The organism is Paraglaciecola aestuariivivens, assembly GCF_052983255.1.
Map to the genome: position 1 here is coordinate 1 of NZ_JBRKBA010000010.1, position 57,671 is coordinate 57,671.

Genomic DNA, 57,671 nt, shown 5'->3' on the forward strand with positions numbered 1-57,671 from the left:
TATATAAAATATTACAATCACAAACGAATTAAGCTGAAACTAAAAGGCCTGAGTCCGATAGCATATCGAAATCAGGCCTTGGTAGCCGCTTAGAAATGAGTCCAACTTTACGGGGTCACTTCAAAGTTTGAGGGCTTTGATTTAGCTGTGATTTACTGGTGTGCTTGCTTGTTGCAATTAACACCTTTTGTCACTGTTATTCTACGCTTAGGGCTTTGCTAATTTTGGCTAGCAAGTTTTGGTAATGAATTTGGGTCATATTCTTATTACCTGCCACTTTGTCTAAGTCTTTCTCAAGACTAGCAAGCACACTGCGGGCTAACGAGCGGTAGTCTTCGCTGATGGCCTTTTTGCCTTTAGACGGGGCATCTAGCGCAGCAATTAGCTGGTTAACTAAATGGGCTTGTAGTTGACGTCTGTATGCTGTGACTGATTGTTTACGGCGTTTAGTTTCTTCAAACAAGCCAGCACGTAAATCATTCATTAATGCAACAGGGTCGTATACCTCTAAACCGGCAGCTTGATTTTTAGCTAAATGGTCTAATAGTTGAGCTGAAGTTAAACGGTTAATCTGACGCTTACCTATATTCACCATAGTTTCTAAGTAAAAGTCGTAGCCTACGCGCTGTAACACTTCTTGATTTTTCCAAAAGCTAGGCAATTTAAAAGCATGTTGTTGAATAAAGGCCATAGCTTGACGTTGTTTGTCTGATGGAAAACTATCAAACACTTGGGCATTGGCATGGCCTTGGGCTAATTCGCGGCGGTACACTGTACCCCCAATATATTTAGTCACATGGCCCACTTCGCGGGCAAATTGGTTGGCCAATGCTTTGTATGCCACTTTGATTTCGTCAAAGCTTTGTCCTTGCTCATAGCTGGCAGCATTCACTAGGTTTTGCATGATGCGCTCGAGGTTTTTCATACCTAAACGTGTAGCTTCTATTGCGTCGTTGCCAATGTCTTCGGTTTGAATGCGCGGATCAAAACGCGCGCCATCTGAATAGGCGTCCCAACGAAACTCAGGTTGAGTTAACTGGCGATCGGCAATTTTATTGGTTAATTCAATTTCTTGCTCGGCTGTTAAGTTACCTGGAAATTCGCGGTATCCCCATTCAATAGCAAACTTATCGTAAGGACCAGGTTGATAATCTATTGGCGATACCCCGTCTTCTGGTTGAATCACGTAGTTAAAACGTGCGTAATCCATAATCGAAGAGGCTACCCCATTTTTAGCCACAAACTCTGGGTCGCGTAATTGTTCTATTGTATAGGCATTCGACCCAATAAAGTTATGATGCAGGCCGATTGAATGGCCTACTTCGTGCGCAACCACAAAGCGTACTAAATCGTGCATTACATCATCTGGTAAAGGCAAAGACTTAGCCCGCGGATCGGTGGCACCAGCTTGGGCAAAATACCATTCTTCAATGAGTTTAATGACATTGTGGTACATGCGCACATCGGCTTCGATAATTTCACCAGTGCGTGGATCGGCTACATGAGGGCCTTGGGCATTAGGGGTTTCTGAGGGTACCCAACGGATCACGGCATAACGTGCATCTTCTGGATCCCAGTTAGGATCTTCTTCCACTGTAGGCGCCATTTTGGCAATTATGGCATTTTTAAAGCCAGCGCTTTCAAACGCTTCTTGCCAAAATACTATACCTTCGCGTACTGCTTCTATATAACGAGTAGGTGTACCTCTATCTATATACCAAACGATAGGATTAACTGGCTCGCTAAGCTCGGCATTGGGATCTTTTTTAACTAAACGCCAGCGTTTAATAAAGCGGTTGGTTTGTACTTTGTTTTTGTCGCCAGTGTAATTTTTATATTGAGCGTCAAAAAAGCCCACTCTGTGGTTAAAGTAACGTGGCTTCATTAAAGTATCGGGTAAGGCCAAGATAGAGTGACGAATTTCTGCGGTTACATGCTCATCAACTTTTTTGGTTTTACCTTGGCGGTCTTTTTTATCCACTTTATGGGTAAACTGCCCCAACACTCGGGCTTCTACGTTACGTTCAAAGGCTTTTACATTCTTTACTAAGGAGGCTTTGGCATTCATTTTATGTTCGCGTAATCCCTCAAGGCCTTTAATTTTTCCTAAAAAGGCATCACTCATTTCAACCACAGGGGTTTGGTTTTCACCAAAAGTGACTATGGGTAATTTCATTAGTACTGCATCAAGGTCGGCCGCATTAACCACAAAAGTCTCTGGCTCTTCTGGGTGAGAAATCACCGAGTAGTCGCGGGCGCGCAATAATAAATGATCATCTATGCGTTCAAAATATACGTATTGGCGAGCTGAATCAGCGCTTATGGTGCCTTTTTGGGTTTGAATACCGGCTACTTTAATTTGCCAAACAAATTCACGACCTAATTGGGCTTGGGGAATTTCAAAATATACTTTGCCGTTTACTAAGTGAGTGGTAAACACCCCATGTTTAGTTAAAGCGTCTTTTTTAATGATATCTGTATAAGGCTTAAATTTAGGCTTTTCTTTGTCACTCTTTTTGCCTTTTTCGTCTTTTTCATCAGACTCGTCTTCTTTGTCTTGCAGGCTAGCCTCGGGGGTTGTCTTTAACATTGAGAGCTGGGTTTGCTGGGCAAATACTGCCTCAGAGATAGGTTCGGCTTCGGAAATTACCGATGCAAATACAGCTGTAGACGAACTTAAGCCAATAACGGCTAATAAATTAGCGGCACAGGATAGGGAGCGCTTTTGGGACATCAGTCACCTCTTTTGGTTTTTTTGGGATGTTTACTAAGAAAGAAATCGCAATAAAACATTCGGATTTTGGCCATCAGCTTAGCGGCTTAAACTAGAGGATTCAACACAGGCTAAATCAGATTTGTAAGCAATTTTGTCTGTGAGTGTTAGCTGAGCATCAAAAATAACAGTGAGACTAATAAAGTTTTTTTGGTGATAAAGCTTTGCGGCGTGTTTAGCTGGTTTACAGAGGGTAAGCATTTTTGCTTAAAAGGCATGCCAAACGGCTTTTACATATTTGACATGCCAAGTGAGATACAAGCGAGTTAGCTTTTTAACATGCTACGCCAAATGTCTGCCCAGCCAGGCTCTTTACCAAATAGGGTAATATTGGCTCTAAATACTCGGGTAGCAAAAAGTCTGACGTAGTACAAACCACCAAATAAAAACACAATCGACAAGCCCACTTGCCAAATTGGCACGTCCATAGAGGCAATTCGCATTGGCATAAAGCTAATAGAAGTGAGTGGAAATAACGACAATACTTTAGCCACTTGACCATTGGGTTCGCCCATAACCATAAACACCAACATCACTGGCAACATGGGCAAAAACATTAATCCAGTTTTGCCCGAATGGTTGGGGTCGTCTATGGTGGCGGCAAAGCCTACAAAGAAATAATTCCAAAACAGCACACCTATTACACAAAAGAGTAATATCTGCGCCATGACCGACACTGAAACACTCACTAAGGCCTCTCCGTCAGCAGAAAACACCGCTATGCCGGTAAATATCACTAACATCATTAAGCTGGTGGTGATTAAACTTTTTAGGCTAACTAAACACAAGCCTAGGGCTTTGCCATCTACCCACTGCTGGTGGTTGATACAGGTTAATAGCTGTTCGGTAATACGATGTTGTTTTTCTTGGGTGACAGAGGTGAGAGATAAACCAAAGCTGGTTAATACCGCTGTGGCACTTAATATTGCCGCCAAAATGCCTAACATTTTTACATTACTGCCAATCACGCTTTCGGCCTGATTCACTAAGGTCATAGTGATAGGGTTTTGTAATTTTTCTAATTGAGCCTGACTCATTTGCATACTGCTTAGCATTTGAGTTTGATGGGCATCTTTTAAGGCTTGTTCTAATTCGTTTTGCCACTCACTTTGTTGTTCTATGTACAAACTGTAATGAGCATCAGGCTGTATTTTTAACACGCCATCAAGAGAAAGTGCCTCAATCTGAGCGAAAATAGCTTGATCATCTGTTTGTGCGGGCAATTCGCTAATGACAAACTTGTTGGCCAATTGGGTTTCTAATTGGCCAATGACTGCAATATTAATAACCTTTTGGCTGCTGTTTTGATTCCACATTTGCACTGCAAAAATAGTAGCGTAAATGACTAGCATTAATAGGTAACCTATTACTTCTTGTTTCCACTTGAAGTTACGCATAAATTCCCATTTGGCGACTAATAGCACCTTATCCATTATGCTGCTCCTTGAATACTATTTAGGTAAATGTCGTGTAAGCTTGGTTGAGTCGATTGCAAGCTTTCAATTTGGTATTCGCTTAACAAGGTTTGCAAAAACTGCGGGACATGACACTGGGGGGCTAAAGTAAATTGTAAAATGTGACTATCAATATTTTTGACCGCCAAAATCTGTTCAGACAAAGTAAATTGCTGGCTAGGTAAAGCCTGACTAAAGGTTACAGTTAGTTTGCTACCTAGTTGAGCATTGTCTCGGATCTCTTGTAAATTGCCGTATAACACAGCTTTACCTTTATCCATCAACAAAAACCTATCAGCCAATTTTTCTACTAAAGACATTTGATGGGCACTAAAAATAATGGTGGTGCCTTGTTGTTTAAGTTGCTCAAAAAAGCGCATGACTTTTTCTTGGTTTACTGGATCTAACCCAGAAAAAGGTTCATCTAAAAACACAATTTTAGGTTGATGAATAATGGCGCTAATTAATTGCACTTTTTGTTGATTGCCTTTAGACAGGCTTTTAAGCGGATCTTTTTTACGTGTTAATAAGTCAAAGCTGTCTAACCACTGTTCGGCTTGTATAGCTGCTTGGGATTTACTCATGCCTTTTAGTTGGCCCATGTAGATCAAGGTATCCAGTAAATTACTTTCTTGGTAAAGCCCGCGCTCTTCTGGCAAGTAGCCAAAAGTGTCACTGGAAAGTGAACTGTGTTGTTGACCTTGTTGGTCTACAAACTCCAACTGACCCTTATCAGGATAGGTAAGGCCGATTAACATACGAATGGTAGAAGATTTACCCGCGCCATTTGGGCCGAGTAGTGCAAACATTTCGCCAGATTTAACTTCGAAGCTAAGATTATCCACTGCGATTAAATCGCCGTAGTGTTTACTGATAGTTTGAACTTTGAGTTGCATAGTACTTCCTTTTTATTCTGCGCTTAGTCTAGCTCGAATAGGACAGGATAAATATGCAAATACTACCGTTAATTTGTTACTGGAGTTTTCTGTTTTTCAATCTCATTTAGCAAGCCAATCAATAACTTAGTACCTGTGCCAGAAGCAATGCCATCAAACACGTTTTCTTGATTCTTACCTTTTTGGCCACCGGCTAAATCACTTATTGAACGAATAATAATCCAATCCACTTGGTTAACAAAACACACTTGGGCTACGGCAGCTGATTCCATTTCTGTTACTTGGGCTTGATAGACCTGTTGCAGCCACTCGCGATAATCGGCGTTATCTAAAAATACTGAGCCGGTCACCCCATTGCCTCCAACCTGAATCTTTATGGGATTGCCAGATGGCATGCGAATAGGAGTGACAGCTTTAATGGCTTGCTGAGTCAGAGCAATAAGTGAAGGGGTGGCGCTAAAATAAGGCATTTGTTTAGGCGCGTCCCATCCTTGTTTGATTACCGCCATTTCTTCGGGATGAATAAAACCAAAATTTTTATAATTAGGCGCATGGGGATCGGTTTTTTGTCTATCAATATAAGTATCTAGGGCGTGTTGGTAGTAATCCGGCAAAATGTATTCGCCTGATTTGTGCGGATTGGGATTAACATACACAGACTCATCATGAAAATACCAGCGTTCTGGTACCGCAATGTCGCCAGGGTTAAAAATGGGATTCACCGCACCAGCTATGCCCATCATAATCACCCGTTTAATGGGAAAATAATTCAGTGCCATTTGCATGGTCATAGCGGCATTAGGCACACTTACCCCTGTGGTAAAAATTACTACTGGTTCTGATTGATACTTGCCTAGTTGGTAAGTTACCCCTTTGAAACTAAGGGTTTGTTCAATTTGAGCGTTAGGCAACACAGAAAACGCCTGATTGATGGCGTTTATTTCTGGTTCGTAAGCCGCCACAATAGCGGTAAATTTTTGGCTGTGATGAAAGGACTTAGGCCCAAATGAGCTGTTGTTCTCGGGAGCAGGGGGCAGTTGGGTGCACGCTATTGTTAACCAAGAAAAAGCAAAAATGTAAAGCCACGAGCACAAGGATTTACTAAGCATATGGGCGTCCTATGTTGTTAATTAGGCCAATAAACAACAAGGCGCAGCCATTATCTGCTACGCAAATTATCGGTACTTAATTTGCTGCCTTACGCTCAACTCGCAGCGTACTAGGTAAAATTGAGTTCGACTATTTACCTATAAGGCGTAAAAATTCGTTACGGGTGGCGTCTGAAGTTCGCATCGAACCTAACATTACTGAGGTGATCATAGAAGAGTTTTGCTTTTGCACACCACGCATCATCATACACATGTGCTTGCCTTCCATAATAACCCCTACGCCTTTTGCGCCAGTGACTTGTTGCACAGCATCAGCGATTTGTTTAGTTAAGCCTTCTTGAATTTGCAAACGTCTGGCATACATATCAACAATACGCGCAAATTTAGATAAGCCTAGCACTTTGCCTTGCGGTAAATAAGCAATATGGCAACGACCAATAAAAGGCAGCATGTGATGTTCGCATAAAGAATAAAACTCTATATCTTGGACTATCACCATTTCGTCGGTATCGGCTTCGAATATGGCATCGTTAACCACGTCTTTTAGCTCTTTTTGATAACCGTCGGTTAAAAATTGCATGGCTTTAGCGGCCCGCTGTGGGGTATCGACTAAGCCGTCACGGTTCACATTTTCACCAAGTATGGAAAGGATTTCTGAATAGTGACCGGCTAATTTATCTGACATCTAATAAGGCTCTTTGCAAAAATGAAGTAGATACAAGTTACCTTTGCGTAAGCTTGTATTTGAATTGGCCAATACTAACATTTTATCTGCTTGGTATTAAATAGGGCAAAGCTGCAAAATATTGATCTAACCTAGCTTGTTTGCCTGAGGGCAATGCCAGCATGTCTTAAATTACACATACTTAACCACAGCTAAACAGACTATGGCCAATACCACTAATACCGGCAATTCATTTAAAAACCGATAAAAACGTGCAGAGTGTCGATTTTGATTGTTGGCAAAGTCTTTGATTAAAACATATAGATAGCCATGATAAAGATACAAGGGTAAAACTAAGCTCAACTTTATGTGTAACCATTTAGCCGCCACAAACCACTGCATGCCGTATAAATAAATTAACCACAGCCCAAAAAATAAGGTTAACAATGCAAAGGGGGTCACAAAGAGCCACAGTCGTCTTTGCATAATATTAAATTGGTCTTTAACTGCTTGATGATCAGATTGAGCGTGATACACCATCAACCTAGGTAAATAAAACAGCCCAGACATCCAAGCAAGCATAAAAAAGATATGTAAGGCTTTTACCCAAAGCAGTGTCATTCTTTGCCCTTATTTAAAAATTAGCCGAGTGAAGGTGTTGCCTTAAGGTTTTCCAGGTGACTACCCCTATGATGTCATCTTTGCTATTTGCGTAGATGTACACAGCACCCTTACGATTGTCTTCTAGTATACGATATACCTTAGCTAGGGTCGCTTGAAAGTTAACGCCACGCATGGGAGTGTGAGTTAAACGTAAAGTTTCGCTATCTTTGCCCCCGTCGTACTCCACTAAAGCAAAGCTAACTTTTTGGTCTTGCTGCTGCTTTTGTACTATGGCGCCATGTTGCGGGTCATCTAAGGCTTGCATAAGCTTTTCATTATCGTTGTCAAACACCTGAATATCTTGGTTTATGACTGCCAGCACCCCTGTTTTTTCCAATGAATCTAATACTGAAGAGGTGCGATAAGGCAGCTTTTGGTGATCTAATTGTTGGGTGAAAATCGAACTATTACCTAAGAACTGGGTAGAGGTCACGTAAGCGGGCACTATAACTAACATAGTAGGCAAGATGAGTTCAGTACTGTAAGACAACTCCATCACCGCCGATAAAGCCGCCAAAGGCGCGTGGATCACCGCGGTCATAAGCCCCGCCATGCCTAATAATGAAAAGCTACCAAATAATTCGCTGGTATCTTGCATAAACAGCCCTAAAGGCGTGGCCAATAACACCCCACTTAACATGCCAATTACAAACACAGGACCAATCACTCCGCCAGGGATCCCTAAACCTATGGCAATTACTGTTAGTAAAAACTTTGCCCCTATCACAGCAATTAACATCTGGATCTCGGCATGTTTTTCGATAAATTCGTGGGCCGAATAAAAGTGCGCGCCTAAGGACTCGGGCAAGATATAACCTACGGCACCGGTTATAACACCAGCAATGAGCAAACGTTTGGCCATATTAATCCGCCCAAAACCGCGTATCACAGCCATTAAAGAACGGTTAAATAAGGTGGCTAAACAGCCTAATAAAATGCCAAACAAAATCAGGTACAAATAGATCCAGCGACTAAATTCATGAAATTGTATTGTGAATAACTCTTGAGCTTCGCCAAACACAATGCGAGTTAACACACTGCCCACTGCTGCAGCTAACATAACCGGAATAAAAATATGAATTTTGTATTCACGCAGCACAACTTCCATCACAAAAATGACTGCAGCAAAAGGCGTATTAAAAGAAGCCGAAATACCAGCGGCAATACCACAGCCAGATAAAATACGAATACTGTTATGGGGTAACTTTAACCATTGCCCAAAAAAGCTGCTGCCAGATGCGCCTAAGTGCACAGAGGGTCCTTCGCGTCCCACTGAAAAACCACACACTAAGGCAATGGCCCCGCCAAAAAATTGATTGATTGTGGTGCGAAATGGGATATGGCCAAAGTAGTGTTTTACTCTATGGATAACAAATGGAATACCCATACGGTAGTGTTTAAAGCCAGTAATATACGCAATCAAGACTATTATGATGGCGCCTATACAAGGCAATAAAAAACGGCTATTGGCAGATAAGGTGTCAAAGCGGTTGGCTTCGGCTAAAAATAACATTTGTAGCCATTCAACAGTTAAACGAAACAAGATAATTAACGAGGCTGCAAAAATTCCGCCCACTATTCCTATTATGCACAATTGAATAGAGGTGCGCGGAGTTGCAAGTTCTCGCCTAAAGTCGTTTAAGGTCACAAAGAATTAACTGTGCATACAATGAATAGCCAGAAGCTTAACACAAGTCGTTATTTTATAAAGACTTAGGCGGTAAGCTTTAAAAAACAAAATGCCAAGATTAAGCGCAGGTTTTCTGCAAACAAAATGCTATTATGCTGCCTGATTATTGTTAGCTAGCCGAAGACGCAGATTGAAGATTGCAGAGTTAAAACAAAAATGGGGTGCCTTTCAGTTTTACCTAGTATTAATTGGGGGGATAGGGGCTGCCTTGTATATAGGCTTCAAGTTAGGCAATGAACATTTTGACTTACAGAATCAAAAAATAGCATCGCAACAATCTAGCCTACAAAACTTAAAAACTGAAAATGACAGGCTGACTAAAGATCTCAATGTGTTAGGGGTCGAACTTGAAGTGGCCAAGTTAACTCAACAGCAACATTTTGCTGATATGCAAAAAAGCATTGAGCGCGAAAAAGCCTTACGCACTCAGCTAGGCTTTTACCAACAAGTTATGGCGCCAGAGTTAAATGAGCAAGGCTTTTTGATTGAAGGTTTTAACGTTGTTCCAGCACTGAGTGATCGCGCTTACCGATTCGAACTCGTCTTAATGCAACAAGAACAAACTAAGAATACCGTGAAAGGCAGTTTACAAGTTGTGTTGATTGGCAGCGAAAATGGTAAAGCCAAACAATACCCTTTGGCGCCATTATTAATTGCCGATCAGCGTGAAAAATTGTCATTTAGTTTTAAATATTTTCAGGTAATAGCTGGCGAAATAGTGTTGCCAGAATCCTTTGTACCAGAGCAAGTATCTGTGCATGCTGAAATTTTTCAATTTAAGCGCAAAAAAGGCGAGCTGACGACTGTATTTGATTGGGCAAATACTAGCGTCGAATAGTTGACCAAAATGGTCAGGTACTGGATAATTCACCCTATTCGGGTTTTTCGATTTTTAAATGAGATAATATATGACAGTGCAAACCGCCTTACCTATTGAGTTTTCTGATGCTGCGGCAAGAAAGGTCAAATTATTGGTACAAGAAGAAGAAAATCCAAACTTAAAATTACGTGTTTATGTAACAGGTGGTGGATGCTCAGGCTTTCAGTACGGCTTTACTTTTGATGAAAAAGTGAATGATGGCGATACCACTATAGAGAAAAATGAAGTGACCCTTGTGGTTGATCCTATGAGCTTACAATACTTAGTGGGCGGAGAAGTGGATTACACCGAAGGCTTAGAAGGCTCGCGCTTTTTAGTGAACAACCCTAATGCTACAACAACTTGTGGCTGTGGCTCTTCATTTACCGTTTAGTGACAGCGGATATCAAGATACAAAAAAGCCAGTCTATAGACTGGCTTTTTATTTTTCTAAGCTAAATAAGCTTATTGAATATTGGTACTTTCAAAAATCTTATCTGCAGATGCAGCAACAAAGCCTTGGTACAACTGACCCGAGGCATTGGCATAACGCTGAGCGAATTCATAAAAACAGCTAGGAACTGGCTTTTTAGCATCTGAAAATTGCACTTCAATTTTGTCGGCCATAGTAGAAGATTGGGCTAACAATACCTCTGGGCCACCTTTAATCTCTCCACCTGAGGTATTTAAGATAAAGCCTGCTTCTTTCAAGGTCTCGTTAAGCTGTGCTAACGACTCAAAGTACTGCATGTTATTTAAACTTACAGTAAAGTGATTGGCACGAAATCCCCATGCTGACATCCACGCGGCATATTCAGAATGTGCGGCTAAGGTGTCATAATCTTGAGCACTTACCTGCCAATGCGTACCTGAATACAAAAAGTCATCACGAGTGGCGATGTCGTCTGGTATTTGGCCTGTCATTTTGGCAATGATGGCTTGTACTTCTGCAGGCATTTCTTCGACTATTAATTCACTAATAAACACCTTAGGCTGTTTGGTATCTGGGTGTTCATAATGCTTAGCTCGTAACTTTTTCTCAGCAAAGTCATATTGGCCTTGCTCGCTATACCCTAAGGCAATAAAGTGCGCGGCCAATTTTTCTAAGCTAATTTTATCAATCCCAAAAGTACGTAGCGCTATATGGTCGTTTTCCAATTTTTGCTGTTGATCAGCCGTTTTAGCTGACTCCTTGGCTCCTAACAGCGCGTGAACTTTCTCCGCTGAAGGGGTAATAGCTAAGTAGTCTTGCCATAAATGGTCAAACAAAGTGTCAATCTCGGTGTGCATCGCGCGTAATACTCTTTTACAAAGGGTTAGATAGTTAAACCAGGACTCAAGGTGCCCGGCAGGGTGGTTTTTTCTAGCTCTACTGAAGCAACTGGGTAAGCACAATAGTCAGCGGCATAATAGGCGCTGGCTCGGTGATTTCCGCTATCGCCAATGCCACCAAATGGTGCGGCACCGCTAGCTCCGGTAATAGGTCTGTTCCAATTTACTATGCCAGCACGAATACGTTGGTAAAAATGCTGATAGTCAGCTTCATTATCCGATAATAAGCCTGCCGATAAACCAAAGCTAGTGTTGTTAGCTTCGTTGATGGCGGCATCAAAATCTTGATAGCGAATGACTTTTAGTAAAGGACCAAAGTGTTCTTCATCTGGCATATCAGCCACTATATCTGTTACGTCTAAGATACCTGGGCTGACAAAACCTGATTCAGCATCTAGATGGCGTAGCTCAACTAAAGCGGTTGCACCAAGATCTATAAGTTGTTGCTGGGCTTTTACCATTAACATAGCAGCTTGTTTAGATACCATAGCGCCCATAAAAGGTTGGGTTTGTGCATCATATACATCGACTAAAATATTGCTGGTGGCTTCAATTAGCTTATCCATAATTTTATCCCCAGCAGGCCCTTGTTCTACAAACAAGCGTCTTGCGCAAGTACAGCGCTGACCAGAGGTGATAAAAGCTGATTGAATAATATCGTGCACCACTGCATCTACGTCTTTGGCATCTTTGACTATAAGTGGATTGTTACCGCCCATTTCTAGGGCCAAAATTTTACCAGGGTGTCCGGCAAATTGTTCGTGTAATAAACGGCCTGTGCGAGAGCTTCCGGTAAAGAACAACCCATCTAAGCCAGCATGTGCGGCTAGGGCTTTACCTGTTTCTACTTCGCCTTGCACCATATTTAACACGCCTTCTGGCAAACCTGCTTGTTGCCATAGCTCAATGGTCTTTTCGGCAACCACAGGTGTTAAATCGCTAGGTTTAAACACTATAGTATTACCCGCTAACAAGGCAGGCACTATGTGTCCATTAGGTAAATGACCAGGAAAGTTATACGGACCAAAAACTGCTACTACGCCATGGGGTTTATGTCTAATAAAGGCTTTACCCACTGGCATAGGGTTTTCAACACAGCCTGTGCGGTCGTGGTAAGCTTTTTCAGATAGAGCAATTTTGCCAATCATGGCGCCTACTTCGGTTGCGGTTTCCCATAAAGGCTTACCGGTTTCCATAGCAATAGTTAAGGCTAGGCTATCTTTATTTTGCTTTAATAATTCGCCAAATTTTTGCACATAAGCTAAGCGTTCATCAAAGCTTAAACGGCTCCAATCGATAAAAGCTTTACGAGCTGCGGTTACCGCCATGTCCACTTGTTGGGATGTGGCTGACTTAGCTGTCCAAATACTGGTTTTTTTGGCTGGATCAATAGATTGAATGTCGTGACCTTCGCCAGCAAGCCAGTTTCCAGCAATAAAATGCGTGTGATTATTCATAAATTAAATCCTAGAAATGAGTCGGAGCAAAGCGAATAAACTCGCCATCTTGAACGTTTAGGGCGTCTGCTGACGCTTGGTCGATTGAGACAACATCTGAATCTTGCTCATTAATAAGCTTAGTGCTTATTCCCCTAAAGTCTTCTACTTTAGTATTGATCGCAAAAAACTGACTGGCTGACTCTGGAAGCTGTGCCACAACCTTAACTGATTTGCGTTGGCTCGCTTGAGCCGTACGAATATGTTTAAGGTTGGCTTCAACTGTTGGGCCAGCATCAAAAATATCTACATAACCTCGACAACTAAAGCCTTCTTGTTCGAGTAACTGCAATGCAGGTTTGGTTTTTTCATGTACTTTGCCAATCACGGCTTGCGCCTGTTTGCTTAATAAACTTACGTACACTGGGTATTTAGGCATTAGCTCTGCAATAAATTGCTTTTGGCCTATGCCTGTTAAGTAATCAGCGGTAGGAAAGTCCATTGAGAAGAAGTGCTCTTCTAACCATTGCCAAAATGGAGAACAGCCTTTCTCATCGCTTATACCACGCATTTCAGCAATAATAATTTCAGCAAAACGCTCTTGGTGTTCTTGCATGAATAAAAAACGAAACTTAGAAAGTAGTCGGCCGTTTAGGCCTTTTCTGGCGTTTTGTTTTAAAAACAAAGTGCAGATTTCAGACACACCAGTGTAATCGTTGCATAAGGTTAAAATGTCTACAGTGTTGTAAACATTTAACTCTCTTGAGGCGTGTACCACTTTGCCTAAATGGTAGTGGTAAAACGCATCGTCTAAGCCAACGCTCGATTCTATGCCACTGGTGCCTACTACTTCTCCAGTCTCTGTATCTTGCATCACAAACAAATAACTTTCGTCATTGGGTTGGCTGCAATCGCTAGCAAAAGACTTAATAGACTTATCTATTTTGCTATGCAATAACTCGTCGTTAACTGGCAAAGAGGTAAAACCCACACCAGATTCTTGCGCTATGCTATACAAATACTGGTAGTCGCTTTGCCTGATTGGGCGAATAATTTTCATGTTCGCTTACTCACTTAAAAGTTGCTTAACCATTGACGACTTTTGCCACGGCACGCTCAAAACGCGCTAGGCCTTCTTTAATGTCTTCATCTGGGATAATTAATGACGGAGCAAAACGCACCACGTTAGCACCAGCTATTAAACACATAAGTTGCTCATCAGCCGAGGCAACTAAAAATTCGCGAGCACGACCCGCAAACTTTTCGTTTAATGCCGCCCCTAACAATAGACCTTGGCCACGTACTTCTGAAAAACACTGATACTGGTTATTAATGGCTTCAAGACCTTCGCGGAATAGCTGCTCTTTGCGTTTAACCCCAGCTAATACTTCTGGTGTATTAACAATATCCAATACTTTTTCTGCTACTGCACAACCTAAAGGGTTACCGCCATAAGTACTGCCGTGAGTACCAATTTTAAGGTGCTTAGCAATTTCTGTAGTCGTTAGCATAGCGCCAATTGGAAAACCGCCACCTAAAGCTTTAGCTGTGGTTAAAATATCCGGCACTACTCCTAAACCCATGTAAGCATAAAGCTCACCAGTACGGCCTATGCCCGATTGAACTTCATCAAAAATAAGTAAGGCGTTGTGTTTGTCACATAAAGCACGCACACCTTTTATAAAATCAGCACTTGGGCTGATGATGCCACCTTCGCCTTGTAGCGGCTCCATCATAACGGCACAAGTGTTGTCGCTAATGATTGCTTCTAAGCTAGCTAAGTCGTTGTAATCAGCATGTTCTATGGCACCTGGCTTAGGACCAAAACCATCTGAATAGGCGGCTTGACCACCCACAGTTACAGTAAAGAAGGTACGACCGTGAAAGCCTTGTTTAAAGCTAATAATTTGGTTTTTTTGTTCGCCGTAGTTATCTAAAGCAAAACGACGGGCTAATTTTAATGCCGCTTCGTTGGCTTCGGCACCAGAGTTAGCAAAGTAAACTTTTTCGCCAAAAGTGGCATCGGTTAATTTTTTGGCTAGGCGTAATGCAGGCTCATTGGTTAACACGTTGCTTAAGTGCCAAAGGGTTTCGCCTTGCTCTTTTAACACTGCCACTAATTCTGGGTGACAATGACCTAATACGTTTACTGCAATGCCGCCAGCAAAGTCGATATATTCTGTGCCTGCTTGGTCCCAAATACGTGAACCTTGGCCTTTCACGGGAATGACCGCTGCTGGGTTGTAATTAGGTACCATTACCTCATTAAATAAGTCGCGAGTTACGTTCATACTATTGCCCCATTTATCTCATTGCTGGCTATAAAAAGAGGCGTAGTATGGCAGAAGCCTAAAGGATTGTCTGTATGCAAAGTACCATTTTTAAAGGGGTTCTCTTAGTTTTGCATGAATAGTGAATAACTATTTAGTCAGTAAAGAATACGGCTTCCACAAGGCTAAGCCTCTTAGCTGGATGCGCAGGCAAATCACCTGTCAACTAACAAAAATTTTAACTTGCATGAATATGCTTAAAAAGTTGTAAATTTTTTAAGCAGACTCTGAGTGAGTTAAGTCTAAAGAGCGCAAATCAGTGGCTTTTAACACTTCTAATGAGCCTTTTGGCATTTTTAAGGTGCGGATAAAATCTTTTGATTGTTCTAGGTCAATTAATTTATGGCTTTTTAACATGCGGTATTGTGCATAGGCTTTGCCTTGTTTAAACACTAAGCCTAGTTCTGATAAGTCTTTGGTCGGAACATTATCGGCATATTCACGCATGGCGTTGGCTATAAACACTCGTTTCATGGCCATTTTTTCAATGAGCTTAGCGCTAATTTGCATGGCGTGTTTATCTATAAGTTGATTGAGAAACTCACCGTCAGGACTGATTTTAGTCAGTGCCGCATGTTCTTCATGCTTTTTGTTCTTTTGTGATTCTATCAAGGCTTCCCTTTGCACAATTTCAAAATGTCTAAAGTACAACCTTGTAATGGCGATTTTACCTAATACATGCAACATACCTAAACAAAACGCATTGTTTGGGTTTACCCCAACCACAGCTGCGAGCTTTTTAGTGGCCATAGCCGTGGCAAGTGCTTCTTCCCAAATTCTTAATTTAATTTGTGGGTAAGGATCAGTGATTTGTGGCAGTGAACGTTTAATTACCAGTGAGGTGATAATAGTGCTTAAATTTTCTAAGCCAAAAAAGTTGAGGGCCACACGCATAGTTTCAACCACTACTACTTTACCTTTGTTATCAACACGCCTGTATTTGGGCTGGTTAACAAAGCGTAATAAATCGTTGAACAACCAAGGTAACTCAGTGGCAATTGGCTCTATTTTTGAAATGGTGGCGGCTTTAACCGAAACTGAGTCGAGTAATTCAGGTAGTGCTTTATCTAAGCCTATGACTTTGGAATATAGGTTTTCTGTGTCTTGTATGGCTTCTTCAACACGTTTGGCCACTTCTACGTTTAACTGAGAGGTAATAGTAGAAAGAAAGTTTAGGTTAGATTTTATGTTCAGATCTTTTTCTTGAATGGCAAGTTTTTCAACACGTAACAGCGAACGAGAAGTTTTACTTTGTTCAATTTCAACCACGCTCATTGCTGGTTTACCGGCATTTTGCACCATCAATTGGGCTGCTTTAGCATCTAAAAATAACGCCTCACAACGTTGTTTAACTAAGCTTTCTATGTTGGTTGAATTACTCATTAATTATCTTTTTCTTGTGTTTTGTTGATCTGATTTAGCACACACAAACAGTGCAGGCACTGTATGTCTTTTTACTACTTAGTTAAGCTTACTTTTTGATTAACTAAGGCTTTTTAGCCAATATTGGAAAAATTATACTACATTTGTTTTGTAATCTGTTATTAACTCAAGCTTTTTACGCGTTATTGGCCGTTTCCTGTAAGAAAATTATCCAATATTTTATGCCCAAACTCGGTCAGCAAGGATTCGGGATGAAACTGCACACCATAAATAGCTAAGCTTTTATGTTCTATGGCCATCACCTCATCTTGAATTAAACCCACTCCATCTTGCTGCCTAGCACTGGGCTGTGTTTGATCACGGCACCATGCGCTAATAGTAAATTCTTTAGGGATAGTGGCTTGATCTAGCACTAATGAGTGGTAACGAGTCGCGGTAAATGGATTTGCTACCCCTTTGAATAAGATCGAATCAGTATGTTCTACAGGGGACGTTTTACCATGTTTTATTTGTTTAGCCCCTATGACTTTAGCACCAAAGGCTTGACCTATTGCTTGATGGCCTAAACACACTCCCAACATAGGGATGCGACCGGCAAAGGTTTTAATGGCGTCTAACGTAATGCCAGCAGAATCTGGTGTACAAGGGCCGGGAGAAAACACCAAAAATTCGGGGTTTAAGGCTTTAATATCAGCGCAGCTAAGTTGATCGTTACGTTTTACTAACACGTCTTGACCTAGCTCGACAAAGTATCGAGCTAGGTTGTGGGTAAATGAGTCATAATTGTCGATCAACAATAACATGGGTAGGAACTGCCTAACTGTTTATGGGCGTTTGACAAATCCTACTGCTTCATAAGCTTTGGCTAAGGTTACAGCTGCGCGTTCACTGGCTTTTTCTGCCCCTTCACGCATAATCCGATTGAGTTCGGTTTGGTCACCACGTAAGGCATGGTACCTTTGTTGAATAGGTTCAATTAAGCTAACAATAGCGTCTGCTACATCACCTTTTAAATGACCGTACATTTTATCTTCATAAGCTGGGACTAATGACTCAATGCTTTGACCTGTTGCACAAGATAACAAACTTAATAAATTTGATACCCCTGGCTTCTCGGCAACATCAAAGTAGATCCTAGCTTGTTCGTCTGAGTCTGTTACCGCACGTTTTATTTTTTTAGCAATCTTTTTAGGATCTTCTAACAAACCAACAAAGTTGTTGCTGTTGTCATCTGACTTAGACATTTTTTTACTTGGCTCTTGCAAGCTCATGACACGGGCGCCAAATTCTGGAATGAAAGGATCAGGAATAGTAAAAGTGTCGCCGTACACATTGTTAAAACGGGTAGCTATATCTCGAGCGAGCTCTAAATGTTGTTTTTGGTCATCACCCACAGGCACTTGATTGGCTTGATAAAGTAAAATATCTGCAGCCATAAGAACAGGATAAGAAAATAAGCCCGCGTTGATGTTAGACACATTTTTGGCTGACTTATCTTTAAATTGGGTCATGCGATTAAGTTCGCCCATTTGGGTATAACAATTCATCAACCAAGCGAGTTGCGCATGTTCAGGCACATGAGATTGCATAAACACCGTACTTTTGGCCGGATCGATTCCGCAGGCAATGTATAAGGCTAAGCCATCTAAACAGGCTTGGTGCAGAGCTTTGGGATCTTGTCTTACGGTAATGGCATGCAAATCCACCAACATGTATAAACATTGGTGATCGTCTTGCATATCAACCCATTGACGAAGAGCGCCCATATAGTTGCCTATGGTTAGTTGTCCGGATGGCTGGCAGCCGCTAAGTACAATTGGTTTTGACATGATGACCTAATATTAAGTTTGTAATCTAAATGAAAAAATAACTAAGTTAGTTGGTTATGGTGTGACCAAAGCTAATTCAGCGCGCATTTTATCAATCACTTCTTGATAATTTGCTTGACCAAATATTGCTGAGCCGGCCACAAACATATCTGCGCCTGCTTCAGCAATGGCGCGAATATTATCGACTTTTACGCCTCCGTCAATTTCTAATCGAATATCCGCCCCAGATTGATCGATTAGCGCACGGGTTTGTTTGAGTTTTTCTAAACTTTGCGGAATAAAAGATTGCCCGCCAAATCCAGGATTAACCGACATTAATAAAATGTGATGCAGTTTGTGCATAACGTGGTCGAGATAATGCAAAGGGGTAGCGGGATTAAACACTAGTCCAGGCTTGCAACCAGAATCAATTATAAGTTGTAGGCTTCTATCTACATGCTGGCTAGCTTCAGGATGAAAGCTAATGTACGAGGCGCCGGCATCGGCAAATTGTTTAACCATGTCATCGACTGGTTGCACCATTAAATGCACATCAATATCGGCGGTGACACCATGTTTGCGTAATGCGCTGCACACCATAGGACCAATAGTTAAGTTAGGAACATAGTGGTTGTCCATCACATCAAAATGTACCACATCTGCACCTGCAGCAAGTACCTTGTCAACTTCTTCGCCTAGTTTACAAAAATCAGCGGAGAGAATAGATGGGGCAATCAAATAAGGTTTCATTTTTATCCTTGCTGGCAAAAGCCGCTACTTTACCGAAAAATTCAAACAGACAAAAGCGTGACGGGTGCACCAATTCAGTCAGCTTGGTCATTTTTGGTGCAAAAAATCTACTACTTGAGCTAATGCAAATAACAGTTTAAATCATTTCTTGTATTTAAAGTGCTTTTAAAACAATGACTTAGTTTGTTTTTGTGAACTTTATTTGCGGCTTGAACAAGTAGGCATTGGAATTGCGTTTAATGCTTCATCAATCGCAAAATAACTATGTTTAAATTTGTCGCAGTTGATTTACCTTTTTTATTATATATATGGAGTATACACATGAAAAAACTAAAATTTGCTGCTTTAGCTGCTTCGTTATTAACCGCTACAGGTGTGAGTCAAAATGCTTTAGCTGAAGGCAGTGTGAGTGCCAACATCGGTTTTGTCTCTCAGTACCATTTCCGTGGTATTCAGCAAACAGCCGGGAGTTCTGCTAGCGCAGGACTAGATTATGAAAACGAAGGTTTTTATATTGGAACCTGGGCAGCCGATGTTGCAGATGGGCTAGAAGTGGATCTTTACGCTGGTTATGGCGTGGAATTAGATAGTGGCATATCGTTAGGTTTAGGTGTAACCACTTATCAGTACACAGGTGACTTTGATTCTGCTTATAACGAAGTTAACTTAAGTGCCGGTTATGGCATCTTTAGTTTAGGTTATAGCCAAGGTAAATGGGATGGGGTAGTAGGCGATGAAGCTGCGACCGAAGGTGATTACTCTATCTTAACTATAACTTTAGAGAAAAATGGTTTTAGCGGTACTTTTGGTACTTATAGCCAAGATGCTGAAGGTGAGTACTTTGAGTTAGGTTATGGTACTGAAATTGGTGGCTTTGACGTTGGTATAGGCGCGGTCTTCAGTGGCTCAGACTTAGACGATGATGAAGCTATGTACTTCTCTATTAGCAAGTCTTTTGACCTTTAATTTGCTAATTAGGCACTTTGCTTATTTACATTTGGGCGCATAGATTGCGCCCTTTTTTGTTGTTTTAAACGACAAGATTACCAAAATATAAGTTAAAGGACAGTTGTTGGTTGTTTTTTAACAGGTATAATGCAACAAATTATGTCAAAAAAGATAAGATTATGAATAGGAAGTCCAAATCATTATTTCGCTTAGTTGGTCTGCCGCTTATGGGCATGGCAACTTTGGCTTTTTTGACTTTGCCATCTAGCTACTCAAGTGGCGTAGACGCATTTTGTAAAGATTTGCCTAGCATTGCTTTAGATAAAAACTTGCCTGTTAGTCATCCCAAAAACAAATGTGCGAGTCAACAAATGCAGGGAGTAAGCTGGTTTTCGTGGGTAGCTGGGCGTTCAAGCTCTTATCAATTTCATTTTATTGATTTATTAGAGTTATTGTCGCGTCCGAGTGAAAGCGTTTCAAATAATCCCACTCAGTCTAAATAATGCTTTTGGTTTATTTAGCCCTGTCTGCTTGATAGAGGGCTAATAGCTCTGCCACTTTTAATCTTTTGCTGCCATTCTGGCTAATAAATCGACTTACTTGTAGTTTATTGATCTTTGCCTCACGATAAATATCCTGGGTAAAAGCCGTGTCGTGATTACTGATCAAAACCGGAATGTCGCGTTCTAAGCCTGCTCTTTGGGCTAAAACGGCTAACTTTATTTGGCTATCTAAAGAAAACCCACCTTTTGCATAACTGTTAAACATGGCGGTTTTACTAATGGGTGCATAGGGAGGATCGCAATAAATCACCGCGCCTTTTCTAGCACGGGCAAACACTTTTTCGAAAGGTTCACAACTAAATGTGGCGTTTTGTGCCTTGCAGGCAAAATGGAATATTTCACGCTCAGGAAAGTAAGGGCCTTTGTAGCGTCCAAATGGCACATTAAATTTTCCACTATTATTGTAGCGACATAAGCCATTGTACCCATGGCGGTTTAAATATAAAAAATACACCGCTCGTTCGTAAACATCGCTACTTTGGTTAAAGGCTTCGCGAATTTCATAATAACGTTTTTCGTCGTTATTGGCGGCCACAAATAGACTGGAGGTGTCTTGCACGTATCGAGTGACATCGCTTTTGACAATATTGTATAAATTAATCAGATCTGGATTGATATCGTTGAGCAGGTAGCTTTTAAAGTCAGTATTAAGAAATACCGAGCCTGCACCAACAAAAGGTTCAATCAGCTTACGACCAGCAGGTAACTTAGCGTTAATATCTTCTATAAGGCTGTATTTGCCGCCAGCCCATTTAAGAAAGGCTCGATTCTTTTTGTTTTTATATACAACCAATGTTTTAACCAAATTACCGCCACAAATTATCAAACCGAATTGTAACGGCACTGAGTGCAAACAACAATTGGCTTAAGAGCTTGTTAGGCGTATTTCTTGTTTTACTTGTTGCACGCTTTTTACAAAAGGCGTATTTCTGCGCAACTCTTCGTTTAAAGTTTGCATTGAGAGCCGGGCTTGTTGATTTGACTCAAAACTTGGTTTGGCAACCAGCACAAACCAATCACCGCCATAGCGTTGAGTTTTATACAGCCAAACTTGTTGGTTCACCTCAGGGTTTTGTAAGAACTCCCTTACTATAAATTCATTCGACATGGCGGCAATTTGTATTACATAGTGCGTTTCTGGCAAATTAAGCATAATTTGATTGTCTGGGTTTTGCAGCCTAGCAGCTGGGTTAGGGGCCAGCTCAGTTGGCACTTCAATTGGCAACTCAGCCATATCTGGCGTAACAGTAACAGCTTGAACTTGAGGTAAAGGTTGATATTCATCCACTACAGCATAATCAGTGGTGTTTGTGGCCTGAGCTTGGCTGTTTGTTAAAGGTTCTGAGTTGCTAGGTATCATTTCGGCGTCACTGATACTGCTTGCTGGGGCTTGCGGGTTGTGATTGGCAACTTTAACCCTAGCTTGTGGGTTTGTAGCCTTTGCCTGAAGTATAGCTTCGGCTTTTTTAGCTAAATTGTCACGGGCCGATTGCCAATCTGTGACTAATCCATGGGCTTGAGTCGCTTCTGTGTTAGTTGTTGTCAGAGTGTTGATTGTCAAATCCGCGGGAAGCATGACTGCTTCAGCGGACGTAGCGCTTAAATCATTTGACTCTACAATGGGCGCAGCTAATTGAGTCGCTATTGCGGGTTGAGTTTGCTCTGTACTGGCTTCGCTGAGTATTGCAGGGTTAAGTTCCTGTATAAGTTGCTTGAGTTTGTCTGGGTATTGCCAGCTAATGAGCCCGGCAAATAACACTAAAAAGGTTAAGCCTAACAAAACCCACACCCACCATGTTTTTAGCGGTGAAAAAGCCTTGCGCTCTGTTTGCTGGCGCGCTTGTAAACGTTGAGCGAACTTTTGCCTTTTGTCGTGCAAAAGGGCGTCCAGCTCTGAGTGGTTGTTGTCACTAAAATGCGGTTGAATATTGGCAGTATTGAGTAAAATGGGTTGCTCTTTAGAGCGGCTGCCAAGGGCATCTTTTATTTGTTGTGCCCAGTGCGACTCTCCTACCAATAAAATATTTATTTGTAATTGGTTTTTGGCAAAGCGACTTTGTAAAACTAACTCCCAAAGCTCTTTCACCAGTCTATTGGGTAATTTATCAGCTTGAAAAATGGCGATGACTACTGGATTTTGATGTTGGTTAAGTTCGGCTAATAACTGATTGAGTGGGCGGTTGAAGTCGTTAAATTGGGTCTTACCTAAAAGTTGTTTAGATAACTTTTCACGATAGCTCACCAATGGCATGAGTTCGTTAGCTGTGAGTAAGGCTAAGTCTGTCTGCTCACTTTGATTCGACAAAAACTCTTCAATAACTTGTGATGGCTTAGGTATTTTGTCACTACAAATTAATACCATCTGCGAAGAATAGCTAAATAAATAGTCAAGTCGATCGTTAATTTCTGATGCTGCCATCGCTTCTTACCTAGTTAAAGTCATGTAACTTGCGCCTAATTGCGCGTTGCATTAGCTAAGAAAGAATGGCGTGTAAGATATCTTCAGATATATCCTTAGTGACAACCGCTTTGCCTATACCTTGAGGGATAACAAAGTGCAATTGTCCGGCCTGTACTTTTTTGTCATGACGCATATGTTGCATAAAATGCGAATATTGCATCTGACTCGGTGCCGTAATAGGCAAGTCAAAAGCCGCAATTAACGATTCAATACGACTGAATTCTGACGCTTCAAGCCATTTTTTCTTAATTGCAACTTTAGAGGCAAGAACCATGCCTGTCGCAACAGCTTCTCCATGTAACCAATTGCCATAGCCTTGTTCTGCTTCAATGGCATGACCAAAAGTATGGCCTAGGTTAAGTATGGCTCTAAGCCCAGACTCGCGTTCATCTATGGCGACAACTTCTGCTTTAATTTCGCAGCAACGGGCAATCATGTAGTTTAGGGCTTGAGGATCTTGTTGTTTTATTGCTGCTTGATTGTGTTCAAGCCAACTAAAAAATTCGGCATCATAAATAATCCCGTATTTGATCACTTCGGCCATGCCCGCCGCAAACTCTCTTGGGGGCAAAGTACTTAAGCTGGTGGTATCAATAAAAACGGCCTGGGGTTGATAAAAGGCCCCTATCATATTTTTGCCTAAAGCATGGTTAACCGCAGTTTTACCCCCTACCGAAGAGTCAACTTGCGACAATAGGGTGGTAGGAATTTGAATAAAGGGCATGCCACGTTGAAAACAGGCGGCAACAAAACCGGTTAAATCACCTATTACGCCACCACCTAATGCTATCAAGGTGGTATCGCGGCTAGCAGACATTTCTAATAATTTAGAAATCACCAGTTCAAAACTTTGCAAATTTTTGTGTTGTTCACCGTCTGGCAGCACTATTTTACTAACCTGATAACCAGCCAGTGCCTGGTTAAGGGTATGAAAATACAAAGGTTCAACGACTTGGTTGGTAATCACTACTACTTTATTTGACTTGATATGCCTAGTCAGTAATTCAGGAGTGGCAAAGATGTTGGTTTGAATCATTATTGGGTAGCTACGTTCACCCAGCTCAACTGTTAGTGTGGTCATATGTAGCTATCCCTTTTAATGATTAGGCGAGGAATTACAAGCCTATTTTATTGATAATTTGATTGGCCACAGCACGAGCACTTTGATCGTCTGTATCTACAATATAATCAGCCGCATCTTCGTATAAAGGGTTACGTTCTTCTGCAAGACTACGTAATACTTTTTCTGGATCGTCTTGCTGTAGCAATGGACGACGCTTATCACGCTGAGTACGTGCTACTTGTTTGTCTATAGTAGTTTGTAAATACACTACTATGCCGCGGGCAGATAAGCGGTTTCTTACATTTTTACTGACTACAGAGCCGCCACCTGTGGCTAATACTATGCCTTGCTTATCGGTTAAATCGTTGATGACATTTTCTTCACGCAAACGAAAGCCTTCTTCGCCTTCTAGGTCAAATATCCACGCGATATCTGCGCCAGAGCGTTTCTCGATCTCTTGATCTGAGTCGTAGAATTCTAAATGAAGTTCTTCTGCAAGGTGCCTACCAATAGTGCTTTTACCAGCACCCATTGGGCCTATAAGGAATATATTACGTTTTTCAGCCATTTTTGCTTATTTCACAACTATGTTTAAGGGGTAGAAAAGTATTGTTCGGCTACCCTTTTATGGATTAACCAGACCTCGTCGAAAATTTCGAGGCGGGGATTATCTCAGTTTTACAGTGAAATTTGCAAGCTTTGTGAAACTTAACCTGCATGAATAATGAAAAAACCACTAAAACCTAAGGTTAAGTGGTTTTTTCAAGGCTAACATTTGCTAGTTTTAACGTTTTTCAAACTTGTCTACCATAATCTTTGGCGTCACAAAGATCAGCAGTTCGCGTTTCTCTAAAATCTCTGAAGAATTTTTGAATAAGTTTCCTACCACAGGTAAGTCACCTAGCAAGGGTACTTTACGTACATCGTTAGATGAAGATTGTTGGAAAATTCCCCCTAATACTATGGTTTCACCATTTTCCACTAATACCTGCGTGCTAATTTCTTGGGTATCTATGGCGACAGCGTCACCAGTAGAAGTAGACACTGTGTCACCACGGGTATCTTGGGTAACCACTAAATCTAAAATAATACGATTATCTGGTGTAATGTGCGGCGTAACTTTTAAACTTAATACCGCTTTTTTGAATTCTACAGAGGTTGCCCCACTAGAAGTGGCTTCTACATAAGGAATTTCTGTACCTTGTTCAATGTAGGCTTCGTGTTGGTTGGCCACGGTAATACGTGGACTGGCTATCACTTCGCCTTTATTCTCAGACTCTAAAGCCGAAAGTTCCATGTCGATTATGGTGCCATCTAACAATCTTGCGATTTGAACGCCAATACGACCCGCAGGATTGGCCACAGGCAAGGCCACGTTTAAGCGATCAGAAATTGAAGGCACTTGACCACCAGACAAGCTATCTGCACCATTTAGTGAGCCTGACACTGCGCCATTGTTTATGGTATTGCTTAGTCCCCACTGCACACCTAAAGCTTCACTAGCATTGTCTCTTACCGTCACCATGCGCGACTCAATCAGAACTTGTTTAATTGGAATATCTAAGGCCGTAACTAAGGCTTTGGCTTCGTCTATTGAAGCTTGGGTATCGCGCAATAGTAAAGTGTTAGTTCGTTCGTCAACAGCCACACTACCTCTAGGGGTTAAAATGCTGTTTTGGTCGCCTTTTAAAATTGCCGCTAATTCGTGAGCTTTGGCGTAATTAATTTGAATGTTAGTAGAAACCAACGGAGCTAATTCTGCCACTTGCTGTTTAGATTGCAGTTGTTGGGTTTCTCTGGCAGTTAACTCTTCAGTTGGGGCAATTAACAAAATATTACCTTCAAGACGTTTATCTAAGCCTTTAATTTTTAAAATCATGTCTAAGGCTTGATCCCAAGGCACACCAGATAAGCTAATAGTGACATTGCCTGTCACAGTATCTGTGGTAACTAAGTTAAAACCATTCACCTGGGCAATAATTTGTAAAACTTGTCGAACTGGCACGTCTTGGAAATCCAGAGATATTGGCTCTCCAGTAAAGTTGTTTTGCTCTTCAACAGGTGTATCTTTAGTGCGTTTTTGAATGCTAATACTTAAACTGTTATTGCTTTTTTGGTGGCTAAAAGTGACTTTGCCTTCAAGTGCAAATTCTACTCTGGCTTGCTGCTCGTCTTGGAAAGTTTCGATTTGCTGAACAGGGGTAGCAAAATCCATTACGTCTAGTTTAAATAATTGATCATCTGCTAATTTAGTTTTTAGCAAAACTAAGCTTAAGGTGTCGGCCCTTTCACTTAATTGCAATTGAAAATTATTGTTATCAAAGGTTAGGGTGGCTTTGGCGCCCCCGTTTGGTAAACGATTAAAAGTAAGGTCGGTTAATTCAGATTGAAAATAACTCTCAACCTGAGGGGTGGGGTCGACTAAGACAGGGGCTTGGTTTTGTTGACCAAATGACTTAAAAGCCAATCCAGTGCTAACAATAGCTGCAATCCAATACCAAGCTCGGTTGCTTCGATTTAACTTCTTGTTAAAAATAAAACGTTCAGACATTATCTTCTCCTGCCTTCGAAAGCATGGTGAGTGTGGCTTGCTTTTTCTGCCAGCAGCCAGCACCATCGGGCAGCATTTCAGTAAAAGAAACTGTGCCATCTTGAATAGAATCGATTTTCCCAAAAAACAATCCTAGGTAATCGCCAATTGTTGCTTTAAATAAGCTACCAGTATTTGACTGGATAAGTGCCCATTTTTTTCCGTTTGATTGAAACATGCCTGTCACAGACAATGCATCAATACCAAATTTTTCTAACGGTTGTTTAGTGCGGTTAAAATCTGGTTGTGCACAGTTAGGTTGAGCTGCTAACTTCACTTCTACCCCAGTATTTCTAGGGCGTTGAAAGGGGCTACGTAAAGTATCGGCCGAATAAACAAATGTGGCCTTTCTCGTAAACTCTGGGTATGGCTCAATATTGACATTAGTGTTTTGTTTAACTTCAGCTATAAACACCTGCAAATCGTCAACTTTGGGTTCGCAACTACTTAATAAAGCCACGGCTAACACAAGGTTTAAATATTTCATTGTGTTTGCTCCTTAGTCTGTGCCTCTTGTTCATTTGAGGTACGGTAGGTTTTAGCTTGCACTTTTAATTTAAGTGTATTGGCTTCCTGAGTAACAGCAAAATCGTGAACTGTAACTATACGTGGTAATCCCGCTATTTCAGAGGCAAATTGGCCAAAGTTGTGGTAACCACCTGATACTTCCATTTCTATAGGTAATTCTGAATAAAACTCTTTAGGCACTTCTTTTTGCCAATTAAGTAATCTAAAGGTTAAGCCCGCAGAGGTACCCACTAAGGTGATGTCGTCTAATAAACCTGGGGTTTCATTACTAGTAGGCAAAGACTTTAACATCGAAGAAAAATCTTTTTGTAATCTAGCTAATTGCTCTTCATATGCGGCTAAGTTAACAGCTATGCGGTATTTTCCTTGATAAGTTTGTTTTAAGCTTTGTTCTTTATTTTGCGCCTCTTCTAAAATCGGCAGTTTGGCTTGAACCAAAAAATAATAGCCACCCACTAAACTTAAAATGACCACAAATACTGCCACCAAAGTTTTAACTTCGAAGGGCCATATGGCCACTTGCTCAAAATCTAAATCGTTGACTTCTTTTAGTTTGTTGATATCAAATTTCACTTGGCTGGCTCCACATTAACGGCGGAAAAGTCAGGCGCAACGCTAGGGTTGATACTGAATGTCAGTTTAAAGTCACTGACCGCTTCTAAGGCTGAGGTATCAGCTTTAATAGAAGACAGTTCACCATGACTAAAGACTGTGGATTCTTGTAACTGACGCATAAAATCTGCCAATCGGTTATTTGATTCACTAATGCCTAAAATTTCAATACGGTTACCTTTGCGAGTAAAGCTTTTAAAAGACAATCCTGGTGGCACTAACCTAGCCAATTCATCTAAAACAATAGGAACCGCATTACGGCTAGATTCAAGTTGTTCAATTAAGGCCATTTTTTGTTCTATTGCTTGTTTGTCTTTTTTAATGTCTTTAATTTTTTCGATTTGTTGATCAAGTATGGCGGTTTGTTGAACAATAAAGTTATTTCTAAAGTTCTGATTTTCAGTCATTTTATCTAGAATATGACCTACACCAAACATTAAGCCTAAAGAGCCTAAAGCTAATAAGGCTAGTAAGGTTAAATATTGCTTTTTTTGCTCTGCTCTTTGACTTTCACGCCATGGCAGTAAGTTTATATGTGCCATGTTTGAAAACTCCTACTGGCTAATCCAGCCGCTATTATGAGTTGCGATGAAACTTTGCTGACTTGTGCTTGATCGCAGCCCTCGGCAATGTCCATTGAAGAGAATGGATTAAATACTTGCACATTCATATCAAGGTCGGCAGACAAGTCTTCGGGTATGGAACTTACATGGCCAGCACCACCACAAATTAACAGCGAGCTGGGTCTAGCTTGGCCCGTTGCGCTTATATACATTTGCAAAGCTTTGTTGATGTTTTGTTGGAGGTTAGCTAAAAACATGGGGTAGGAATCTTGCTTCCAAGTTTCGGGCAAAGTGCCATCATTTAATTGTTGTTCTATTTGTACACGGTCTTGGCTGTACAACATAGTTAAATCTTGGATTAAGGCGTCCATACCAAAGTTATGATCTTTGGTATAGATCACTTGGCCATTTTTAACTGCACATATTTGTAGGTGGCTTGCCCCTATATTTATGCAGCATACTGTTTGGTCTTCTTCTACTGGATGAAATGCCGCAACCGCTGCACCTAAAGCATAACCCTCAACATCTACTATTTTTGCTTCGTAACCTTCTTCGCCTAATAACATGATCCTACGATCTACAAATTCTCTATGTACCGAGCTTAATAAAACTTGCACTTTATTGTTGTTGGTTAAGCTATCGGGAATTTCCTCAAAATCTATATAGACTTCGTTAAGAGGGTAAGGAATTAAGCTGTCAGCTTCTAATTCGATTTGGGTTTCCAGTTCATGATCACTTTGCCCAGGCTCCATATACACTATTTTGTTTAGCACTGTAGAGCCCGCAACTGCAATGGCTACTTGTTTAGTTTTATTCTTTAAGGCTAACTTAACTTTTTTAAGCGCATGACTTACAGCTTCAAAGTCTTTAATGTCGCGCTCAACAAAGGCGTTACCCAAAATTGGCTCACAGGCATAAGCTTGTAAGCTATATTTTTCGCCAGATTTTTCCAGAACCACCGCTTTGATAAAGCGAGTTCCTATATCTAGACCAATCATTTTTTGGGCTTTAGGGCCGAATAAATTTTTCAATTTTTAAACATCCGATTGCATAAAATGAATTTCACAACAGCATTATTACGTATTTTTTTGGTTTTTATGGTTCTAATAACTGTACATAGGTATAAAATGTAGAACATTTATAGGAAGTTGCCGTGGTATTATCAGTCCGTGAAGTTACTTAAACCCGCATTAATAGCCGTTTGCGTCTCAATTGTTGTTGGCCTAATCGTCATTTTAGGTACGTATTTTTATATCAAGTCAGACCTACCTAGTGTCGACGTGTTAAAAGACGTGCGCCTACAAACCCCTATGCGCATTTATACCCAAGACGGCAAACTTATCTCTCAATACGGTGTCAAACGCCGTATTCCGCTTACCTTAGAGCAAATTCCTAAGCAATTGCAACAAGCCATTATTGCTACAGAAGACAGTCGCTTCTATGAGCATCCTGGTATAGATCCTATCGGCATGATGCGCGCTTTTGTTAATTTAGTTGTAACAGGCGAAAAAGGTCAGGGCGGCAGTACCTTAACTATGCAATTGGCACGGGGCTTTTTCTTATCTAGAGAAAAACATTACATTCGTAAAGTGCGTGAAATTATTTTGGCATGGCATATAGAACAATTACTCAGCAAACAAGAAATCTTAGAATTATATTTAAACAAAGTTGAACTTGGTCATCGTGCTTTTGGCTTTGGAGCGGCAGCACAGGTTTATTATGGTAAAGCTATCGATGAGCTTAGTTTGGCGCAAATCGCGACATTAGCCGGCCTACCTCAAGCCCCCTCAGTGTTAAATCCTATTAGTCGTCCTGAGCGTTCGGTTGCACGTAGGCGTATTGTGTTATTACGTATGTTAGACGAAGGCTACATTAGCCAACAAGAATTTGAAGAGGCCGCCAATGCCCCAGTGACCGCCAAAAAGTATGGGGCTGAAATTGAACTCGATGCACCTTATTTAGCCGATATTATTTATAATGAAATGATTGAGTTGTATGGCAAAGAAGAAGCGGAAACAGGCGGTTATCAAATTTATGCCACTGCTAGCTCAGATTTACAAGCTGCAGCGCAAAAAGCCGTACGCAGAAACTTACATGACTATGATGAACGTCATGGTTACCACGGTCCCTTAGCGCAACTCTGGCAAGCAGAGGGTCAGCCAGACGCAAACCTTACCAGTGAAGACGGCACTGATTTAACTCAGGCCTGGCGCGAAGAGCAAATGTTTGAATATTTACAAAATGTGCAAACCTTTGAGTCTATGTATCCGGCCATAGTGGTCAAAGTGAATGAAAAAGACATCATTATTTTTAACCATCAAGGCAAATACAGCATCATAGATTGGGACGGGCTCGACTGGGCTAGGCCTTTTATTAATGATGCTAAACAAGGACCAGATCCGAAAACGGCCAGTGACATACTACAAGAAGGGGCAGTGATCTTAGTTCGTCAAAGAGACGACGACCTGCATTGGCAATTAGCGCAATTCCCCCAAGCTAGTAGTGCTTTTGTGGCGCTTGACCCTAACAATGGCGCAGTACAGGCAGTAGTTGGGGGCTATAGTTTTTATCAAAGCCAATTTAACCGTGCAACTCAAGCTAAAAGGCAAGTGGGCTCTAACATTAAACCCTTTGTGTATTCGGCGGCTTTAGAACATGGTTATACCTTAGCCAGCGTCATTAATGACGCCCCTATTACCCAGTGGCAATCTGGCTCGGGCAATGCTTGGCGCCCCGAAAATTCACCAGCAGAATACGATGGACCCATTCGTATGCGTGTAGCATTAAGTAAGTCTAAAAACGTGGTGTCAGTACGTTTGCTTCGAGCTGTGGGTTTAGAAAATGTGGCCGACTACCTTACCCGTTTTGGATTTGATAAAAGTGACATCCCGCTAGATGAAACCTTGTCCTTGGGCTCGGGCTCGCATACGCCTTTAGAAGTGGCCACTGCTATGGCTGTGATTGCCAATGGTGGATTTTTAATTAGGCCGCACTTTATTCAAAGAGTAGAAAACGAAATGGGCGAACTTCTGTGGGAAGCTAACCCTGTGTATGCCTGCGACCCTTGCATAGACACCCCCAAACAGCCTGAAACCAATACTGATCCGAACGACATAGAAGCCTTATTAGCGGCTGAATTTGGTGTGGAACCCGCCAGTAGTGCACAACAAACGGCTAAAACTCTACCTTCTGCACCAAGAGTGATTAGTGCAGAAAATGCCTTTTTAGTGGCAGAAATGATGCGCTCTGCAGTGCAAATTAATGGCCATTGGGATAATAGAGGCACTGGCTGGCGTACCGCACTTTTATTAGATAGAAAAGATTTAGCAGGTAAAACCGGTACCACCAACGATGTACGAGATACTTGGTTTAGTGGTTTTACCCCAGATTTAGTGGCGACGGCTTGGGTGGGGTTTGATGATAACAATCGTAGATTAGGCCGAACAACACGCAATCAAAACTTGGTGAATAAAAATCCAACTAAATTCAACTATATTGGTAATGCCTTGATTGGTAGTGAAGCGGGAGCTTTAGCCGCGCAACCTGCTTGGATCCGCTTTATGCAACATGCTTTAAAGGATAAGCCAGAGCATTTATTGCCCATGCCCACCGACTTATTAACGGTGCGAATTGATAAAGGTACAGGCAAGTTGACTAACAGAACAGATAGAACCTCAATGTTTGAGTACTTTATTCAGGGCACCCAACCACAAGTATTTGTGGACGAAGCTGAAATTATAGAGCCAGCTGAACAAGGTGAAAAAAGTAAAAAACAGCTAGAAGATATATTTTAATTACAGCTTATAGGCTTTAATTAACAGATTTAATATGCACAAACACACATTCTAAGGACCACTAGGTAATGACAGACACCAACAATAAGAAAGCTCTTTATATTCCTCACGCAGGGCCTTCTTTGTTAGAAACGCCTTTGCTAAATAAGGGCAGTGCCTTTACTTCAGATGAACGTAAAGCCTTTAACTTAACTGGGCTGATACCTCCTCGATACGAATCCATTGATGAGCAAGTGGAACGCGCGTACATGCAGTATTCCAGCTTTGCTGAGCCTATTAATAAACATATCTATTTACGTGCAATTCAAGACAATAACGAAACCTTGTATTACCGTTTGGTAAAAGAGCATATTGATGAAATGATGCCCATTATCTATACCCCTACGGTAGGGGATGCATGTGAGCAATTTTCAGATATTTATCGTAGTTCCCGTGGATTATTTATTAGTTATTCTGAACGTCATCAAATGGATGACATTTTGCGCAATGCCACCAAACGTAAAGTAAAAGTCATAGTAGTGACAGACGGCGAGCGTATTTTAGGCTTAGGTGACCAAGGTATAGGTGGTATGGGCATTCCTATTGGTAAATTGTCTCTGTATACCGCTTGTGGGGGGATTAGCCCTGCTTACACTTTGCCTGTGATGTTAGATGTAGGTACCAATAACGAAAAACTATTGGCTGATCCTATGTATATGGGGGCGCGCCACAAACGTATAGGCCAAGCCGAATACGACGAGTTTGTGGATATGTTTATTCAAGCTGTGGGGCGCCGCTGGCCAGAAGTGATGTTACAGTTTGAAGACTTTGCTCAGCCAAATGCAATGCCGTTATTAGAGCGTTATCGCGATAAAATTTGCTGCTTTAATGATGATATTCAAGGTACTGCGGCGGTGGCTGTTGGCACTATAATGGCTGCGTGTAAAAGTAAAAACTGTAAATTGTCTGAACAAAAAGTGGTGTTTGTTGGGGCAGGTTCGGCCGGTTGTGGTATAGCCGAACAGATCATTCAACAAATGTGCAGCGAAGGTATATCTGATGCCCAAGCTCGTAGCCAAGTGTTTATGGTAGACCGCTTTGGCCTTCTAACTGAAGGCATGACAGGTTTACGCGACTTTCAGCAAAAGTTGGTTCAATCTAAACAAGCTCTTGAAGACTGGTCGTTTAGTGGCGAGTTTGCTGCTTTGTTAGATGTAGTTAATTGTGCCAAGCCAGATATTTTGATTGGGGTATCGGGTCAAGCTGGGTTGTTTACTGAACAAGTTGTGCGCAGCATGAAACAACATTGTGATTTGCCTATTATTTTCCCTCTTAGTAATCCATCGCGCCAAGTTGAAGCTACTCCTGAGCAAGTGATTGAATGGACAGAAGGGCAAGTTATTATTGCCACTGGTAGTCCGTTTAAACCTGTTCAATATCAAGGAAAAAGCTATCCTATTGCCCAGTGTAACAATAGTTATATTTTCCCTGGCATAGGTTTAGGGGTGATTGCAGCTAAGGCCAGCTTAATTAGCGATGAAATGTTAATGGCGGCCAGTGCGGCTCTTGCTAATGCTTCGCCTTTAGCTACCCAAGGTCAAGGTGAACTCTTGCCAGCTTTAGTTGATATAGCAGCCTTAAGTAAAAAGATTGCCTTTGACGTGGCTAAAGTTGCTATGCAACAAGGTTTGGCGTTAGAAGTAACAGATGAGATGTTACAAGCGAAAATTGACGCCAACTTTTGGATGCCAGAATATCGCCCGTATAAACGTGTAAGTATCTAAAGCCTGACTAAGCCCAGAGATAATAGTGTTTATCTCTGGGCATTGTTTTGGCTAGATGATTATTTTAGTTGGTCTAATCCCTCCCATTCGGTTTAATTTTTAGTAAGTAACTTATGCTCAGTTTTGCCACTCTCGCGCTTTTTATTCCCACCATGTTTTTTATTTCCATCACCCCAGGTATGTGTATGACCTTGGCCATGACATTAGGCTTAAAAATAGGCCTTAGACGTACCATGTGGATGATGTTGGGAGAAGTATGCGGGGTGGCTATCGTGGCCATTTCTGCAGTATTAGGGGTGGCGAGTATCATGCTAAATTATCCAGCCCTCTTTACTTGGCTTAAATGGTTAGGTGGGGCCTATTTAATTTATTTGGGCGGTAAAATGTTTTTCAGCCACACCCAGCTAGCCTTAAATAATCAAGCAGAGCTTCATTTAAGTCGTCTTACTTTAATGACGCAAGGCTTTGTTACGGCTATAGCTAATCCTAAGGGCTGGGCATTTATGTTGTCGATTTTACCGCCTTTTATTCAGGTTGATCAGCCTATAGGTTGGCAGCTGTTTAGCTTAGTGTTAATTATTATGCTGAGTGAATTTGTGAGCATGATGATCTATGCCACTGGTGGTAAAGGCTTAAAATCTTTACTCAATAGAAATAACAATATTAAGTGGATGAATGGCATTTCGGGAAGTTTATTAATCGCTGTGGGAATTTGGTTGGCCTTGAGCTAAATGATTTAGTCATTTTTTGGTTTTTTCTGTTTATTTGGTGTAGGTTTTCATAAGACTACATTTTATGCCTTTATTCCTAGAGGTATATAGCCAAGTTTTAGAGGGAAACTATGAATAAACGCCTAAAGTTATTGTTCAGTTTTATAGCAGTTTTCAGCAGTATTTCACCTACGCATGCTGAAGACGATAAAATCATTGCCTTTACTGGCGCAACTATCCTTCCCATAACCAGTGCTCCTATTAAAAGCGGCACTATTATTATCAAAAACGCTAAAATTCTTGCCTTAGGGACCGATATTGATATCCCGGCAAATGCCACTGTGATAGATGCTACAGGCAAAGTCATTATGCCAGGTATAGTTGATACCCATAGTCATGTTGGTGCTTCTGGCGATACGAATGAGCGTTCAAAAAAGCTGAATCCTGAATTACGGATTTTGGACAGTTTTAATCCTTCAGATCCCAAAATACGGGTAGCCCTAGCTGGTGGTATTACTACAGTCAATGTGATGCCAGGAAGTGGCAATGTAATAGGTGGTCAAACTATTTACATTAAACTTAAAGGTGACACTGTTGATGAAATGTTAGTACCTGGCAGTATTGGCGGTATGAAGTTTGCCAATGGCACTAACCCTAAAGGTGATAAGGCTCCTAATACCCGTATGGCCACAGCTGCTATGGCCAGAGAAGCTTTTTATCAAGCTAAGTCATATATTGAAAAGAAAAATGCGGCCGAAAAAAATCGTAAAAAAGATGCCCCAGATTTTGACCTTGGTAAAGAAGCCATGGCAGAAGTTCTTGCAGGCAAACGTATCTTGCATTTTCACTCACACCGTATGGATGATATTGCCACTGTACTAAGGCTTAAAAAAGAATTTGGTTTTCGTTTGGTCATTCAGCACGGCACTGAAAGTTATAAGCTGGCTAAAATGCTAGCTAACTTAGATGATGTGTATGTTTCGCATATTTTAATTGATAGTCATGGTGGTAAACACGAAACCATGGAATTACGTATTGATGGTGCGGCTATTTTAGAAAAAGCCGGAGTACCACTTGCCTTACATAGTGATGATGGTGTTATCGATAGCCGTTTCCTTATTCGCACAGCTGGGCTTGCCATGCGTGGAGGTTTATCTCGAGAAGGGGCACTTAAATCGCTTACTATCAACGGAGCTTACATGTTGGATTTAGCCGACCTAGTTGGCTCGCTAGAAGCTGGCAAAGATGCCGACTTGGCGATTTTTGATGGTGATCCCTTGTCGTTATATTCGAATGTACTAGAAACTTGGATTAATGGTGAAAAAGTGTATGACCGCAGCAACCCTAAAGATCGTCTGTATGCCACAGGGGGCTATCGAATAGCCGACCGTTATCTTGAACTTACAGAAGGCGAATAATCATGACTTTAGTTAACAATATTATTGGCCTGTGTTTGTTTGTTTCAAGCGTGGCCGTTGCCGCTTCGGATACCTTATATATTCAGGCCAAAACCCTTTACACCAGCAGTGACAAGGGAGTGATGAACAACGCCACTATTGTGGTCAAAGATGGAAAAATACATCAAGTTGCTAGCAAAATTAAGCTGCCAACTAATGCGGATGTGATTGAAGCTGATGTGGTAACACCAGGTTTTATTGATAGCCATACTATGGTTGGGGTAAACGGCGCCTTTAATATTTCATCTGATCAAGATGCTTTTGAAAAGGTCGATAATATGGGCGCTGAGTACCGTATTTTGGATAGCTTTAATCCCAATGAGACCTTAATTAAGCATGCTCGTAAATTTGGTGTGACTACTATTCACGTTACACCTCAGCCCGCTGCCCCAGTAGGAGGCGTGAGTGCTATTTTTAAGACTGCCGGCAATACGGCTGATGAAATGGCTTTGCGCACCGAGGCTGCCATGATGTTTAATTTAGGTGAGGCGCCTAAAAACTATTTTAAAAGTAGCGGTGGTCCCACAACCCGAATGGCCACGGCGGCGTTAATTCGTGAGTCGTTATACAAAGCCAAAGCTTGGTCAAAGAAAGATAAAAACAAACGTAAGCCTGACCTGGCCATGCAAGCTTTAGCCAAAGTATTATCGGGTGAAATTGAGGCTATCTTTACGGCTCATTCAGAACACGACATTTCCACAGCTTTGCGTATAGCTAAAGAGTTTAAGTTAAAGCCTATTATTAACTATGGCACTGAAGGTTACTTAATGCGCCATATCTTAAGGGCGGCTGGAGCAACAATAATAACCGCCCCAACCATGCAACGAAGCTCACCAGGTGAAAAACAAAACGCTTCACTTGAAGCTGCTCGTTTTTACCATGCTGCTAACATTCCATTTGTGTTTTCTAGCGGTTATGAAGGTTATGTACCTAAAACCCGAGTATTGCTTTGGGAAATGGCCATAGCAGTGGCAAACGGACTAGATAAACAAAGCGCCATTAAAGCCGCTACCAGCACACCGGCGAAACTCTGGGGCTTAAGCAAAAATATTGGCTCTATTGAAAAAGGTAAAGACGCTGATTTGGTGCTTTACCAAGGCGATCCCTTTGAATACACCAGCAAAGTGACAGGGGTGTACATTAAGGGCCAAAGAGTTAGCGAAGGCGGCTAATAAAAGCGCAATAACACAAGCTTTTAGTGGCTAGATTCTTTTTGTCTTGCTTGGTTAAGTATAGTTTCAAGCTCTGGTTTTATGGGCATGACCTTAAAAGGGCTGACGTTACTGCCGCCTGTATTGCCTTTGGGCACTAAACCAAAAGGGGTTTTAGTGGCCGCGCCTATAATGCGGGTTATTTGTCCTAAGGCTTCTTTAACATCGCCCTGATTAAGTGCCCACTGCAGCATTAACCAATGGATTTTAGTATGCAGTCTTGTAGAGCCTTGAGCTAATACATGTGCGGTTTCTAAATGACTAAACTGTTCGGCATATTGATGCTTATTGGCAGCTAAACTAGCTAGCGCTAATTCATGCTCAACATAGGGTTTGATAGTCTGATAAAAGCGGGATTTCAAGTTCGACCTATTGCTCTTATAAAAATGGAATTTAGGCTACTTAGATTGCAAGCTTTTAGCTGATTTAGCAATTAATTTAATAAAGTTAGTTTGCTTATTTCACCTTAGTCAATTGCGCGTTATGGTATCTGCTGTGAAACAAAATGCGAGTTAACTTTTACCTTGGATAGCGCTAATTTATGACTTTTGAATTGCTTTTTGGCTTAATTTTATTTGCACTGGCTTCGTCTATTACCCCAGGGCCAAACAACCTAATGCTAATGACATCTGGAGTGAACTTTGGTTTTAAACTCACCTTGCCACATATCTTGGGAGTGTCTTTAGGTTTTGTGCTAATGTCGATTTTGGTGGGCTTGGGCATAATGCAATTATTTGATGCCTATCCTATTAGCTATCCGATTTTACGGGTGGTTAGTGTTGTTTATATGCTGTACTTAGCCTTTAAAATTGCCACTTCAAGTCGTGCTATCGACAGTCAAGGTCACAAGGCTAAACCCTTTACCTTTATGCAGGCAGTACTCTTTCAGTGGGTTAATCCCAAAGCCTGGACCATGGCCTTAACCACTATCAGTGTGTATGCCCCGAATAAAGATCTGGTGTCTGTGATTATGGTGTCGGTAATATTTGGTCTAGTTAATTTTCCCTGTGTGTCTGGCTGGGCGTCTTTAGGCACAAAAATCAAACGCCTGTTAAATCAAGCCAACCATTTAAAAATATTTAATATCAGCATGGCACTGTTATTAGTCTTGTCTTTGTACCCCATACTTTTTAGTTAGAATTTAAAAATTGCCCAATAAAAAACCCGCCTAAGCGGGTTTTTTATTGGTACAAAGCTAAGCTTTGAGAGGCATGTAATTCTTTCGAATTACATCATGCCGCCCATGCCGCCCATTCCACCCATGCCGCCCATATCAGGCATAGCAGGTGCGGCTTCATCTTTTGGTGCATCAGCAATCATAGCTTCAGTGGTAATCATCAAGCTTGCGATTGAAGCGGCAAATTGTAACGCTGAACGAGTCACTTTAGTTGGGTCAAGAATACCCATTTCTAACATGTCACCGTAAGTGTCATTGCCGGCATTGTAACCATAGTTACCTTCACCATTTTTCACTGCGTTTGTCACTACAGACGCTTCTGCACCAGCATTCGCTGCGATTTGACGTAAAGGTGCTTCCATGGCACGAAGTGCTAACTTAATACCGTGAGTTTGGTCTTCGTTGTCGCCTGTTAGGCTAGCAATTTTAGACGCGGCACGTACTAGTGCTACACCACCACCTGCTACTACGCCTTCTTCAACTGCGGCGCGAGTGGCGTGAAGTGCATCTTCAACACGGTCTTTTTTCTCTTTCATTTCAACTTCAGTAGCTGCGCCAACTTTAATAACAGCTACGCCACCAGCTAGTTTAGCTAAACGTTCTTGAAGTTTTTCTTTGTCGTAGTCAGAAGTTGACTCTTCGATTTGAGCTCGAATTTGTGCAACACGTGCTTGAATTGCATCTTCTTCACCGGCACCGTCAACAACAGTAGTGTTATCTTTGTTGATAACTACACGTTTTGCTGTACCTAGGTCTTCAAGCGTGACTTTTTCTAGTTCTAAGCCGATTTCTTCAGAAATCACAGTACCACCTGTTAAGGTTGCAAGGTCTTGAAGCATGGCTTTACGACGGTCACCAAAGCCTGGTGCTTTAACCGCAGCAACTTTAACTATACCGCGCATGTTGTTCACTACTAAAGTCGCTAGGGCTTCGCCTTCAACGTCTTCTGCAATAATAAGCAGAGGCTTAGAGGCTTTAGCAACAGCTTCTAGTGTAGGAAGTAATTCACGGATATTTGATACTTTTTTATCAACCAAAAGAATAAATGGAGAGTCTAGTTCAACTGTGCCATTTTCTTGGTTGTTCATGAAGTAAGGAGATAGGTAACCACGGTCAAACTGCATACCCTCAACCACTTCTAATTCATTTTGAAGTGATTGACCTTCTTCAACAGTAATAACCCCTTCTTTACCTACTTTATCCATTGCTTTAGCAATTAGATCGCCAACTTCTGAATCAGAGTTTGCTGAGATGGTACCAACTTGCGCAATGGCTTTGCTGTCGGCACAAGGTACTGATAAAGCTTTTAACTCTTCAACGGCGGCAACCACTGCTTTGTCGATACCACGTTTAAGATCCATGGGGTTCATGCCGGCTGCAACAGACTTAAGTCCTTCAGTTACAATAGCTTGGGCTAAAACAGTGGCTGTAGTGGTACCGTCACCGGCTTCGTCATTTGCTTTAGACGCCACTTCTTTTACCATTTGTGCGCCCATGTTTTCGAATTTATCTTCTAATTCGATCTCTTTAGCTACAGATACACCATCTTTAGTGATAGTGGGTGCACCAAATGATTTGTCTAAAACTACGTTACGACCTTTAGGACCTAAGGTTACTTTTACTGCGTTAGCAAGAACATTTACGCCTGCTAGCATTTTTACGCGAGCGTCATCAGAAAATCGTACTTCTTTAGCTGCCATGATAATTATTCCTCTAAAATTTTGTTAATGGATGGAGTTATTCAACTACTGCTAAGATGTCGCTTTCGCTAAGGATAAGCACTTCTTCGCCATCTAACTTTTCAGTTTTTACGCCATATCCATCGTTAAAAATTACGATGTCGCCAATTTTAACGTCGACCGCTTTTACGTCGCCGTTGTCAAGCACACGACCATTACCTACGGCAATCACTTCACCGCGGGTAGATTTTTCTGCTGCAGAGCCTGTCAATACAATGCCACCTGCCGATTTGCTTTCTTGTTCGTGACGCTTAACGATAACGCGATCGTTTAAAGGACGAATTGCCATTTTCAAATCTCCTGAAAATTCCAATGTTAATGTTGTTTTAATGCCTTTTTAACTAAGGCGCTAATTGAGCAGAAGAACTTTCACCTGCTCAGAATTCTATAAGTAGAACGTGGTTCTGCGTGCAGAGATGGGGTTAGTCAGATTGATCTCAAGGTTTTTTTTAGAAAAAATTCAAATAAATAGCATTTAAGCTGAAAAGCAGGTTTGCCAGCGCAAATTTTGAGTTTAATTGAAGTTAATTTAGGGGCAAAGTAACTGTGGGGCTTTTATTGCTTTTTGCCTTACTTCACTACATCTACTTGGTGAAATTCAGCCCGCTCTTGCATAAAGCCAGAGCTTTTTAATTGTTTTAATGAAAGTTCTAACAAAGGTACTAAGTCAGCATGTTTTTTATTTAAATAAATATATAAATTAAACGAACTTAGAGGAGGGCTATAAATGCTTAACTGTTGGGTAAACTCAGATTGGGCAAGTAAATTAGTGGCCACGCTCTCAAACATTATGGCGTAATCTACTCTTTCCTTTAGCAGCATTTCTAGAATTTGCTGGTTGCTGGCTATTGGTACTCGATTTTGCTCAAGAGTATGTTTGCGGATGGTTTTTGAACCGCGTAAATAGGCGATCCTTGGCAAGCCTTGGTTTATGCTGTGCCAATTTAGTGGCTGAGGTAGCTTTTTGCTTTTAAGGCTTACCACTACTAAGTGTGTTAAAGCTACGGGCTCTTTTACTATTAGGTAGTTTTGAGAGTCATGATTGTTGACTTCATGAAAATTGGCTACTCGAGAAAGATCCCCATCTATTTGCCCACTATTAACTAATAAAATAATTCGGCTTCCGGCCATTTCTTCTACTTGTGCTTCGATTGAATAGGGCTTTAACGCTGCTTGAATCACATCGGTTAGATATAAACTTAGTGGTGGCCGGGTATGAGTGGCAAACAATAATTTGCCTTGCGCGGTATGACTAAAAAACGCCAGAGACAATAATGCCATGCTTAATAAAGTTAGGCGTTGAATCATGCTAAATGTTCTTTCTCTATTCTAGATAGGTTGCACCCATTTAAGAATACAAATACTAAGCTGTCAAATTAGTTTTGGTTAAAAATACTCCCATCTTAGATGTACCTATCGAACCCTTAAAGTTATTAAGTTACATACCTAAGTATCGACTGGCAGATTGGTTTATTTTTTTCTATAGGCTCTAATAGCTTCATCGAGTTGCTCCACAGCGGATGCAACAACACTAATATTAAAATGAGAATTTAACCATGTTGAAAATTGTTAAAACATCTATCGCCCTTGCTACTCTTTCTTTATTCACAGCTGGTCAAGCCCAAGCTGATGTAGGTGAAGCTTTGCAAAATATTTGCACTATAGTGAAAGCAGATGACAAAGGTGAATTACGTAAAAAAATGAAACGTGTGCAGTCTGATTATCGTCTTAAGTTAAAAGACTACTACACAGGTGTATCTTGTGGCGGTAACAGCTTAATACGTACTGCCATGTTAAGTAACGCGGTAGAAACCGGTACCTTAATGATTAAAAAAATGCCAAAAAGTGATTTGAGCTCGCCAGAGAAAGATGGCAAGACAGTGATTGCTTGGGCAGCAGAAAACGGCTTAGATAGTTCTCCTATAGTAGAAGTATTAAAAGCGCGTATCTAATTGTTCCTGAGAACATAAAGTTCAACATGGAGGGTAGTGTTTAGTTGGCCAACAACCAAATGCTTACCTTAGAAAACGGCCTCTTATGAGGCCGTTTTTTATTGGGCGATTTATAACCTTAGGTAGAAGGATTTAGCAGGCAAACTTGCTATGTGAATGATTTACCCTTACTTTGCAGCTAAATTATCTTTCACATTTTGTATTGGTTTTTATGCTTAGCTCAATAGAGGGCTTTATTCTTACTACCCGAGTGGTTGAATACCATGGTCAGCAGTGTATTGAAGTTTGGTTTCTAAGTGATCAAGGACCAATAAAAGGGTTTACACCAGCACAAGCTGGATTGTTCTTTATTTGCCAATCTGAGCAAAATAAAGTTGCTGATTTATTCTCTCAACATAAGATTGCTTATCAATACAAAGCCCTTGAGTTAAAAACCTTCGAGCAACAAGCTATTGCAGGTTTGTATTTTTCAAGCAGCAAAGCGCTGTTTAAAGCCAAAGAATTACTCAATCAACACAAAATCACCACTTATGAGCAGGATATTAGATTAACCGATAGGTATTTAATGGAACGCTTTGTTTATGCCAGTGGCAGTTTTAGCGGGATCCAATCTCAAGCTAGGCATGCTAAAGGGACTAAGGCCACTCTTGAGCTAAGCCGATTACAAGTTAAACCCAGCCAATATCAACCTAAATTTAGGTTGTTGTCTATTGATATAGAGTGCAGCGAAAAAGGCCAGTTATTTTCAATAGGCTTAGCATCAGAGAACTTTAACTTAGTGTTGATCATTGGCCAGCCGCAACCAACTTCGCATAATTGGATCAAGTGGGTAGCAAACGAAAAAAGCTTATTACAAACTTTTGTGGCAGAACTCACTAATTTTGATCCAGATATTATTATTGGTTGGAATGTGGTGAATTTTGATCTGCGTTTGCTGATCAAGCGTGCTGCTTTATACAGGGTTAAGTTAACCTTAGGCAGAGATAATCAAGCAATAGTGTGGCGCGATGCCAGAAACGAAGTGAATCAGGGTTATGTGTCTATGCCAGGCAGAGTGGTAATTGATGGCATAGACGCATTAAAAACCGCAACCTATCAGTTTTCCAGTTTTAGCTTAGAGCATGTGGCGCAAAGCTTATTAAATAAAGGCAAGCTAAGTGAAAATATAGAAAATAGATTGGCTCAAATAGAACACGATTTTGTGCACGATAAAATCAAGTTAGCCCAATACAATCTACAAGATTGTCGGCTAGTGTTGGAGATTTTTGCCCAGACTAAAGTGTTAGACTTTTTAACTTTGCGTAGCCAATTAACTGGCTTAGAGTTAGATAGAATGGGCGGCTCGGTCGCGGCCTTTATTAATTTATATTTGCCAAAGTTGCATCGCGCAGGATATGTATCACCTAACCGCCCAATGGATGGTGGCTTAGCAAGCCCTGGTGGCTATGTGATGAATTCCAAGCCAGGCCTATACAAAAATGTGTTAGTGCTGGATTTTAAAAGTCTGTACCCCTCTATTATTCGTACCTTTAAAATTGATCCATTGGGCTTAGTTGAAGGTTTACTTGCCCCAGAGCAGGCCATTATTGGGTATAAAGGCGCAATGTTTAGTCGAGATAAGCATTTTCTGCCAGATATTATTACCTCCTTATGGCAACAACGTGATGAGGCTAAACTTCATCAGGATGGGCCGCGCAGTCAAGCTATTAAAATTCTGATGAATTCTTTTTATGGGGTACTAGGTTCGGGAGGATGCCCGTTTTACGATACCCGTTTAGCTAGCTCAATTACTATGCGCGGTCACGATATTATGCAAACCACTGCACAATGGATAGCGCAAGCCGGCTATCAGGTCATTTATGGTGACACAGACTCTACCTTTGTATGGTTAGATGGTGAGTACACTGAAGCGCAAGCGCAAAAAGTGGGTCATGAGTTAGCCTTATCTATTAATCAGCAATGGCAGCAAAAAATCAAGCAAGAGCATCAGTTGGCTTGCCATTTAGAAATAGAATTTGAAACCCACTTTAGTCAATTTTTAATGCCTACCATTAGAGGATCTGAGCTAGGCAGTAAAAAGCGTTATGCTGGCCTTAAAAGTACTAAAGCGGGTGAAGAATTAGTATTTAAAGGCTTAGAAACTGTACGTTCTGATTGGACTCAACTAGCCAAAGACTTTCAATTAACCTTATATCAATTGGTGTTTGCTAGGCAAAATGTGCAAGACTTTTTAATCGACACCTTGGCGAAAACCCGCTCAGGGCAGCTAGATGAGCAATTGGTGTATCGTAAACGCATAAGACGAAATTTGGCACAGTATGTTAAAAATGTGCCTCCGCATGTTAAGGCCGCACGCCTAGCGGATCAAAAAAACGCTGAGCTGGGTAAGCCTTTAAAGTATCAAAATAAAGCTTGGATCAGTTATGTGATAACGACTAATGGGCCAGAGCCAATTGAATATTTAACTAGCCCGATAGATTACGAGCACTATGTAGACAAACAGATTAAACCCATAGCTGAAGGGATTTTACCTTTTATTGGATTATCTTTTGAAAATTTGACCAGCCAACAAATGGGTTTATTTTAAGCAGAATTGAAAAAGCGAGTAAGGCTAGGCTTACTCGCCTATAGGCCGTTATTTTTGTTTAACTAACCAACTGATTAAATCAACCATGTCATCTGGGGTCATGTCACGGGTAAAAGTGGGTTGGTACTTATCGTTCACTATAATAGTAGGTACACGTCTTACACCACTAGCTTGCTTGTCATTCTTGGCCACTTGGCTACGAATGCCAAAGCTGTTTAGCATTTTTTCTAATTGTGCTTGATCAGCTCCAGTGCTTTTGTACACCTCTAATAAATCTTGTTTATTAACTATTTTTTTACGCTTTTGATGGATGGCGTTAAATAATGCTTGGTTAAATTGAGCATCTGTATTTAGAGCTTTTGCAGCCAACATAATAGCAGTGGCATCATTTTGGGTTTGTTTTGAAGTGCTGCCGTTAAAGTTTACATGGACTTTTTCGAATGGCACATTGTCGGGCAAGGCACTTTTAATTTGTGGCACTAAGGTTTCAAAGGCATTACAAGCAGGACACCAGTAAGAAAACACTTCTTTAACATTTTGTTTGGCGCTGGCATGTTCGGCAATAACAATATAGTGGGTGCCTTCTTGCCACTTAGATTGAGCAGCTGTGGTTAAAGAGATAAACAGGGCCGATAAGGCAACTAAGGTAAAACGCATAAAATTCTCTCAAATAAAAATTAGTTCAAACAGATAAGCCAGTAGCTTAATGCTACTGGCCTTTAGCTTATTTTTTGTTGGTTAAAAATACAACTAAATCAATCATGTCTTGGGTAGTCATATCGCGGGTGAAGGTAGCTTGGTATTTACCATTAACAATAAAGTTAGGCACACCACTTATGTGTTTTCTATAGTCGCTAATGGTTTTGTTGTTTAACTTTACCTGGCTATTTACCGCAAAGCTTTTAGCCGTTTTGTCAAAATCTTCTGGTGATACACCATTGATGACAAAAATGTTTCTTAAGTCTTTCAGGCTGGTAATAGCAGAGTTAGACACATGTAAATACTTAAAAATCGCTTGGTTAAGTTCTTCACTTTGATTCAAGGTACGGCCGATCATCATGGCTTTAGTGGCTTCATCTTGAATGGCTGGACTAGTAAAACCCATAAAGTTCACATGGACTTTTTTAAATTCAACATCTTCTGCTAGCTTACTTTTGATTTCTTTAACCAGCGGCTCAAACTGATAACAGTGAGGGCACCAAAAAGAAAAGAATTCTAATACTTGTTTTTTTTCTGTGGCTTGGTCGGCGATCACTCTATAGTGGGTGCCTTCGCGCCACTTTTCTTGCGCACATGCTTGTAAAGGCAATAAAAAACTAAGTAATGCAATAGTCAGGATTTTTTTCATATTTAACAGCGTCTCTAGTAATAACAATCTTGCTCTAACGTTATCATAGCTAAGCAACAATACCGATAGTGAATGATTGTGTTCTTTGTAAATGAGTGTGAATACAGTGCTTTATATAATGTGGCGAGCTAAAAATCAAAAAGGTCGCCTTATTTTTAAGGCGACCTTTTTAAATTAAACAATAAAACTAGAGTTAAAACACGTAATTTACCGCGAATCTAACTAGGGTGGCATCGGCTGTCTCTATTAATTCGTCATCGTATTTACTCAAGTCGGCTTTGAGCGCTACATTGGTATCCATGTCGTAGCGCAAGCCTAAGGTCATAATATTATACTTACTAGCAAAAGCTTGCTGAACACCTGTTACAGCCGCTCCCACAGGCCCTTGAAAAGGCGCGGGTAAGGCCGCTACTTGGTCTAGAAAACGAATATCTGCATCACCATCAAAAACTTCATAAGTCATAGAAGGAGTAAACTTACCCGAACGTAAACCGGCAGTCACATAATAAGCAGTATCTTTAGGCGAGAAAGATTCTTCTATGTTTACCTCTGTTACTTCGGCACTAACAAACCAGTCAAACTGATCCACTTCAAGTCCTAAACCATAAAAAGTGCCAGTGTCGCCATCTATACGTAGTAAATCGGCAATGTTAGCCGGAAGTTGAGCGAAGGTGACTTCTAAGGCCGCTGGCGTAAAGTAAGTGGTTCCGCGTCCTGCTACAGCCCGAATTTTAAACCAGTCGTAAGTCGCCTCTGCCGTTAAAATTGCAGAATCTTCGGTGTTTAAATCCACAGGTGTGACACCACCTTGGCCGTCACTAATATCAATACTGCTATTAATTGTGCCTATACCAAGTTGCAAACCGTATTCCCAATCACCGGTATAGTTATTGTAATCTAACCTCAGTCCTTCAAGATTGTTGAATGCCACGTCATATACAGAGCGTGGCGCATTCACCCAATGGTATGAGTAGCCTACATCTTTTGATGAAGAGTAACGGAATAACGGCACTCGCAACCTACCTGCAGAAATGCTCAGGTTATCTGTGGCTTGATAAGAAATATAAGCCCACTCAAAATCGGCTTGGTAATCTTGATTGCCTTTAGCCACAATTTGTCCAGTGGCCGTCATTTTATCATTAATGTCACCACTGACTTGAATGGCAAACAAGCTTTCTTCAGAAAAGCTGATGCTATCGTCGTAGCCATATAACGTTTCATCAGAACTGGTAATGCCACCAATAAAATTTGCAAAGCCGTTGATTCTAATTTCAGCTTGGGCAGTGAAAGTGCTGGCAGTGATTGCCACTAAGATAAGTAATTTTTTCATGTTCATGCTCCTAATTAATTCAACGAAACGACTTTTACGGCATCTGTTACAGATCCACTATCTATATAACCAATGGCATTTTGGTTGTTGGCAACAATGTCGAGTACTGCTGCATCGTTGTCTAACTCTTTAGGAGGAATGCCTTTACCAGTAAAGACTAACTTAGACCAGTAAGCGGCTATTTGGGTTGAACTGCGGCCCAAGGTGTCTGTGTCAAAGCTACTGCGTAGGGCATTAGCTGTGGTCTGATTCACAGGTAATGCTTCTTTTCCATTTGAAAACTTTTTTTCTTTACCCAAAAAGATCCTTTGTACTGACTTTTTCGAAATTTCGGCATCGTTGCTTGGGTGCACAACTATGACTAATTCAGCATAAGAAAAGAATGAAATGACCCAACCCAGAAGGATCCCAGCCAGAAGTTTAGTCACGCTTTGATAGTTCATGTTTGATACCTATATGACGCTTTATTTAGTATGGAAATTTATAGCTATAAACTGATTTATTGCTAAATTTCGTTTTCCTTTTTTCTCAATTAAATGTGAATTTCATCCATGGAAAACAGAGAGTTAGTATGAATTTGTACCGACACTGCAAATTTAGTTGTTAGGTAAAGATTATAGGTATGCTTTTGATTGCCTACTAACAACCTTGTAGCCCTTTACTCTTTTAACAATCTAAACTGAAAGCCTAATACATATAGAAGTGTAGTAGATTTGTTGGGCCATGCTTTAATTTGCGTGTGAGTGCTTAAATGGCTATAAAACTAGCGGGGGTTCGTGCAGCGCAGAAAACTGTTCTTTTAATCCAAGAATTTGTTGTTCCCAATACTTACCTTCAGCAAACCACGGAAAAGCTTGTGGAAAAGCTGGATCTTGCCAACGTTTTGCTAACCAAGCCATATAATGAACCATACGCATGGCCCGCAAGGGCTCTATTAAGCTTAACTGACTGCTATCAAAAGGATTAAACTCTTCGTAAGCACAGACTAAAGTGTCCATTTGTATAAATTGCTGTTGACGATCTCCCGACAGCATCATCCACAAGTCTTGAATGGCAGGGCCGGTTCGACAGTCATCTAAATCGACAAAAGTTGGGCCATCGCGCCATAAAATATTGCCAGGGTGACAATCGCCATGCAGGCGAATACTAGTATGAGCACTAAATTTTTGCTGAGTTAACTCTATTACCTGTTTTAAAATAGTAAAAAAAGCGGTGTGCAAATGTGTCGGGATCAACTGGCTTGTAAGTAATCTTTGTTCGGGCTCGAGCAAGTGTTCTTGAATGTTTAAACTAGGTCGGTGCACAAAGTTTTGGCTTTTAGCTACCGCATGGATACGGCCAATAAATCTGCCCATCCACTCTACTTGATCTAAATTATCGACTTCAAATTGGCGGCCGCCTACAGAAGGAAAGAGCGCAAAATAGAAACCTTGATGACTATGTAAACTTTGCCCTTGAAATTTAAGCGGCGCCACTACAGGAATTTCATGGGCAGCCAATTCCATTGAAAAATCATGTTCTTCTTGTATTTGGGCTTGGCTCCAACGCTGTGGTCGATAGAACTTAGCCACATAACGTTGACTATTTTCTGCCACAAATTGATAGACCCTATTTTCGTAACTATTGAGGGCTAATAAGCCTGACTCTACTCGTATATCAATAGACTCAAGGGCATCTAAAATTAAATCTGGGGTGAGGCCTGAAAAATCAAAATGGCTCATAAATCTGGGTACACAAATTTGCTCAATTGTTTTACCTCAATTGGGTTTTCAGCTTGGTTGATAGACTTAACCAAAAAGTGAAATTCAGTGACTTCTTGAGTGAGTTTATCAGGATTAATAGCAATGCTAATGGGTAGGTTAAATACTTCTCCCCCAGCTACTAAAGCTTGGTCTTCACCTATATAAACATGGCCATCTAAATCTATTACTGACACTTGGTACCTTTGGCTGATTTGTGACTTATTTAAAATTTTAACGGTAAACACATTCTCGATTAGGCCATTGCCGGTTTCTCGGTACATAGGCACTCTGTCTTTAATCACATCCACTTCAAGTGGGCTTCGGGTCATAATTTCAAACACTAATAGACCTAGCATTAATAGCAATACAGTTGCATAACCAATTAATTTAGGTCTAAGGAGTTTAGTTTGGCCGCCTGCCAGTTGAGTTTCAGAGGTAAAACTGATTAAGCCTTTGGGATAATTCATTTTTTCCATCACACCATTACAAGCATCAACACAAGCACCACAATTAATACATTCGTATTGCAAGCCGTTTCTAATGTCTATGCCTGTAGGGCACACCTGAACACACAAGTTGCAATCAATACAATCACCTAGGCCTTGTGCATGGTTTTCCTCAGCTGTGGCTTTTCTACCTCTGGGGCCGCGTGTTTCACCCCGCGTTTTGTTATAGGCCACAGTAAAAGTGTCTTTATCAAACATGGCAGATTGAAAACGCGCATAAGGGCATATGTGAGTACACATAATTTCACGCATCCAGCCTGCGTTTCCATAGGTACAGGCGGTAAAAAATAAAACCCAAAATACCAGCCAGAAACTTGAGTTAAAGGTAAAAAAGTTGACAAATAATTGGTCAATAGGAGTGAAGTAGCCAACAAAAGTTAAAGAAGTAAATAACGCTACTGCTACCCAGGCCAAGTGTTTGGTGGTTTTTCGCCAAAATTTATCAAAATCCATTTTGCGTTGATCTAACTTCATACGCTTGTTGCGACTGCCTTCAATTTTTTCTTCAAACCAAATATAGATAAAAGTCCAAGTGGTTTGTGGGCACATAAATCCGCACCATACGCGGCCAGCAAAAGAAGTTACAAAAAACAGGGCAAAGGCAGCAACAATTAGTATCCAGGCTAACAGGGTTAAATCTTGTGGCCAAAGAGTTAGGCCAAAAATATTAAATCTTTGTGCGGCTAAATCAAAAAGTATCGCTTGTTGCTGATTAAATTGCAGCCAAGGCAGTATTACAAAAATACCTAAAAACAGTAACCCAAAAAAACGTCTAATATTTTCTAACATGCCAGTTACGGCACGTACATAGATCCTACTTCTAGGAGTATAGGAATTATCATGTTTGCTTTTATCTGGGCGATGAACTTTAACGGGAGAGATGATTTTTACCGGAATGCGGTCACTCATTAGATGTCCTTAAATTTCTAAAAGCAATAGCCTATAAAGCCGCATTATTATATCAGTAAGTTAGGCTTACTGCTTTACCCTGTATGAGTTATTTAGAAAATTTGCTGTTGTAGCAGTGTTATCCTTAGTTATTAGAATACATAACCAATCTTGCTTTTGACTTGGCGATTTTCGCGTATTATCAAGGAATGAAGATCCCTTAGGTATATTAGAGAATGATGTTATGTTTCGTTTTGTAGTGGTTAGTTTTGAAATTTTGGCTTTGATTATGGTGTTGCGCAGCGACTTTGTGCAGTACTGGCTGTCTGACTTGCAAACTAGTGCATCGCAATGGATGGATCAAGTTGCTAATGTTGTAGAAAACCAACAATTGTCTGAATTTAGAGAAGATATAAAAAACTATTCGCAAAATCTAAAACCGGCTCAAGAAGAGTACATAGATAAAATTACCGAAAATAAGGCGCAGTTAACTCGTTTTAACCAACACTATTGTGTGGCTGGCGATAAAAACCCTTTTATATACGGAGTAAATTTACGTTATTTGTGTAGCGAAATTCAGCGTAAAAAAATAATCAAAGAGGTGGTTTAAAACGGGTTAGGTAAAGCTATAACAAACTTAGCGCCGCCTAAACTCGAATCTGTGACATAACAACGGCCCTGATGCCAATCGATAATTTTTTTCACTATAGCTAAGCCCAAACCTGCTCCTCCTTTTTGCCTATCACGACTTTCATCAGGACGAAAAAACGCTGAAAATACTTTTTCACGCATGGCTTGACTCACACCTTCTCCATCATCTTCTACACTGATTTCAATTTCTTTGGCCAGTTGTGTTATGTGCAATTTGATTGTGCTGTGGGCATAACGTTGAGCATTTACCACTAAATTTTGAATGGCTCTTTCGATAAAATGTTCGTCGGCTAATACATGTGCATCATCGCCGCTAACAGTGACAGTTAATTCGGTAAAGTCCTGAGTCTTTAAGCGTTCAATAAGCTGTTGGCATAAGCGTTTAATGGGAATTTCAGACAAATTCATTTCTGGGATCTGTGCGTCTGTACTGGCGTAATCCAACATTTCTTGAACTAATTGTTCCAACTCATTGACATCTTTTTGCATGTCTTGCCATGTGGCGCTTTGTGCCGAGGGTTGCATAGCTAGGGCGAACTTTAATCGTGCTAAAGGTGTACGAAACTCATGGGTGACAGCCCCACTTAACTCTTTTTGGCTTTTGATCAGTTGGCTGATTTGTTGGCTCATGTTGTTAATTGACTGAGCTATGGGATAAATCAAAGATGCTTTGCCTATAGTGTTTTTGGCTAGGCTGCCATCTGGCAACACATTTGAAGTGCATTGTTCGAGTTTACGCAAGTCGCGCCACAATGGCCAAATCCACAGTGCAATGACACAACCTAATAACACAAAAAAAATCAGGCTATACAGCATAAATTTTTGGTTATCTAAGTTGTTTAAAGGCACAGTTACCGCTAGCAGTTGTTGGGGCTGATGTAATAAATAGATATGTTGGTTTATATCAGCATCATTAACTACTATGGCACGGCCATCGTTAAGTAAGTTAAGTTGTTCTTTTGTCCAGGCGATATCTTTGGGTGATAATAACTGGTAGGAAAGAGGTAGTGCTTCAACCGCTTTTAATAAGTCGGCTGGTTGTTGATTTAGGCTTTCTAAGGCCGATTTGAGGATCTGGGTTTGAGAAAAATCGTTTTGATTAAAAAACACCTGATCTAAAGCTGCACTTAACCCCACTAATGCCAGTGCAATAAATAAATATAAACTGATAAAAAGTCTGGCCATATAAAACTAGTCGTCCCAAGCATCGGCGACAAAAAAGAAACCTTTTCCCCAAATGGTTTTTATGCGGTAGGGGTGTTGGGCATTATCTTTAAGCTTTTTACGTAAGCGCGAAATTCTCACATCTGCACTTCTATCTAAACCGTCATATTCGCGGCCAATGACCTCAGTGTATAAAGTGGAACGTTCAATTAACTTAGAGGGATTTTCTGCTAGCTTCCACAACATATCAAATTCATGACTGGTAAGTTGTACGTCTTGGCCTTTTAAGTAAGCACAGCGGGTCGCGCGATCTATTACTAATTGTCCGTACTGCAGTTTTTCTGGTTGATTTAAAGCTTTAGCTGTTGGCTTGTTGCGCCTTAATAACGCATTAATACGCGCTAATAAAACTCTGGGCTCTACAGGTTTAATAATATAGTCGTCTGCGCCAATTTCTAAACCAAAGACTTGATCAAAATCGTCATTTTTAGCCGTCATGAATAACAGAGGACCAGAGTAATGTGGGCGAATTTTACTACACAAGCTAAAACCATTTTCGCCGGGTAGCATGACATCTAACAACACTATATCGGGAGTAGAGGTTTGAATACGTTGCAATAAATTCTCGCCATTTGATAAGCGCTCAACCTTAAATTGATGCTCTTTTAAAAACTGACAAATTAAATGGCTTAGACGATCGTCATCTTCAACCAATAACACCCTTTTGTTCAAAATAGGCTCCATGGTGCACGAACCCTCCTGCGCAAGTGAGTAGACTCAAGATATTTAATTTTTAACTGTTTAGACAATACGGTTTTGTGGGCTGCATCTTTTAGTTCTAGAGTGGCATTTTGTTTGATAGTTAAAGCAATTTCTTGTGGAAAATATGCCCGTTTCGAACAACGAATAAGCGCATCTTCAAGAAACAAACAAAAGGTTTCTTGGGGTAAGTGATGGGCGTCAATTTTAATTAGCATCTCGCACACATCACCTATGTTTTGCACTACACAAATACTAGGTTGAAGATCCCATTTTGGTGCTTGAGCAAAAGTATTCTGAGCGAAAAAAGTCGCTAGAAAAACGACAAATATTTTCAATTCTCTGGCCTGTTAGAAACGATACGCCACACCCACAAATAGTTTGTTGATACTATTTTCCTTAATTAGTGGACTGGCAGTTAATGAATCAGGTAATACCCTATGCTGCATTTGCGCAATCCACGACCATTTTTCATTAATAGGCTTGAGTAAATTTAATCCAATAAAGTGCTGCCAACCTGCTTGCCCATTAAAATGAAATTGGCGTAAATCTGTATCTTGTTTTGAAACACCATAATAATAATCGATTAATTGCCGGCTTTTCCAGTGACTACCAAGTTGTAAAGTGATTTGGGTTTGTTGGAATTGCCAATGATGTTGATAGCTAAGGCTGAGTTTATTACCTTGATGTACCTGGCTGATATCTTGCTCAACACTTAACGCCCACTCGCCATTTATGGTGTAATAATGCCCACGAAGTCCAGCATTTATTGCCCAATCTCGTTTATTAATTTGATTTATAGATAGGCGCGCCTGAGGTGGTGTGGGTAATTGATTATCTGCGCCACTGGGGAATAAATTATCAGAATTAAACAATAAATTGGCGGGGTGCACAAAGCTAAAAAATGCGCGCTCTTCGTCTAAGCGAAGAAAGCTTTCAAAGGCAAAGTTAGTTTGTGAATACCATTGGTAACCTAACTCGCCATTGTCAAAATAAGCCTTGTCACCGTACCAAGCTAAGTCTAACAAAGCGACTAAAGGGATATTATCGCCATCTACTAAAGGATTGGTTTTTACACCTAGCCCAAATGCCACACTGAGGTGCCAAGAACTTTTATTTACACAGCCTTCATTTTCACTGCATGCCAAAGCATTAGCAGAGCTAAGTAGACAGGTAAATAGCAGAATTTGACAGCAGAGTTTGTACAATGATTACAGCCACTAATGATTGAATAGGGCTAGCCTAGCAGAGTTTTAGATGGGCACAAAACAGGATTACAATTATTCACAAATAGAGGCAAATTCGATCATATTAAAACCCCTGAATTGGCTACAATTTAGCCTGTTAGAGTTTATCTTATAGGGGTAAATATGATTGGTCTTAACAAGTATCTAAAACAAAGCAATATGAAGCTGTTGTGGGTTGGTCTATTTAGCCTAGGGTTGATTGCCTGTTCAGGAGACAAAGATAGCGACTTAAACGAGGCGAATAGTGAAAGGCCGCGCCAAATACCAGAGCTTAACCCTGCTGGGGTGATAGATGGTCCTTTAGTAAAAGCTGGGCAAAAGTCGGTTCGCCAGTTTTTAATTAACGGTATTTTTTCTGCCAGTTTAGCGCAATCGACTGGAGATACCGAAAACATATCGCAGCCGACTCCTACTCAATCTCCCCTAAGAGCCGAATTTTCCACTACTAATACTCAAGAAATGGGAGTAGATGAGGCAGATAGAATAGAGTACGACGGGAATATCTTGTACCTAGCTAACCATAGACAGTGGTACGGTCAAGAGCCGTCTACTGCGCAAGTTCGGGTGTTAGAGCGGCTCAGTGACTTTTCGTTAAATCAGCTAGCAGAGTTGTCTTTAACAGATGAACAAGGCAATATCGAAGGGCTCTACTTAGCTGAAAACCGTTTAGCCGTACTCAGCGTTAATGCGCCTCTTTACAGTTTTGATATTTTACCTTTAGTGCCAGACCCTTGGCAGCCTAACAATCAAAAGTTTGCAATCGATATTTATGACACCCAAACACCAAGTAACCCTTTACTAGTTAGCCAAATTCAACTGGATGGGGCGCTGGTATCAAGTCGTCGCATAAACAACCATTTGTATGTGGTTAGCAGTTATACCGCCCATGTCGAAGGCTTAAACCCCAATGCTAAAACCGATCAGGAGTTATTAGCCAACTTTTTAGCTATTTGGGATACACCCGATTCAGACTTAATGCCAAAAATCTATATAGATGGGGATAAGGGCCAAGCACTCAACTTACCTGAAGATTGTGCCATACCGCAAAATGCCAGTGAAAAAGATGGCTATGCGCAATTACTCAGTATTGTACGGATAGACTTGAGCCAGCCAAACGACTACCAAGCCACTTGTATTAGTAGCATGGCGCATGCCTTGTACATGTCGTTCAACAATCTATATATCAGCGCTGCAATAGATAACCACACTTTATTGCACAAAGTTGCTTTGCAAGATAATTTGCCCTATCAAGCCACTGGCAAAGTTAGTGGTCAAATATTTGGACGTGGACCTGCCAACTTAAGACTGAGTGAGTTTCAAAATCACTTACGTGTGGTTACCAGTGATTACGCCAGTGGCGAGCCTGAACACAAACTGTTTATTTTGGCTCAACAAGGCAATCAATTAAGCCCTATTGCAACTCTGCCAAATGATGCGGCGCCTGAGCCTATAGGCAAACCCGGCGAAGATATTTATGCGGTTCGATTTTTTGCTGATAAAGCTTACATAGTGACTTTTGAACGCATAGATCCACTATATGTGATTGATTTATCTAATCCTCAGCTGCCTAACGTAATAGGAGCGTTGGAAATTCCGGGGTTCTCCAGTTATTTGCACCCATTAGCCGGAGGTTATTTGTTAGGGGTTGGGCAGCAAGTAAACAGCATGAATATTGGTGAAGACGGCGAAGCCACTTCACAGCCTGTGACACCTGAGGGCATGAAAGTCAGTTTGTTTGATATCACCGACCCAGCAAACCCTACAGAAGTAGCTAGTATAGTGAAACCCGATAGTTATACTCCAGTAGAGTACGACTATAGAGCTTTGTCGGTGCGCTATTCACAAGACTTTTACCAATTTGCCTTGCCCCTAGAAAGCTGGCAGCAAACAGACTCTGAAAGGCAAGGTTTTTGGACTGCTAGCAACAGTTTGTTATTGTTAGAAGTCAGTACTGAACATCATAAACCTAGCTTAACTGAACGCGCCGTTATTAGCCCGCCTGTTTCTGCGCAGCCCTATATTCATGGATGGCAAGATAGAAGTGTTATCCATGGCCAGAATGTTTATTATGTAAGAGGAAATCAGGTTTGGCAGAGTGTTTGGGAAGATAACCCAGAAATGTATGGTCCTTATTAAGGTAAGCTTTCTAATTCAGTTTGTATTCAGCATAAAAAACCATACTTAGCATTAGAGAAAGTAAGAGGTGAAATTATGAAAATCAAAATTACCGCCATAGCAGCAGTGTTATCTTTACACTTTGCAGGCGCTACAGTAGCGCAGCCTGCATTAGAAATTGAATGGCAAGAGCCAAATAAATTTACTGATGTAAAACCCACTAACCAAACGCGCAAACGTTTTATTAAATCTACCTTAAATGAACTTGAAGAGTATCTGCAGTCATTGGTGGTTATGTTGCCAGCTGAGCATAAATTAGTCATGAAAGTGACAAACTTAGACTTAGCAGGACAGGTGTGGCCAGCGTCTTTTGTGGGAGTCGGTAGCGTTTCGACTGATGTTCGAATTGTAAAAAATATCGATATTCCGCGTATTCACTTTAGCTATCAATTAATTGATGGCCAAGGGCAACAGATCAAACAAGCTGAGGTGGATTTAAAAGATATGTCATTTTTAGACCGCTCGAATCGTTTGTTTAAAAACGACAGCTTAAAGTACGAAAAAAACATGCTGAAGCGTTGGTTTGAGAAAGAGTTTGAGCAACAGCTAAAACCTAAACAAGAGACTAGCGAATTAGCAGCGAATTAACCCCAGCTAATGGGATTATACATACACCTTATAGGTGTTTTTACCCGCTGCCTTAGCTGCATACAGAGCTTCGTCGGCTTGCTGTAATAACATCTCAGGTGTGGTGTTGTTATCTGGACGAGAAAAGGCAATACCAATGCTAAGGGTAATATAAGCTGTAACATCGCTAAAAGAATGAGGTAATCGTTCGGTTTGCAGCGCATCTACTATTTTTTGTGCAAATTTTTCGGCACTGGCTAATTCTGCGTGTGGCAAGATACAAATAAATTCTTCACCCCCGTATCTTGCTACAAAATCACTTTCTCTTTGTAATATATTAGAGAGTATATCAGCCACACTTTTTAAGCAGTTATCTCCTGCCATATGGCCATAGTTGTCGTTATAAAGTTTAAAGTTATCAATATCCAT

55 protein-coding genes (1 of these 55 running past the window's edge) are annotated in these 57,671 nt (G+C 40.9%); 16 read left to right on the top strand and 39 right to left on the bottom strand.

Annotation, left to right across the window (positions count from 1 at the left end):
- Nucleotides 1-93, top strand: a 93-nt coding sequence (locus ACVCDT_RS13720) for an IS3 family transposase (RefSeq protein WP_447133452.1), incomplete at its 5' end; no start/stop codon positions are given.
- A gap of 103 nt (nt 94-196) precedes the next feature.
- On the opposite strand, the gene ACVCDT_RS13725 is transcribed toward ACVCDT_RS13720, so the two are convergent.
- The 7 genes from ACVCDT_RS13725 to ACVCDT_RS13755 form a co-directional block, all read right to left on the bottom strand.
- On the bottom strand, nt 197-2,734 hold the full coding sequence (locus ACVCDT_RS13725) for a zinc-dependent metalloprotease (protein ID WP_447133358.1): 2,538 nt from the start codon (nt 2,732-2,734) through the stop codon (nt 197-199).
- Between the two features lie 305 nt (nt 2,735-3,039).
- The gene (locus ACVCDT_RS13730; RefSeq protein WP_447133359.1) at nt 3,040-4,206 is read right to left on the bottom strand and encodes an ABC transporter permease; all 1,167 of its coding nucleotides are present in this window, start codon (nt 4,204-4,206) and stop codon (nt 3,040-3,042) included.
- Nucleotides 4,206-5,123: an ABC transporter ATP-binding protein gene (locus ACVCDT_RS13735; protein ID WP_447133360.1), complete on the bottom strand. Its 918-nt coding sequence runs from the start codon at nt 5,121-5,123 to the stop codon at nt 4,206-4,208. Before ACVCDT_RS13735 ends, ACVCDT_RS13730 begins: the two co-directional genes overlap by 1 nt.
- A 68-nt stretch (nt 5,124-5,191) precedes the next feature.
- A complete protein-coding gene (locus tag ACVCDT_RS13740; RefSeq protein ID WP_447133361.1) occupies nt 5,192-6,232 on the bottom strand; it encodes a 5'-methylthioadenosine/S-adenosylhomocysteine nucleosidase family protein in 1,041 nt (346 codons plus the stop codon).
- Nucleotides 6,233-6,362: 130 nt separating this feature from the next.
- Nucleotides 6,363-6,917, bottom strand: a complete 555-nt coding sequence (folE, locus tag ACVCDT_RS13745) for a GTP cyclohydrolase I FolE (RefSeq protein ID WP_447133362.1) — start codon at nt 6,915-6,917, stop codon at nt 6,363-6,365.
- A gap of 171 nt (nt 6,918-7,088) precedes the next feature.
- Nucleotides 7,089-7,517 carry a CopD family protein gene (locus tag ACVCDT_RS13750; protein WP_447133363.1) on the bottom strand — a complete coding sequence of 143 codons (429 nt, stop codon included), beginning with the start codon at nt 7,515-7,517 and terminating at the stop codon, nt 7,089-7,091.
- 13 nt (nt 7,518-7,530) lie between these two features.
- Complete coding sequence (locus ACVCDT_RS13755; RefSeq protein WP_447133364.1) at nt 7,531-9,207, bottom strand: chloride channel protein; 1,677 nt, start codon at nt 9,205-9,207, stop codon at nt 7,531-7,533.
- 172 nt (nt 9,208-9,379) lie between these two features.
- On the opposite strand from ACVCDT_RS13755, the gene ACVCDT_RS13760 reads away from it, so the two are divergent.
- A complete protein-coding gene (locus ACVCDT_RS13760; RefSeq protein ID WP_447133365.1) occupies nt 9,380-10,087 on the top strand; it encodes a DUF6776 family protein in 708 nt (235 codons plus the stop codon).
- Nucleotides 10,088-10,157: 70 nt separating this feature from the next.
- A complete protein-coding gene (gene erpA, locus ACVCDT_RS13765) occupies nt 10,158-10,502 on the top strand; it encodes an iron-sulfur cluster insertion protein ErpA (protein WP_447133366.1) in 345 nt (114 codons plus the stop codon).
- 71 nt (nt 10,503-10,573) lie between these two features.
- Here erpA and ACVCDT_RS13770 read toward each other — a convergent pair whose 3' ends face one another.
- The 8 genes from ACVCDT_RS13770 to rpe all read right to left on the bottom strand — a co-directional run bounded on the left by ACVCDT_RS13770 (nt 10,574) and on the right by rpe (nt 19,147).
- Nucleotides 10,574-11,398 (bottom strand): DUF1338 domain-containing protein, encoded by an 825-nt coding sequence (locus ACVCDT_RS13770; RefSeq protein WP_447133367.1) that lies wholly within the window; start codon nt 11,396-11,398, stop codon nt 10,574-10,576.
- Nucleotides 11,399-11,424: 26 nt separating this feature from the next.
- Nucleotides 11,425-12,897, bottom strand: a complete 1,473-nt coding sequence (astD, locus tag ACVCDT_RS13775; protein WP_447133368.1) for a succinylglutamate-semialdehyde dehydrogenase — start codon at nt 12,895-12,897, stop codon at nt 11,425-11,427.
- Nucleotides 12,898-12,907: 10 nt separating this feature from the next.
- A complete protein-coding gene (astA, locus tag ACVCDT_RS13780; RefSeq protein WP_447133369.1) occupies nt 12,908-13,936 on the bottom strand; it encodes an arginine N-succinyltransferase in 1,029 nt (342 codons plus the stop codon).
- Between the two features lie 25 nt (nt 13,937-13,961).
- Nucleotides 13,962-15,167, bottom strand: coding sequence for an aspartate aminotransferase family protein (locus tag ACVCDT_RS13785; protein WP_447133370.1), 1,206 nt, complete (start codon nt 15,165-15,167; stop codon nt 13,962-13,964).
- 255 nt (nt 15,168-15,422) lie between these two features.
- Complete coding sequence (locus ACVCDT_RS13790) at nt 15,423-16,589, bottom strand: HDOD domain-containing protein (protein WP_447133371.1); 1,167 nt, start codon at nt 16,587-16,589, stop codon at nt 15,423-15,425.
- A gap of 182 nt (nt 16,590-16,771) precedes the next feature.
- Nucleotides 16,772-17,392 carry an anthranilate synthase component II gene (locus ACVCDT_RS13795; RefSeq protein WP_447133372.1) on the bottom strand — a complete coding sequence of 207 codons (621 nt, stop codon included), beginning with the start codon at nt 17,390-17,392 and terminating at the stop codon, nt 16,772-16,774.
- Between the two features lie 21 nt (nt 17,393-17,413).
- Entirely contained in the window at nt 17,414-18,418 is a 1,005-nt protein-coding gene (gene trpS, locus ACVCDT_RS13800; protein WP_447133373.1) for a tryptophan--tRNA ligase, read from the bottom strand.
- Nucleotides 18,419-18,472: 54 nt separating this feature from the next.
- Nucleotides 18,473-19,147 carry a ribulose-phosphate 3-epimerase gene (gene rpe, locus ACVCDT_RS13805; protein ID WP_447133374.1) on the bottom strand — a complete coding sequence of 225 codons (675 nt, stop codon included), beginning with the start codon at nt 19,145-19,147 and terminating at the stop codon, nt 18,473-18,475.
- Between the two features lie 321 nt (nt 19,148-19,468).
- Between rpe and ACVCDT_RS13810 the strand changes: the two genes are divergently transcribed.
- Nucleotides 19,469-20,113 (top strand): TorF family putative porin, encoded by a 645-nt coding sequence (locus ACVCDT_RS13810; RefSeq protein WP_447133375.1) that lies wholly within the window; start codon nt 19,469-19,471, stop codon nt 20,111-20,113.
- Nucleotides 20,114-20,274: 161 nt separating this feature from the next.
- Nucleotides 20,275-20,598: a hypothetical protein gene (locus ACVCDT_RS13815; protein WP_447133376.1), complete on the top strand. Its 324-nt coding sequence runs from the start codon at nt 20,275-20,277 to the stop codon at nt 20,596-20,598.
- Nucleotides 20,599-20,608: 10 nt separating this feature from the next.
- Here the strand turns inward: ACVCDT_RS13815 and ACVCDT_RS13820 are convergent, their stop codons facing one another.
- The 9 genes from ACVCDT_RS13820 to pilM form a co-directional block, all read right to left on the bottom strand.
- Nucleotides 20,609-21,463, bottom strand: a complete 855-nt coding sequence (locus tag ACVCDT_RS13820; RefSeq protein ID WP_447133377.1) for a Dam family site-specific DNA-(adenine-N6)-methyltransferase — start codon at nt 21,461-21,463, stop codon at nt 20,609-20,611.
- Between the two features lie 60 nt (nt 21,464-21,523).
- The gene (locus tag ACVCDT_RS13825) at nt 21,524-23,077 is read right to left on the bottom strand and encodes an SPOR domain-containing protein (protein ID WP_447133378.1); all 1,554 of its coding nucleotides are present in this window, start codon (nt 23,075-23,077) and stop codon (nt 21,524-21,526) included.
- Nucleotides 23,078-23,132: 55 nt separating this feature from the next.
- Nucleotides 23,133-24,200: a 3-dehydroquinate synthase gene (aroB, locus tag ACVCDT_RS13830; protein ID WP_447133379.1), complete on the bottom strand. Its 1,068-nt coding sequence runs from the start codon at nt 24,198-24,200 to the stop codon at nt 23,133-23,135.
- A gap of 34 nt (nt 24,201-24,234) precedes the next feature.
- Entirely contained in the window at nt 24,235-24,750 is a 516-nt protein-coding gene (gene aroK, locus ACVCDT_RS13835) for a shikimate kinase AroK (RefSeq protein ID WP_447133380.1), read from the bottom strand.
- 216 nt (nt 24,751-24,966) lie between these two features.
- Nucleotides 24,967-26,733: a type IV pilus secretin PilQ gene (locus ACVCDT_RS13840; protein ID WP_447133381.1), complete on the bottom strand. Its 1,767-nt coding sequence runs from the start codon at nt 26,731-26,733 to the stop codon at nt 24,967-24,969.
- Complete coding sequence (locus tag ACVCDT_RS13845) at nt 26,726-27,259, bottom strand: pilus assembly protein PilP (RefSeq protein WP_447133382.1); 534 nt, start codon at nt 27,257-27,259, stop codon at nt 26,726-26,728. Before ACVCDT_RS13845 ends, ACVCDT_RS13840 begins: the two co-directional genes overlap by 8 nt.
- The gene (locus ACVCDT_RS13850; RefSeq protein WP_447133383.1) at nt 27,256-27,873 is read right to left on the bottom strand and encodes a type IV pilus inner membrane component PilO; all 618 of its coding nucleotides are present in this window, start codon (nt 27,871-27,873) and stop codon (nt 27,256-27,258) included. Before ACVCDT_RS13850 ends, ACVCDT_RS13845 begins: the two co-directional genes overlap by 4 nt.
- The gene (locus ACVCDT_RS13855) at nt 27,870-28,454 is read right to left on the bottom strand and encodes a PilN domain-containing protein (RefSeq protein ID WP_447133384.1); all 585 of its coding nucleotides are present in this window, start codon (nt 28,452-28,454) and stop codon (nt 27,870-27,872) included. Before ACVCDT_RS13855 ends, ACVCDT_RS13850 begins: the two co-directional genes overlap by 4 nt.
- Nucleotides 28,442-29,506 carry a type IV pilus biogenesis protein PilM gene (gene pilM, locus ACVCDT_RS13860; RefSeq protein WP_447133385.1) on the bottom strand — a complete coding sequence of 355 codons (1,065 nt, stop codon included), beginning with the start codon at nt 29,504-29,506 and terminating at the stop codon, nt 28,442-28,444. The genes ACVCDT_RS13855 and pilM overlap by 13 nt, the downstream gene beginning before the upstream one ends.
- Before the next feature lie 138 nt (nt 29,507-29,644).
- Here pilM and ACVCDT_RS13865 point away from each other — a divergent pair, with 138 nt between their 5' ends.
- From ACVCDT_RS13865 to ACVCDT_RS13885, 5 genes are all read left to right on the top strand, one after another.
- Complete coding sequence (locus tag ACVCDT_RS13865; protein WP_447133386.1) at nt 29,645-32,269, top strand: penicillin-binding protein 1A; 2,625 nt, start codon at nt 29,645-29,647, stop codon at nt 32,267-32,269.
- 68 nt (nt 32,270-32,337) lie between these two features.
- The gene (locus ACVCDT_RS13870; RefSeq protein WP_447133387.1) at nt 32,338-34,032 is read left to right on the top strand and encodes an NAD-dependent malic enzyme; all 1,695 of its coding nucleotides are present in this window, start codon (nt 32,338-32,340) and stop codon (nt 34,030-34,032) included.
- 113 nt (nt 34,033-34,145) lie between these two features.
- Nucleotides 34,146-34,763: a LysE family translocator gene (locus ACVCDT_RS13875; protein WP_447133388.1), complete on the top strand. Its 618-nt coding sequence runs from the start codon at nt 34,146-34,148 to the stop codon at nt 34,761-34,763.
- A 110-nt stretch (nt 34,764-34,873) separates the two neighbouring features.
- Nucleotides 34,874-36,160: an amidohydrolase gene (locus tag ACVCDT_RS13880; RefSeq protein ID WP_447133389.1), complete on the top strand. Its 1,287-nt coding sequence runs from the start codon at nt 34,874-34,876 to the stop codon at nt 36,158-36,160.
- A 2-nt stretch (nt 36,161-36,162) separates the two neighbouring features.
- Nucleotides 36,163-37,371, top strand: a complete 1,209-nt coding sequence (locus ACVCDT_RS13885; RefSeq protein ID WP_447133390.1) for an amidohydrolase family protein — start codon at nt 36,163-36,165, stop codon at nt 37,369-37,371.
- A 23-nt stretch (nt 37,372-37,394) separates the two neighbouring features.
- On the opposite strand, the gene ACVCDT_RS13890 is transcribed toward ACVCDT_RS13885, so the two are convergent.
- Nucleotides 37,395-37,772 (bottom strand): DUF3703 domain-containing protein, encoded by a 378-nt coding sequence (locus ACVCDT_RS13890; protein ID WP_447133391.1) that lies wholly within the window; start codon nt 37,770-37,772, stop codon nt 37,395-37,397.
- A gap of 179 nt (nt 37,773-37,951) precedes the next feature.
- Between ACVCDT_RS13890 and ACVCDT_RS13895 the strand changes: the two genes are divergently transcribed.
- Entirely contained in the window at nt 37,952-38,548 is a 597-nt protein-coding gene (locus ACVCDT_RS13895) for a LysE family translocator (protein ID WP_447133392.1), read from the top strand.
- Nucleotides 38,549-38,637: 89 nt separating this feature from the next.
- Here ACVCDT_RS13895 and groL read toward each other — a convergent pair whose 3' ends face one another.
- The 3 genes from groL to ACVCDT_RS13910 form a co-directional block, all read right to left on the bottom strand.
- A complete protein-coding gene (gene groL, locus ACVCDT_RS13900; RefSeq protein ID WP_447133393.1) occupies nt 38,638-40,287 on the bottom strand; it encodes a chaperonin GroEL in 1,650 nt (549 codons plus the stop codon).
- 37 nt (nt 40,288-40,324) lie between these two features.
- Nucleotides 40,325-40,615, bottom strand: a complete 291-nt coding sequence (locus tag ACVCDT_RS13905) for a co-chaperone GroES (protein ID WP_007622844.1) — start codon at nt 40,613-40,615, stop codon at nt 40,325-40,327.
- A gap of 281 nt (nt 40,616-40,896) precedes the next feature.
- On the bottom strand, nt 40,897-41,634 hold the full coding sequence (locus ACVCDT_RS13910; RefSeq protein WP_447133394.1) for a substrate-binding periplasmic protein: 738 nt from the start codon (nt 41,632-41,634) through the stop codon (nt 40,897-40,899).
- A gap of 248 nt (nt 41,635-41,882) precedes the next feature.
- Between ACVCDT_RS13910 and ACVCDT_RS13915 the strand changes: the two genes are divergently transcribed.
- The gene (locus ACVCDT_RS13915) at nt 41,883-42,278 is read left to right on the top strand and encodes a DUF3718 domain-containing protein (protein ID WP_447133395.1); all 396 of its coding nucleotides are present in this window, start codon (nt 41,883-41,885) and stop codon (nt 42,276-42,278) included.
- Between the two features lie 211 nt (nt 42,279-42,489).
- On the top strand, nt 42,490-44,865 hold the full coding sequence (locus ACVCDT_RS13920) for a DNA polymerase II (RefSeq protein WP_447133396.1): 2,376 nt from the start codon (nt 42,490-42,492) through the stop codon (nt 44,863-44,865).
- A gap of 48 nt (nt 44,866-44,913) precedes the next feature.
- Here ACVCDT_RS13920 and ACVCDT_RS13925 read toward each other — a convergent pair whose 3' ends face one another.
- The 6 genes from ACVCDT_RS13925 to ccoG form a co-directional block, all read right to left on the bottom strand.
- Nucleotides 44,914-45,522 (bottom strand): thiol:disulfide interchange protein DsbA/DsbL, encoded by a 609-nt coding sequence (locus ACVCDT_RS13925; RefSeq protein WP_447133397.1) that lies wholly within the window; start codon nt 45,520-45,522, stop codon nt 44,914-44,916.
- A gap of 67 nt (nt 45,523-45,589) precedes the next feature.
- On the bottom strand, nt 45,590-46,213 hold the full coding sequence (locus ACVCDT_RS13930; RefSeq protein WP_447133398.1) for a thiol:disulfide interchange protein DsbA/DsbL: 624 nt from the start codon (nt 46,211-46,213) through the stop codon (nt 45,590-45,592).
- A 193-nt stretch (nt 46,214-46,406) separates the two neighbouring features.
- On the bottom strand, nt 46,407-47,543 hold the full coding sequence (locus ACVCDT_RS13935) for a porin (protein WP_447133399.1): 1,137 nt from the start codon (nt 47,541-47,543) through the stop codon (nt 46,407-46,409).
- Between the two features lie 14 nt (nt 47,544-47,557).
- A complete protein-coding gene (locus tag ACVCDT_RS13940; RefSeq protein ID WP_447133400.1) occupies nt 47,558-47,986 on the bottom strand; it encodes a type 2 periplasmic-binding domain-containing protein in 429 nt (142 codons plus the stop codon).
- A 312-nt stretch (nt 47,987-48,298) separates the two neighbouring features.
- Entirely contained in the window at nt 48,299-49,264 is a 966-nt protein-coding gene (locus tag ACVCDT_RS13945) for a serine/threonine protein kinase (RefSeq protein ID WP_447133401.1), read from the bottom strand.
- On the bottom strand, nt 49,261-50,700 hold the full coding sequence (gene ccoG / locus ACVCDT_RS13950) for a cytochrome c oxidase accessory protein CcoG (RefSeq protein WP_447133402.1): 1,440 nt from the start codon (nt 50,698-50,700) through the stop codon (nt 49,261-49,263). The genes ACVCDT_RS13945 and ccoG overlap by 4 nt, the downstream gene beginning before the upstream one ends.
- Before the next feature lie 223 nt (nt 50,701-50,923).
- Between ccoG and ACVCDT_RS13955 the strand changes: the two genes are divergently transcribed.
- The gene (locus tag ACVCDT_RS13955) at nt 50,924-51,289 is read left to right on the top strand and encodes a hypothetical protein (protein WP_447133403.1); all 366 of its coding nucleotides are present in this window, start codon (nt 50,924-50,926) and stop codon (nt 51,287-51,289) included.
- On the opposite strand, the gene ACVCDT_RS13960 is transcribed toward ACVCDT_RS13955, so the two are convergent.
- The 4 genes from ACVCDT_RS13960 to ACVCDT_RS13975 are packed head-to-tail and all read right to left on the bottom strand — an operon-like array spanning nt 51,286 to nt 54,347.
- The gene (locus tag ACVCDT_RS13960) at nt 51,286-52,515 is read right to left on the bottom strand and encodes an ATP-binding protein (protein WP_447133404.1); all 1,230 of its coding nucleotides are present in this window, start codon (nt 52,513-52,515) and stop codon (nt 51,286-51,288) included. The genes ACVCDT_RS13955 and ACVCDT_RS13960 overlap by 4 nt on opposite strands.
- A 6-nt stretch (nt 52,516-52,521) precedes the next feature.
- Complete coding sequence (locus tag ACVCDT_RS13965) at nt 52,522-53,226, bottom strand: response regulator (protein ID WP_447133405.1); 705 nt, start codon at nt 53,224-53,226, stop codon at nt 52,522-52,524.
- Nucleotides 53,223-53,591, bottom strand: coding sequence for a DUF3019 domain-containing protein (locus tag ACVCDT_RS13970; RefSeq protein WP_447133406.1), 369 nt, complete (start codon nt 53,589-53,591; stop codon nt 53,223-53,225). The genes ACVCDT_RS13965 and ACVCDT_RS13970 overlap by 4 nt, the downstream gene beginning before the upstream one ends.
- Before the next feature lie 12 nt (nt 53,592-53,603).
- Entirely contained in the window at nt 53,604-54,347 is a 744-nt protein-coding gene (locus ACVCDT_RS13975; protein ID WP_447133407.1) for a MipA/OmpV family protein, read from the bottom strand.
- Between the two features lie 276 nt (nt 54,348-54,623).
- On the opposite strand from ACVCDT_RS13975, the gene ACVCDT_RS13980 reads away from it, so the two are divergent.
- Together ACVCDT_RS13980 and ACVCDT_RS13985 are read left to right on the top strand one after the other, a co-directional pair.
- Nucleotides 54,624-56,636 carry a beta-propeller domain-containing protein gene (locus ACVCDT_RS13980; RefSeq protein ID WP_447133408.1) on the top strand — a complete coding sequence of 671 codons (2,013 nt, stop codon included), beginning with the start codon at nt 54,624-54,626 and terminating at the stop codon, nt 56,634-56,636.
- Between the two features lie 75 nt (nt 56,637-56,711).
- Nucleotides 56,712-57,263 (top strand): DUF3016 domain-containing protein, encoded by a 552-nt coding sequence (locus ACVCDT_RS13985; RefSeq protein ID WP_447133409.1) that lies wholly within the window; start codon nt 56,712-56,714, stop codon nt 57,261-57,263.
- A 15-nt stretch (nt 57,264-57,278) separates the two neighbouring features.
- Here the strand turns inward: ACVCDT_RS13985 and ACVCDT_RS13990 are convergent, their stop codons facing one another.
- Nucleotides 57,279-57,671, bottom strand: the 3' portion of a protein-coding gene (locus ACVCDT_RS13990; RefSeq protein ID WP_447133410.1) for a diguanylate cyclase. The gene runs 1,218 nt beyond the window's last position; only the last 393 of its 1,611 coding nucleotides appear in the window; the start codon falls outside the window, past its right edge; its stop codon occupies nt 57,279-57,281.

What these genes read in the sequence shown, in the direction of transcription:
- ACVCDT_RS13770 (WP_447133367.1), bottom strand. Translation starts at nt 11,398, where the DNA reads ATGCACACCGAGATTGACACTTTGTTTGACCATTTATGGCAAGACTAC.
- trpS (WP_447133373.1), bottom strand. Translation starts at nt 18,418, where the DNA reads ATGTCAAAACCAATTGTACTTAGCGGCTGCCAGCCATCCGGACAACTA.
- groL (WP_447133393.1), bottom strand. Translation starts at nt 40,287, where the DNA reads ATGGCAGCTAAAGAAGTACGATTTTCTGATGACGCTCGCGTAAAAATG.
- ACVCDT_RS13940 (WP_447133400.1), bottom strand. Translation starts at nt 47,986, where the DNA reads ATGAACTATCAAAGCGTGACTAAACTTCTGGCTGGGATCCTTCTGGGT.
- ccoG (WP_447133402.1), bottom strand. Translation starts at nt 50,700, where the DNA reads ATGAGTGACCGCATTCCGGTAAAAATCATCTCTCCCGTTAAAGTTCAT.
- ACVCDT_RS13920 (WP_447133396.1), top strand. Translation starts at nt 42,490, where the DNA reads ATGCTTAGCTCAATAGAGGGCTTTATTCTTACTACCCGAGTGGTTGAA.
- ACVCDT_RS13880 (WP_447133389.1), top strand. Translation starts at nt 34,874, where the DNA reads ATGAATAAACGCCTAAAGTTATTGTTCAGTTTTATAGCAGTTTTCAGC.
- ACVCDT_RS13870 (WP_447133387.1), top strand. Translation starts at nt 32,338, where the DNA reads ATGACAGACACCAACAATAAGAAAGCTCTTTATATTCCTCACGCAGGG.
- ACVCDT_RS13790 (WP_447133371.1), bottom strand. Translation starts at nt 16,589, where the DNA reads ATGAGTAATTCAACCAACATAGAAAGCTTAGTTAAACAACGTTGTGAG.
- ACVCDT_RS13960 (WP_447133404.1), bottom strand. Translation starts at nt 52,515, where the DNA reads ATGGCCAGACTTTTTATCAGTTTATATTTATTTATTGCACTGGCATTA.
- erpA (WP_447133366.1), top strand. Translation starts at nt 10,158, where the DNA reads ATGACAGTGCAAACCGCCTTACCTATTGAGTTTTCTGATGCTGCGGCA.
- ACVCDT_RS13915 (WP_447133395.1), top strand. Translation starts at nt 41,883, where the DNA reads ATGTTGAAAATTGTTAAAACATCTATCGCCCTTGCTACTCTTTCTTTA.
- ACVCDT_RS13795 (WP_447133372.1), bottom strand. Translation starts at nt 17,392, where the DNA reads ATGTTATTGTTGATCGACAATTATGACTCATTTACCCACAACCTAGCT.
- ACVCDT_RS13730 (WP_447133359.1), bottom strand. Translation starts at nt 4,206, where the DNA reads ATGGATAAGGTGCTATTAGTCGCCAAATGGGAATTTATGCGTAACTTC.
- ACVCDT_RS13785 (WP_447133370.1), bottom strand. Translation starts at nt 15,167, where the DNA reads ATGAACGTAACTCGCGACTTATTTAATGAGGTAATGGTACCTAATTAC.
- ACVCDT_RS13750 (WP_447133363.1), bottom strand. Translation starts at nt 7,517, where the DNA reads ATGACACTGCTTTGGGTAAAAGCCTTACATATCTTTTTTATGCTTGCT.
- ACVCDT_RS13725 (WP_447133358.1), bottom strand. Translation starts at nt 2,734, where the DNA reads ATGTCCCAAAAGCGCTCCCTATCCTGTGCCGCTAATTTATTAGCCGTT.
- ACVCDT_RS13945 (WP_447133401.1), bottom strand. Translation starts at nt 49,264, where the DNA reads ATGAGCCATTTTGATTTTTCAGGCCTCACCCCAGATTTAATTTTAGAT.
- ACVCDT_RS13885 (WP_447133390.1), top strand. Translation starts at nt 36,163, where the DNA reads ATGACTTTAGTTAACAATATTATTGGCCTGTGTTTGTTTGTTTCAAGC.
- ACVCDT_RS13935 (WP_447133399.1), bottom strand. Translation starts at nt 47,543, where the DNA reads ATGAAAAAATTACTTATCTTAGTGGCAATCACTGCCAGCACTTTCACT.
- rpe (WP_447133374.1), bottom strand. Translation starts at nt 19,147, where the DNA reads ATGAAACCTTATTTGATTGCCCCATCTATTCTCTCCGCTGATTTTTGT.
- ACVCDT_RS13905 (WP_007622844.1), bottom strand. Translation starts at nt 40,615, where the DNA reads ATGGCAATTCGTCCTTTAAACGATCGCGTTATCGTTAAGCGTCACGAA.
- ACVCDT_RS13930 (WP_447133398.1), bottom strand. Translation starts at nt 46,213, where the DNA reads ATGAAAAAAATCCTGACTATTGCATTACTTAGTTTTTTATTGCCTTTA.
- ACVCDT_RS13985 (WP_447133409.1), top strand. Translation starts at nt 56,712, where the DNA reads ATGAAAATCAAAATTACCGCCATAGCAGCAGTGTTATCTTTACACTTT.
- ACVCDT_RS13875 (WP_447133388.1), top strand. Translation starts at nt 34,146, where the DNA reads ATGCTCAGTTTTGCCACTCTCGCGCTTTTTATTCCCACCATGTTTTTT.
- ACVCDT_RS13955 (WP_447133403.1), top strand. Translation starts at nt 50,924, where the DNA reads ATGTTTCGTTTTGTAGTGGTTAGTTTTGAAATTTTGGCTTTGATTATG.
- ACVCDT_RS13980 (WP_447133408.1), top strand. Translation starts at nt 54,624, where the DNA reads ATGATTGGTCTTAACAAGTATCTAAAACAAAGCAATATGAAGCTGTTG.
- ACVCDT_RS13815 (WP_447133376.1), top strand. Translation starts at nt 20,275, where the DNA reads ATGAATAGGAAGTCCAAATCATTATTTCGCTTAGTTGGTCTGCCGCTT.
- ACVCDT_RS13925 (WP_447133397.1), bottom strand. Translation starts at nt 45,522, where the DNA reads ATGCGTTTTACCTTAGTTGCCTTATCGGCCCTGTTTATCTCTTTAACC.
- ACVCDT_RS13810 (WP_447133375.1), top strand. Translation starts at nt 19,469, where the DNA reads ATGAAAAAACTAAAATTTGCTGCTTTAGCTGCTTCGTTATTAACCGCT.
- ACVCDT_RS13910 (WP_447133394.1), bottom strand. Translation starts at nt 41,634, where the DNA reads ATGATTCAACGCCTAACTTTATTAAGCATGGCATTATTGTCTCTGGCG.
- ACVCDT_RS13740 (WP_447133361.1), bottom strand. Translation starts at nt 6,232, where the DNA reads ATGCTTAGTAAATCCTTGTGCTCGTGGCTTTACATTTTTGCTTTTTCT.
- ACVCDT_RS13845 (WP_447133382.1), bottom strand. Translation starts at nt 27,259, where the DNA reads ATGAAATATTTAAACCTTGTGTTAGCCGTGGCTTTATTAAGTAGTTGC.
- ACVCDT_RS13855 (WP_447133384.1), bottom strand. Translation starts at nt 28,454, where the DNA reads ATGGCACATATAAACTTACTGCCATGGCGTGAAAGTCAAAGAGCAGAG.
- ACVCDT_RS13825 (WP_447133378.1), bottom strand. Translation starts at nt 23,077, where the DNA reads ATGGCAGCATCAGAAATTAACGATCGACTTGACTATTTATTTAGCTAT.
- astA (WP_447133369.1), bottom strand. Translation starts at nt 13,936, where the DNA reads ATGAAAATTATTCGCCCAATCAGGCAAAGCGACTACCAGTATTTGTAT.
- ACVCDT_RS13840 (WP_447133381.1), bottom strand. Translation starts at nt 26,733, where the DNA reads ATGTCTGAACGTTTTATTTTTAACAAGAAGTTAAATCGAAGCAACCGA.
- aroB (WP_447133379.1), bottom strand. Translation starts at nt 24,200, where the DNA reads ATGACCACACTAACAGTTGAGCTGGGTGAACGTAGCTACCCAATAATG.
- ACVCDT_RS13735 (WP_447133360.1), bottom strand. Translation starts at nt 5,123, where the DNA reads ATGCAACTCAAAGTTCAAACTATCAGTAAACACTACGGCGATTTAATC.
- aroK (WP_447133380.1), bottom strand. Translation starts at nt 24,750, where the DNA reads ATGGCTGAAAAACGTAATATATTCCTTATAGGCCCAATGGGTGCTGGT.
- astD (WP_447133368.1), bottom strand. Translation starts at nt 12,897, where the DNA reads ATGAATAATCACACGCATTTTATTGCTGGAAACTGGCTTGCTGGCGAA.
- folE (WP_447133362.1), bottom strand. Translation starts at nt 6,917, where the DNA reads ATGTCAGATAAATTAGCCGGTCACTATTCAGAAATCCTTTCCATACTT.
- ACVCDT_RS13895 (WP_447133392.1), top strand. Translation starts at nt 37,952, where the DNA reads ATGACTTTTGAATTGCTTTTTGGCTTAATTTTATTTGCACTGGCTTCG.